Origin of the sequence: Colwellia sp. 20A7, from assembly GCF_009832865.1 — a bacterium.
GTDB lineage: Bacteria > Pseudomonadota > Gammaproteobacteria > Enterobacterales > Alteromonadaceae > Colwellia.
On sequence record NZ_CP047130.1, the window covers coordinates 403,701 to 461,371 of the forward strand.

Sequence of the window (57,671 nt, forward strand, 5' to 3'; positions counted from 1 at the left end):
CGTGTTGTTATGTTTGGTAAATTAGCTGAAATTGCTGGTGAATACTTAAAAAAAGGTTCAAAAGTTTATCTTGAGGGCTCGTTACAAACGCGTAAGTGGACTAACCCACAAGGGCAAGATCAATATACTACTGAAATTGTATTACAAGGATTTAATGGTGTAATGCAAATGCTAGACGGTAAACCGTCAGGCCAAAATACTGGTTTTCAGCAACAAGCGCCTCAACAACAAGGTCAAGCGCAAAACACTGGCTTTCAGCAACAAGCACCTCAACAACAAGGTGGTTATGCACCTCAAGCGCAGCAACCGGCACCACAACAAGCTTATAACAAACCAGCACAACAAGGTGGTTATACGCAACAACCTCAACAAGCTCCTCAACAACAAGGTGGTTATGCACCACAAGGTCAGCCACAAGGCGGTTTTGCCCCGCAAGGACAACAGCCTCAACAAGCACCTAAAGTGAATCCACAAGAGCCATCAATTGATTTTGATGATGATATACCTTTTTAGTTTCTCAAAAAATAAATTGTAAAGCTTAAACTAAATAAAACCCTGTTAATTCAGGGTTTTTTGTAAGTCTTTAATATATTGATAGGCAAAAAAATGAAGCGAATTGTACTTTATACCATGGAAAAGTGTCCACATTGTCAAACTGCAAAGCGTTATTTAGATGAGCAGAGGATCCCTTATCGCTTATGTAATGTGCAAACGCCAAAAGGTCAAAAAGAGTTTTCTGTAACGGGTATGAGAGCAGTACCTGTATTAAAAATAGGTGATCAGTTACTGAATGGTTTTTCTATCGCTGATTTTAATAAGCTATTTAAAAGTTAAGCAGTACAACTAGTTATTAACTTTCACTTCATGTTAGGCTATATCTGCTTTTTTTATTTCTTGCAGTATATAAAATTTATTTTTAAGGCTAAATTACCTTGCAGCTAGTTTTTCGATATGCTTTTTTTGTATTTGTTACCTGTTGCTTTTTTGTTGCTAATGCTGCGAAATTAACAGACAGTTCGACATTGCAAAATATAGAGCATGGCTTACATAAACAGCCATGGACAACATATCAATCATTACTTGAACAAGCTGAACAATTAGACGAAATGTCACCAAATTACAAACTGTGGTGGTTATTACGTAAAGCAGAAGCAGAAAATTTATTGTATTTATTTGATAAGTTTGAAGCAACAGTTGAGCAATCTTTAGCAGCAGTAAACGAAAATACCCCACCCAGAATAACTATTAATCTTGATTTCTTTCGCGGTCTCATCCTCCAGCGCCAAGGTCACTACGAGCGCTCACTAAATCTTTTTAAAAAAGCTCAAGCATCGGCAATAGCAAATGATTATATTGCTTTAGCTGTGCAAGCTAAGCAAGAATTAGCATACACTCTTAGCTTAACTGGTGTTTATGAACTGCCATTAACTGAGCTACAGCAGGCATATATGGAAGCATTTATGTTAAACAATGAATTCTTAATCGCTAGAATTAATGAAGTCTATGGTGCAATTTACGGTTATATGCATGATTATGCTAAATCAATAGAATATTATCAAAAAGCGCTGATAAGTTATCAACAATTAGAGTACCCATATTATGAAGGTGAGGCTATATATGGTTTAGCCGTCACTTATCGTTATTGGGAAAAACATGAGTTGGCGATTGAATATTATAAACGTTATCGAAAAAAAATTGAATTTAGCCCTAACAATATTAATGGCAAGTTTTTTGCGGCTTATGGTATTGCGATGAGTGAAGCAAGCAAAGGGAGTTGTGAGCAAGCATTAGAGTCTATTGATTACGCAGTGAGTATAGAAGGGTTAAATGATTACAAAGCCGAACTATACAAACGGAAGTCAGAATGTTTAATCGCTGGTGGTAAGTTAGAGGATGCGAAAACAGCATTAAATAAAGCAGATGAAATATTTCATTCATTACCTGAATTACTGGGTACTCGTTGGCAAATAGAAATACTAAAGATTAGTGCTGAATTAGCGCAAGCTAAAGGTAACCACAAAGAGGCATATCAACTATTGAAACAGTTTAATCAAAATGAAATTGAATTGTTAAAAGATAATATGTCTGATCGTTTATTACGTGTTAGAGCTAGCCTAGAGGCAGGTCGACAAAATATAGAAATATCATTATTACAACAACGTACTAAAGTGCAACAGTTAGAATTTGAACAACAAAAACAAGCCAATACAATGCAAGTTTATGTGATTGTTTTTGTCGTTACACTGATATTAATTATGTTGTTTTTCACTTATTTTCAATGGCATCATAATAAAAAATTAAAGGAATTATCGATTAGAGATTCACTTTCCAACTCGTTTAATCGACGTTATGTATTTAATTTTCTAGATAAATTAGTTGATGCTAATTACCAAGAAAAAAATACTATCTCAATTATGGTGATAGATATTGATGATTTTAAGCAAGTGAATGATCTATATGGTCATCCTTTTGGGGATGAAATCATTCGGAAAATATCAGATATAGGATCTGCTATTTTAAGAACAGAAGATGTGATTGGTCGTGTAGGTGGCGAAGAATTTCTTTGTGTCTTGCCAAGGATTGACGCAGTACAAAGCTTGCACATTGCACAGCGTTTTGTAAATACGGTTAACCAACATGAGTTTGTGACTGAAAGTAACAATGGGGGCACTCAAAAAATACAAGTGACCGTGAGTATAGGTTTAGCAACATCATCTAAAAAGGCTCAAACCAGTACAGATCTATATTTGCAAGCAGACAAAGCGCTTTATCATGCTAAGGATAGTGGTAAAAACCGGGTCATACAATATCAAGAATCTATGCAATATTTAAATCATGGCAATCAGCAGAACGAAATCCCAGCATTTGATGACAAATAATTATCTAAGTCAATCGGTGTCATCCCCTTCATTTTTAGCATCTCTATCCTTATTTAACTGTGCTATTAGGTTACTGCAAGATTATATAAAACAGTTGGGTTATCAGCCTCAAATTCATTTTGAACTGGAAGGCTGCTATCGTATAAATAATACAAAAAGTTATTCTCAAAAATTAAATTTTGATCTTATTAACCAATATTTACGTAGTGTAAATGTTGATGGTGAAATTGTGAGTGAATATTGGCGTAATCAATGGGAATACGTCTCTTTATTTAATGGCCAAAGTCCGCTAAAAGAAGCGACGAATTTGCATCAGATGCTTACTCAGCTACCACAACTTTTTCAACGATTTTATGGTGATATTGGTGTTATTGATACGTTAATTGAGCCGGTGATTTGGTCTGGCGATCAAGGTAAGCTAGCAATAGGCTCTAGTCAGATTTTTACTGATGATACTAGGGCTGTTCATATTCCTAATGCTATTCAACTCAATGCTAGTGTGCTTAACAAGCAAGGGGTTAACCTTATTGCCGAAAAAAGCTTTGGTGAGTACTTACAATTTTGTTTTTTACGTACTAGCTTTGAATGTTCTTTATTATATTTACCCGAAGAAGCAGCTTTTGAGCGTTTATTATTAAAAAGTCACTATGGTTTAGCCCAAGAATTATGTTCACCAGTAGATATTTCAGGGGGGCATCAAGGGAGTATCGCCTTATACCAAAAAGTAGGTAAGCATAATCAGAATATGGGGGAAGAGCCTCTATTATTTGATAGATACAATCAGGTGATGTCTGTGCAACAAAACTGGCAAAAAACGGCTAGAATTGAACATCGACTAGGTGCTTCAAGCGTCTACTATAATCCTTATGTTAATGTGATATATGGTTTACTAAATATTATTGATGCTATTGAAGCTTATGAAAATAATGACGATTTATTTGTGCCAATATTCACTGCTGACACATTACCTAAGTCATTATTTACTCATAAGGATGATGTCGACTCTCTTGGCGCTATCGATATATTTGCAGCAAGCACATGGTTTAGCAAAAGTTTAAATGCAGCCCAAGAAAAGTATAATAAAACCAAATCATCATTTGTAGTTGAATGTCCTATGCTGTTGGGCGATAAAATCAAACAAATAATATTAAATAACTATCAAGTATACTTAACAAAATAAGAAATGATTTATGGAAATAATACCTATTAAGGCTCCTTTATTAAACGGCACAAATGTTAAGGCTAAAAAACAAGAACTTAAAAAATATTTTAGGCAAACATGGGCTGAATATGAGTCACTTTTTTCCCTTATAAATGACGAGAGTGCTTATTTTTTAAGACCCGAGCCCTTACGTCATCCGCTAATTTTTTATTATGGGCACACCGCTAGTTTTTATATTAATAAGCTTATTATTGGTAAGTTCATTTCAACACGTATAAATGCTCGAATAGAAGCTATTTGTGCCGTTGGTGTTGATGAAATGAGTTGGGATGATTTAAGCGATGCACATTATGATTGGCCAACAGTTTCTGACGTTAAAAGTTATCGGGATCAAGTCGCAACGCTGATTGAAAATCTTATTGATGATATGGATTTATTGCTACCCATAACAAAAGATTCGTTAGCGTGGATTATTTTAATGGGCTGTGAGCATGAACGTATTCATATTGAAACTTCATCCGTTATTATGCGTATGCTGCCTTTGCAATACCTCAGTGAAAGTGAAGACTGGCCTACTTGCCAAAATAGCACAAATGCCCCTGAAAATAAGCTACTGCCTATAAAAGGGAAGTTAGTTGAATTTGGAAAACCCAAAAGTGATGATTCGTTCGGATGGGACAATGAATATGGTTATAACACGCTTAGCTTAGATGACTTCAGTGTTTCTAAATATTTAGTATCAAATCAAGAGTATTTAGCATTCGTTAACGCTGGAGGATACCAAAAAACAGAATTTTGGACAGAAGAAGGGCAGCAATGGTTAAACTTTTCTAAAGCGACCAAACCATATTTTTGGGTGGAAAAAAGAAGCAATACTCATGCTAAATCTTACTGGCAACGTAACTTATTGAATGAAATTCCGTTACCCTTAAATTGGCCGGTAGAAGTGAATTATTTAGAAGCCAAGGCTTTTTGTCAGTGGAAGAACAGCCAAGCTTCAGATACTAAAAACCAATATACACGCTTACTGACTGAGGCTGAATGGTTATGTTTACGTGATAAAGTCGATGGTGATTTAGCTTCTTGGGAGCAAGCACCGGGAAATTTAAACCGTGAGCATTATGCATCTTCTTGTCCTATAGATGAGTTCGAGCATGATGGCGTCTTTGATGTTGTTGGTAATGTTTGGCAATGGACGGAATCAACTATTGATGGCTTTGAAGGTTTTGAGGTTCACCCATTATATGATGATTTTTCTACACCGACCTTTGATGGTAAACATAATTTAATTAAAGGTGGTTCTTGGATTTCTACAGGAAATGAGGCTCAAAAACATTCTCGTTATGCGTTTAGACGACATTTTTTTCAACATGCTGGGTTTCGTTATGTGCAAAGCAATAATGAAAAACTACCTAATCTTGATGCTAACCATTATGAAACCGATGTTGATATTTGTCAGCAGCTCCATGCTCAGTATTCGGCTAAAGCTGAATCATCTATTAACGACGTTTTTAATGTGCCTATTAAGAATTATAGCGAGCAAATATCTGATAATATTCTAGGGTTTATTGAAAAGCATAATATAACAGCCAATAAATGTTTGGATTTAGGCTGTAGTGTTGGCAGAAGTAGTTTTATTCTAGCGCAGCATTTTAATCAGGTAGATGGTGTGGATTTTTCAGCGCGCTATATACGTCATGGTGTTAGTTTACAACAGGGAGGTGCCGTTCGTTATTGCCTAGAAAATGAAGGCGATATAGTTGATTATTACGAATTTAGCTTAAAAACATTAGGTTTACCTTACAATGGTAATATACATTTTAGTCAAGGAGATGCGGGTAACCTCAAAAACGTTTTTAATAACTATGATGTTATTTTAGCTCAGCATGTACTTGAGAGTAGCTATAATCCTCGCGAATTTTTACAAACAGTCCATCAACGTTTACAAAGTAAAGGCTTGCTTGTTATTGTCTCCGATTATGACTTTGATGAGCAATACACAGCAAAAAACAACTGGTTAGGTGGCTTAAAGGTTAATGGTGAAAATGTTACTGGTTTTGACGGTTTGTCAGAACTGTTAGCAACTCATTTTAATTTGATCGAGCAACAGGAACTAACGCGTGTTATTCAAACTAATCAACGTAATTTTATTTTAAAACGTCCTCAATTAAGTATTTGGCAGTTAAGGTAACTCATTAATACTTCTCTTCTTATTTTTTGCACCAAATATAATCTCCGCAGATAACCGTTGTGCTATTTTGGTGCAACGATTTACTTTTTAAAGTGTAACAAAAACACAAACTGTTGATATTGTTGTTTTAAATTTTATGGCACATGAATTGAATTATATAGTTCAATATTAACTAAAATTAAAAAAACAAGAGGTCTACAGTGAAAATAGTTAACGCAATAATTAAACCGTTCAAACTCGATGATGTTCGTGAAGCCATCTCTGAAATTGGTGTTGAAGGGATAACTGTTAGTGAAGTTAAAGGTTTTGGTCGTCAGAAAGGACATACAGAATTGTATCGTGGTGCAGAATATCAAGTAGATTTTTTGCCAAAAGTTAAACTTGAAATTGCTGTTAATGACGACATAGTTGAACGTTTAGTTGAAGCCATTAGTAAAGCTGCGTACACAGGTAAAATTGGCGATGGCAAAATATTTGTCTATAACCTTGAACAAGCCATTCGTATTCGTACAGGTGAGCAAGATTCAGAGGCTATTTAATCTGTATTCATCTTGCTGTAGGGCTAGGTACTGAATAGGCATTAACAGATTTTAAAGACTTCAGTTTTGTGCTCTTCATTCAAATTTAATCTTGCAGCTTATACCTGACCAATTACTGTTACAAAAATTATTATAGGATCAATTATGGAACAAAATATTTTTCAACTTCAATATGCTATGGATACATTCTATTTCTTAGTTTGTGGTGCCTTAGTAATGTGGATGGCTGCTGGCTTTTCAATGTTAGAAGCAGGTTTAGTGAGAGCTAAAAACACAACTGAAATTTTAACTAAAAACGTGGCACTCTATGCTATTGCTTGTATTATGTATCTTGTTGTGGGTTACGATATTATGTACGGCGGCGGTGTATTCTTAAATGGTATTGGCCTTGACGGTGCTGCTGATGCAGACGCTTTAGTTGGTACTGTATTAGCTGAGTCAGCCGAAGCAGGATTTGATGGCGGTGCAGTTTATTCAAACGCAGCTGACTTTTTCTTCCAAGTAGTATTTGTTGCAACGGCTATGTCGATTGTTTCAGGTGCTGTTGCTGAGCGTATGAAATTATGGGCATTTTTAGCATTTACTGTTGTATTAACAGGTTTTATCTACCCAATGGAAGGTAGCTGGACTTGGAATGGTGATGCCGTATTTGGTTTATACACTTTAGGTGACCTTGGTTTTTCTGATTTCGCAGGCTCTGGTATTGTACATATGGCTGGTGCTTCAGCTGCATTAGCTGGTGTATTGTTATTAGGTGCTCGTAAAGGTAAATACACTAAAGACGGTAAAATTAACGCAATTCCAGGCGCTAACTTACCTATGGCTACCTTAGGTACATTCATTTTATGGATGGGGTGGTTTGGTTTTAACGGTGGTTCTGTATTAAAACTTGCTGATATTAACAGCGCTAACTCTGTAGCTTTGGTGTTTTTAAATACTAATGCCGCGGCAGCAGCAGGTGCAGTTGCAGCACTAATCTTCGCTAAAATCTTATTTAAGAAAGCTGATTTAACAATGACACTTAATGGTGCGTTAGCCGGTCTTGTAGCAATTACAGCTGAACCTTCAACACCAACACCATTACAAGCAACAATATTTGGCGCAATTGGCGGTATTATTGTCGTTCTTTCAGTTATTGCTTTAGATAAAGTTAAGATTGATGATCCAGTAGGTGCTATCTCGGTTCATGGTGTTGTAGGTTTCTTTGGCCTAATGATTGTTCCAATTACTAATTCAGGTTCTAGCTTTAGTGGTCAGTTAATTGGTGCAGCAACTATCTTTGTTTGGGTATTTGCGACTAGCTTTGTTGTTTGGTTTGCATTGAAGAAAATTATTGGACTTCGTGTAACTGAAGAAGAAGAATATGAAGGTGTTGACCAAGCTGAATGTGGTATGGAAGCTTACCCAGAATTCACTCGAGGTTAATACTAAAAGTTATATACTGAGGTTAGCATGCTAAGATTGGTATATTTGAAAGTAATAACTGAATATTATTACTAATAAAAAAGCAGCGATATCGCTGCTTTTTTTTGTCTTTTTATAAGTTTAATTTTCTATGAATATCTTCTTATTAATAGAGGAACTAAACCCAGTATTAAAAACCAAGCAAAAGTGCCGCCACCGCTGCTATCATTATCAGGGGTAGTAATGAGTGTGTTCTTCACGGGAGATAAATCAGCATCAGTTACTTCAGCTGAGTCTACAATAACAATTTGCTCAACAATTACAAAATTCTCTAAGCCTGGTGTTGCTAGGTCACTACATTGTTGATCATCAGCAATAACCATTGGTATGCCTTCTAAATTTGCTGAATTACATAAGGTAAGTTGAGCTATTTTATCAATTGTAGTCATACCATCACCAATGACTTGGCCAAAAACAGTAAAGCCGCTATTTTGCAAGTCTAGGTTGCTAGCGTTATCCGCTAAATTAAAAAACCATTGATCTGTTGCACTGTCAGGATCCCCGCCAAGCTTAGCCATGGCAATAGTGCCTCTAACATTAGAATAAATCGGTTCGTTAATCACTGCTGGATTTGTTTCTATACGTGTTAGCGGAAAATTACCTTCGAATGTAAATCCACCGCCTTGTACAACAAAGTTAGATGAAACACGGTGCACTACCGAATTAGTATAATGTTGCTCATCAATATACTGAAGAAAGTTATCAACAGTTGCAGGCGTACTGCTATCGAATAAATTAACTTGAAAGTTGCCTTGTGAGGTTTGAAACTCAACAATTGTCGCATCAACGATTGTTGTAAAACTAACGAATAACAGTGTGGTATAAATAAATTTTTTAAACATGGTTACAGCCTATATAAGAAACATTGCTGCATCATAATCGTAGTTGTATAATTATTCAATCATGCTTGTACTCATTACTAAATAGTTACATTCAAGAATTATTAGTGCTATAACTGAGCAAGGTACTCTCTTATTTTATCATTTATTTCCTCAAGGCTTACTATGTGGCGCATGTTGTTGCTATTTATATTAATATTTACCATTGAATTAAATGTTCAGGCTCAAAATATAGACAGCGAATTAGAAGAGATTGTAAAGCAAACAAATAAAGCTATTGCAGTAGTGAGACTCAGTCAATTACTTGAAAGTGAGGAACTGAATAAAACCCAGCGTATTACAATACTTTTACAGCAAAGCCATGCCTATTTCACCTTAAGCAATTTACAGAAATCGTTAGAAATTATTCAACAAGCGAAAGCACTACTTGATAAAAATACCTTGTCACAGCTACAAGCCGAGGTTGATAAATTAATGGGAATAATTTTCTACTTTCAAGGCGAATACACAAAGTCTTTAGTTGCCTATGAAGCGGCGTTAAATTATTTTCAACAGCAGATTTTTTCTGCAGAACAAGCGATTAAACAAGCACATTTATTGAATAATATTGCATTAGTGCAAACATCTAAAGGTGATTCTCTTGCCGCATTAAAAGCTTATAAAGAAGCCGATGAGTTGTATCAATATTATGGTGACGAAGTTGATAGAATAGATGTTCGATATAATCTCGCTGTACTTTATTTAAGTCTTCGCCGTTACGATATAGCAATTAGTATGTTTGAAGAGGTTATCGCTAAAAGAGAGGCTTTAAAAGACGAGCATGGCATAGCTAAAGCTTCGGCTGGGATCGGTGTTTCCTATAAGCAATCAGGTCAATATGAGAAAGCTGAGAGCTATGTGATGAAAGCATTAGATTATTTTAGGGATAATGATTACCACATCGATGCTGCCTCACAGTTTCATAATCTAGCCGAAATAAATTATGAGTTATCTAATCTAGAAAAAGCATCTGAGTATGCTAATCTTGGCGTCGAATTGAGTAAAAAAATAGGTCATCAAATGACTTATGGAGGTAGTTTACATACCTTAGCTAAAATTTCTTTCTATCAAGGTGATATTGAACGTTCTCAGGTTTATTTAAACCTATCCAATTCAGTAGCAAAAAAAATGGGGTTCCAACGCCTAGTTAATGGAAATTTATGGTTAAGTGCGCTGCTTTATGCTGCACGTGGAGAAACAGCAAAATCATTGATGGCTCAATTGGCTTACCAAAAAGAGCGCTTAAAGTTATCAAATGAAACACTTAATGAGCAAATAGCACAATTCGAATCAGTCCAGCTTAGTCAGCAGGTAAAAAGTTTACAACAAAGCAAAAAACTCCAGGAGTTAGAATCCACTAAGGCAGACCAGCAACGTGTATTTATTGTGCTGATTATTGCTTTTCTATTAACGGTATTATTTTTGATATATAGACGTTATTTAGAAAGAAGACTAACCAAAAAATTAGAAAATAGAGTTAAACAGCGTACTGAAGCGTTAGAGTTTCTAACAAAGGAACTGCAAGATGCCAGTATGGTTAAAAGTCAGTTTTTAGCTAATATGAGTCATGAAATTAGAACACCACTTACTGCTGTTTTAGGTCAAGCAGAGGCGATTATTCATGGTGATTTTGATAATGCTAATTTGATACACGAAGTTGAAGTTATTCATAATAATAGTTTGCATTTATTACAATTAATTAATGATATTTTAGACTTAAGTAAAATAGAAGCGAATAAATTTGAATTAGAGAATAGACGACAAAATTTACATACCATTGTAGATAAATTAAATGATATGTTTACTGAACAGGCGCAACGTAAAAATTTATCATTTACAGTAAGTCACCATTTACCTAGCCCTTTTATTATCGATATTGACGGCTTACGGTTAAAACAGATTTTGATAAATTTATGCTCAAATGCCATTAAATTTACCAAAGAAGGCTGGGTTTCATTAGATATTGCCATAATAGATAAAACATTACTCTTTACTGTTACTGATACAGGAATAGGAATGAATAAAAAGCAAATGGCGAAAATGTTCAATATATTCACTCAGGGTGATAATAGTATTAGCCGACGATTTTCTGGATCAGGCTTAGGGTTATTTCTGTCGGACCAGTTAGCAAAAGTTATGTCAGGAAAAATAACGGTGACTAGCCAATTAAATCACGGCAGTACTTTCGTCTTTAAATTACCTTTTGGAGAGGTATATTCAGCCTCAGATAGTGTTGAAAATAATGATCAAACAGCTATTGTTGGTGTGAATAAAAAGAAGTATACGGGTAAAATATTGCTGGCTGATGACTATGACGATAATCGACGTTTAATTGCCCGTTTACTCAGTAATTTAGGTCTGGAAGTACTCGAAGCATCTAATGGTATAGAAGCGGTAGAGTTATGCCTTGAGTACAAGCCAATAATAACCTTATTAGATATTCAAATGCCTAGAATGGATGGCATACAGGCATTAGAAGCATTACGTGCAAAGGGCTGTGATCGTCCTATTTATGCATTAACTGCTAATGCTATGGCACATGAAATCGCGCAGTACTTAGCATTAGGTTTTGCAGGACATCTTAAAAAGCCTATTGAGCGTGATATTTTTATCGCTACGATTGCTCAGCATTATCCCGAGAAAGCTAGTATTGAAAAAGACAATTTTGAAGACGGTAATATTGAAGAAGATAACATTGAATCCGGTAGTTTTGAAGCCAAAGCATTGCTTGAGAAAAAGCTGGATGACATAGATATATCGGATATTACAGCGTCATTTATTAATCATTTACCGCAAGATAAGCAAGAATTGTTAGATTACAACCAGCAACATGAATATAAAGCGTTGGCTCAGTCGGCTCATAAAATTTCAGGCGCGGCTCAAATGTTTGGCTTTGTAGAAATATCACAAAGTGCTATGGAACTAGAACGAGCTATTAAACAACAAAAAATAGAGATTGTTGACGATTTAACTCATTGTTTAATTGATGAAATAAACCTTGCTCTACAAGCGTCTCATACCGATATAAATTAATATCAGCTCATTTGAGTCAGTGGGATAAAAGTGTACCTTATTTATAATTTTTACAAGTACCTTGACGCTCGCATGTTGAAGGGGTTTGGGTATATACTCTTATAATAAAACAGACCATTACTATTGGGATTTCAAATGGCTAGAGAACAATTTGGTGTTTGTGCAGAGCCAAACTTACATGGCAGTTATTTACTTTTTAATGTGTTAGATGATAAAAATGCATTTATTCGGACTGCTTTGTCTCGTCTACCTGAATTATTTGATGATTATGCAGATCAATTTTCAGAAGCTAATTTAACGGGTGTTATTGCTATAGGAGCTAACTATTGGGATGAATTCTACCCGCAAGCACGCCCTTCATTGCTAAAAGCATTTCCTTCAATGGACAATGACGACAGAATTGCGCCTAGTAATAATGTCGATATTTATATAGAAATCCGTAGTGATCGTTCTGATGTTAATCATATCGTTTGCTCTAAGGTATGTCAGTTACTTGCTGATAGTGTTGAATTGGTTGAGCAAGTTCAAGCTTTTCGTTTCTTAGATGGTCGAGACTTAACTGGCTTTGTTGATGGCACTGAAAATCCTCAAGGAATGCACCGAAGAGCTATTGCTTTAGTGCAAGAATCTGATGATGCCGCTTTTTCCAGCGGTAGTTATCTACACATTCAGCGCTACAAGCATAATTTAACACTCTGGGGCTCTTTGAAAAATGAAGAACAAGAAGACGTTTATGGACGTACCAAGCTTGATAACATCGAATATGAAAGTGAAAAAAAACCGTTAACCGCGCACACTAAACGTACTAGTTTAAAAGATGAAAATGGTAAAAGTATTGAAATCTTAAGACAAAGTATGCCTTACGGAGATGTAAAGGAACAAGGGCTATTTTTTGTCTCTTATTGCCACTCACCTGAACCATTTGAGAAAATGTTAAAAAGTATGATTTATGGTGATGGACATGGTCACGTAGACCATTTACTTAAGTATACCCAAGCTGAAACTGGGGCTGCTTTTTTTGCACCGAGTTTAACTTTTTTAACCACGCTTGGAAATGTTCCAGAATAGGTCTTTCGTATAGCTTTTTTTGAATTGTACTTACTTAGTATAGCTAATCTTTATCTTGGTCTTCTCCTGTTTTGATTATGTATAACAACCTTAATCATGGCACATAGATACCGTATAGTGAGGAGACGATCATATCAGGTTGACTAGTCATGTCCGTCAGAATGAAAAGCTTCAGCAACATAGCGACCTTGATCTACGGCTAATTCAGACTCAGGTGCTATTTTTCCAAGTTTGTATAGTGCAGGTCCTGTCGGCTCGGCTAGCAGGTAGCTGATGCCTTGGTGTGTTAAGGTCTTATCCCCGGCATTAGCCGGTATGGCAATTCCTATAAAAGCATGGTTATCAATATAAACCATTATCATTTTTACTCTTGGCATTAACGCACGCAATATAGTGGCAGTTAATGTCACTTTACTATCACAATCACCTTGATTCTCCCATAATAATTTTGCGGGTGAATTAAAGCCAGCACCTGAAGAAGTAATACGTGATTCTAGCGTAGAATAGGGGATTGATTGCACAAAGCCAAGTACATAATCCGTTACTCTACGCATCGTTTTTAATGGAACTTTATCAAGTATGATGGGTTTTAGGTGCTTGAAATCATTAACAGATTCATTCGCAATACTAACGTGATCTATTTTTACTCCTAATTCTCCATCATGCGTATTAAATAATTGATAGTAGTTGTCTTTAAAGTACTGTTTAGTAGCTTGTTGCTTGATCTCTGTTACTCTTTGATAAGCAAGTGCTACCTGCTTATCTTCTCGCCCTTTTATTTGAACTACCGTTTCACCATTTTCTTGTAAAAAGAAAGCCTGTGCTCCATTTAATGGTTCGACTTTTAGCTGTTTTTTTAGCTTATGCATAATAGTTCTGTGGGAAAAATCACTTTGATAAGGTTTAAGATCACGAAAGTGTTCAAATAATGCAGGTTTAGTTAAAGCAAAACTTATTGATTGCTGTTTGTTACTATGGTCAAGCCATTGATAGTTGAAGTTATACTGACCTTCCTCTGCATATTTCGAGAAACTAACTTGTTTCGCATTAACAAAGGTCGCAAAGCATAAAGAGAGATAAAGCGTAATTTTGAGGGTATTCACAACAATTCCTAATGAATTTTCTATACTTCACAGAGTAGTAATTATTTAACACTAACTTAAGATTTAGTAAAACACCAAGTTTAGCGAGTAATTTATCGTTAAACTTTACTTTAATCATTATTAATGTAGAATTAAAACACTTGTTTGAATTGGTCGTTTGATTTTGTGCTCTTTATATTGAAATAGCACTAATGAAATTAATTATTAAATTTAAGAGATTTTAAGGGGTTGTTGTGGCTGAATATAAAGTTCCATTAAAAGATATGAGTTTTTTGCTTTATGAAGTATTTCAAGCGGATAAAATGTGGCAGAAATTACCGAAACTAGCAGAGCAAGTTGACAAAGATACCGCAGAAGCAATTCTACAAGAATGCGCTAAAATCGCTGAACAAGAAATAGCGCCTATCGCTCGAGAAGGTGATGAAACAGGTGTTAGCTTTAAAGAAGGCGTTGTCACTACGGCCCCTGGATATAAAGAAGCTTTCAATACTTACGCTGAAGGTGGTTGGACAGCATTGGGTGGCGACGTAAATTATGGCGGCATGGGCATGCCAAAAATGCTAACCGCTCTACATGAAGAAATGCTTTGTAGTGCTGATATTTCGTTTGCACTTTATCCTGTATTGACTGCGGGTGCCGCGCTCTCGCTAGCAAAACACGGCAGTGAAGAATTAAAAGAGCGTTACCTCACTCGAATGTATGCGGGTGAATGGTCAGCCTCTATGTGTCTAACTGAATCTCACGCTGGATCAGATTTAGGCATTATACGCACAAAAGCGATACCTCAAGAAGATGGTAGCTACAAGGTTACCGGTAATAAAATTTTCATTACGGGTGGAGAGCATGATCTTACTGAAAACATTGTCCACTTAGTTTTAGCAAAATTACCTGATGCGCCTGCAGGCCCTCGTGGTATTTCATTATTTTTAGTACCTAAATTTCATGTGAATGATGATGAAACCGTAGGAGAGCATAACAATGTTAGTTGTGGCTCTATTGAACACAAAATGGGTATTCATGCTTCAGCAACTTGTGTCATGAATTTTGATGACTCTAAAGGCTATTTAGTTGGTGAATTAAATAAAGGCTTAGCTTGTATGTTCACCATGATGAATTTTGAACGTATTGGTGTAGGTATTCAAGGCTTAGGCGCAGCAGTACGTTCGTACCAGAATGCGCTAGAGTATGCCAAAGATAGGTTACAAGGTCGTGCGCTTGACAGTAAAGTTAATGGCGTTAAAAACCCTAACCAAGAAGCTGATTCTATTATGGTTCATGGTGATGTTCGCCGTATGCTATTGAATATGAAAGCACTTAATGAAGGCTCTAGAGCGCTTTCAAGTTATATCTCTATGCAATTAGATTACGCTACTTACGGTGAAGGTGAAGAGCAAGTTAAGGGCGAAACATTAGCAGCATTAATGACCCCTATTGCCAAGGCATTCTTTACTGATTTAGGTTTTGAAAACACAGTGGCAGGACAACAAGTGTTTGGTGGCCATGGTTTTATTCGTGAATGGGGGCAAGAACAGTTAGTACGCGATGCGCGAATTACACAAATATATGAAGGAACCAACGGTATTCAAGCAATGGATTTGCTAGTACGTAAAATTGCGACATCGAAAGGCGCTATGTTAAGTGTATTCACTGATGAAGTGGCTGCCTATATTGAAGCGAATAAAAATAATGAAGCTATGGCTGAATTTATTAAGCCATTAGCATTGGCTGTTGATGACCTAACTGAGCTTACTGATGACTTATTAGCTAAATCACAAGCCAACATTAATGAACTTGGTGCGTCAGCTAATGATTATTTGCATGTCTTTGGTTACACTGCAATGGCTTACATATGGGCTAGAATGGCAGATGTTTCTTTAACTCAACAAGCAAATAATGGTGAGAGTGGTAGTGATTTTTATCAAAGTAAATTACATACTGCTCGTTATTATTTTTCACGTTTACTGCCTCGTCGCATTTCATTAATTGCTTCAGCTAAATCGGGATGTGACTGCTTATTTGATATTGATGATGAGTTATTTTAAGTATATAAAATAACTATTTTTGTTGCCCTTAAAACCCGTTACTTAGTGGGGTTAAGGGCACTTTACATTATATTATTAAAATAAATATGAGATAGTTAGATTGCCAGACATTGCTATATAATTTCCTGATTCATATATATAATCTTCATATTCATCAGCTTTGCGCAATGTTAAAACAAAATCTAATGCTGCTGGACCCCAGTTGTAACCCAAGCCTCCACCTAATTGAAAACCCGAAATAGATTCACTCTGGTCACTCCGCTCATCAGAGAAGAAGCCTGCTCCTCCATAGCCTCTAAAGCCTTTTTTAGAGAAACCAACACCACCGTAGGCCATTAAGTCGAATCCTTCACTTTCCACGGCATAATAGTCATCACTTTCTAGTGAAAAATAAGTTGCTCTAATTTGGAAGTGGTTATTCACCGCATAAGCTGCGGCGATATTAAAGCCACTAAATTCATCATCATTAGAATTATTATCATTAGCTAAAATAAAAGCATAAGAGCCAATGCCTATACTCCAATTTTTTTCAGGAACCGCATTAGGCTCACTTGCATGTAATTGAGTACCTAGTAATAAAGTAGATAAAAACAAAGTTCCTTGGAATATTTTTTTCATATTTTCATATTTGTTAAATAATACTTCTCATGAAGTACATTGATGATTGTAGGTTTTAGGTAAAGAAATGAAATACTGAGTACACTGTATGTACTTGATAAATCGGCAGTATAGTAACCTAAAACGATATCACCCGTTAGTTTTTGTTTTGTCTAAATTAAAAGCTATGTATTTGACTTTAAGTTGATTTCAGTTAATAAACAGATCTATTTATACTATTTCCATTAGGTTTGTGGTCTTGTTGTGCGAAGGGAAAATAGGTCAAGGTTAGGTGCTTGATTGAGTTATAGCTGGCTATTGTGATTGAAATCAACGCAACATTGGCTTATTTTAACCAACACAAGTGAGCAATAATTTAATGGAATTGGTATTAAACCCCGTTTAATACGGTATTTTTAAATGGTGGCAATAATCAATTCACAGTATTTACAAAGTTCTCTTTACCGCTTGGTATATAAAAGGGTATTCTTTATCACTATTGCTTTAATTAACTGTCTCTATTAACGTTTTTCATACGAATATTAAAGTAATTAATATCTTACGGTTAGATAAATAATATTCAGACAAAAAGTGGTGCTTGTTTATAAATAGTTACCGTATTGTAAACTGTAGTAACCAGAGAAGTTATATGCTCAATAATTTAGAACAAAATTTACAATATAGACGAAGCGTTATGCGGGTGATGTTGATGCTCGTAATGGTAGGTGGTTCAACATTTTCTGCTATTAATTTTTATCGTGGACTGTGGCCATTAGCGATATTAGAGCTTATCTTTGCATTTTTTGCTTTTTTTCTATGGCGTAAAGTTTTACAAATTTCACACTTTCAACGCTGGGTTAGCGCATTTTTGTTACCGTTTTTTACTACTATGGTCTATGCCATGTATGTACCAAACACATCGGTATCAATTTTTGTTTGGATACTTACAATCCCCTTAGTTTCTTACCTTATGATGGGGCGAAAGCAAGGATTTTGGATTTCATTATTCTTTATAGCAAGTGGTGTATCTGTTTATCTCTATCGTTTTATAGAAGGGGATTCAGTCATAAATATTGCTGATACATTGAATATCATTATTAGCGCCTCTTTAATGATGTCATTAGCTCATGTATATGAAGTAAATAGAGAGAAGAATGAAGATAGATTACTTGAGTTGGCAAGCACAGACACATTAACGGGTTTAGCAAACAGGATGAAGCTAAGAGAAAATTTCACGTTATATTCAGAGTATGCCAAGCGTCATAAATCCTCCTTAGCCGTTGTCATTTTTGATTTAGATTATTTCAAAAAAATTAACGATCAATATGGTCATCACGTAGGGGATGCAACCCTTTGCTATATTGCTAATTTTATTAAAGATAGAGTAAGAAAAACTGATTTATTAGCCCGATTTGGTGGTGAAGAGTTTGTTTTGCTTATTGTTGGCTCTAAAGAAAAAGATTGCTATAAACAAGTAGACTCTCTACGACAGCAGTTAAAGGATACGCCTTTTATTTATGATGAAGTAACGTTGGCTATGACCGTCAGTGCAGGTATTGCTACTTATGGTAATGATGGATTAAGCTTAGATGACCTTTTGTTAAAAGCGGATCAACGTCTATATTTAGCCAAAGATAATGGTCGAAATTTTGTAGTTGATAGTATCAAGGAGAGTGAAATTAAAAACCTCACTACAAACGACATTTGAAAATTGCTAGTAACTGTTAATTAGAATTATTGGCTTGAACCATTAGCTTGAACTATCGGCTTTAATTAATGGCTTGAACCATTAGCGTGAACTATCAGCTTTAAATATAGACTTCAAACGTCGATTTATAGTTTTACTTAATAATTTACTTCCACATATTTTTTCGCGAATGCCCATATTTCTCTTGGTCGAATTTAGCAAAGCTTTGGTGGCGTTGTTAATTTACTTGCATGAGTAAAGTATTGTTACATAATTTATAGACCGCTATTTACTCATGAAAATCTTTTGATGATCATTTTTTCATGTCTTTTTTAGATGAAAGATCCACAAAAACCCACAAATTCATCCACTTCCTAAATATCTTTACCTAGCCCTTAATTTTACTGGTGTCTTGACCAGTGTTCGTATCTTGGTTTTCGCTATTATTCACTTGACATAACTTTACTTTAGTCACTAAACTGTATCATTGTGGTAAAAAGTGGGTAATTGTGGATCATGACGGTTATCTTATAAATAATCGAGTAAATTATCAGCGAATAACTTTAGTCAAAAAGGCAAGTATCCAACTATGTTCAGAGGCGCTAGCGCAATTACGCTTGATAGCAAAAATAGAATCACAATACCAACAAGGTATCGTGAGGAATTGTTTGCCGATTGCCAAGGGAAAATGATTTGCACGGTTGATATTCAACATGCGTGCTTATTGCTTTATCCCCTGCCTGAATGGGAAGAAATTGAATTAAAGTTATGTAATTTATCAAGCATGAATCAACAAGAACGCTTATTACAGCAAGTGTTATTAGGTAATGCAACCGATTGTGACATGGATAAAAATGGCCGTTTATTACTTAACGGACCATTAAAAAAGCATGCAGGTTTAGAAAAGTCAGTAATGCTTGTAGGTCAATTGAAAAAGTTTGAAATTTGGAGCGAGTCAGCATGGCAAGCACAATTACAGCAAGGTATAGATAAAATTCAATCAGGTGAATTTGAACTCACTGATCGTTTGTTAGATCTATCTTTATAAAATAATTAAGTTAATAAGGTTATAAAAAACAACATGGAATTAGATAAAGCACATATTTCTGTTTTATTAACAGAAGCGATTGATGGTTTAGACATTGATCCTAATGGTTGCTATATCGACTGTACCTTTGGTCGTGGCGGCCATTCGTCTTTGATTTTATCTAAATTATCTACCCAAGGTAGATTGATTGCGATTGATCGTGATCCCAGTGCTATTGCTGCAGCAGAAAAGTTTAGCGACGATGCACGTTTTCATATAGAGCATCAAGGTTTTGCTAATTTAGCTGAAATAGCTGAACAGCTTGAATTAACAGGTAAGGTTGATGGAATCTTATTGGATTTAGGTGTTTCTTCTCCGCAACTTGATGAGGCCGAACGAGGTTTCAGTTTTATGAAAGATGGTCCATTAGATATGCGTATGGATACTTCTCGTGGGCAAACAGCAGCAGAATGGTTAGCAGTCGCGGATGTAGAAGATATCACATGGGTACTCAGAACGTTTGGTGAAGAAAAACACGCATGGCGTATTGCGAATGCGATTGTTGATGCACGTGAAGAAACACCTTTTACACGTACCAGTGAATTAGCAAAATTGATTAAAACCACAGCTCCGCAAAGAGAAATTAAAAAGCATCCGGCTACACGTAGCTTTCAAGCTATTCGAATGTATATTAATAGTGAGCTTGAGCAAATAGAAAAAGCATTAGCAGCTTCTTTATCCGTTTTGGCTGAAGATGGTCGTTTAGTCGTGATAAGTTTTCACTCGTTAGAAGATCGACTAGTAAAACAATTTATGAAAAAACATTCTCAAGGTAAGAAAGTGCCTCGAGGTATGCCAATTAAAGAAGAAGAATTAAATAAAGGTAAAAAACTTGAGTTGATTGGTCGTAAGTTAAAACCGAGTAAAACTGAAGTTGAAGAAAATGTTCGTTCACGTAGTTCAGTATTACGTATTGCTAAACGTTTAGCCCATATAGTTGATTAATTTTGGCAAATGAAAAGTTGGGGCTAAAAAAAACGACATCAGGCCAAATACTAGCATTAGATATTTGGCAAGATATTGTAGAACACTTTATCAGTTATATTTTATTGTTATTAGTTGTAGTGTCGGCATTTTCAGTTGTTTATTACACACATATGAATAGGCATACAACGAGTGAATTAGAGCAGTTATATACGCAAAGAGATGAATTAGATATTGAATGGCGTAATTTATTACTAGAGCAAAATAGTTTAGCAGAGCATAGCGCTATTGAGAGTAGAGCAAATAAAATGTTGAATATGAAGCGAGCTGATGCCGATTCAGAAATAATAGTCACCTTAAAGTAATCCTTTTGTCGGTTGGGCTTTAGTCCGAAAGAAAATAACCATTAAGCACGTTAGTGAAATGAATAAAAAAGCAAATAATCGCAGTAGTCAACCTACAACAACCGCATGGCGTTATTACGTTGTGATAGGCATTGTTGTCTTGATTTATAGCGGGTTATTAGCGCGTAGTGCTTATATTCAAGTCATTGAACCCGACATGTTAAAAAAGCAGGGTGATATGCGCTCTATGCGTGTTGCTGCTAATACGGTACAACGAGGCAGCATTGTTGATAGAAATGGTGATAAGTTAGCGATTAGTGTACCGGTAGAAACGGTTTGGGCTGATCCTAAAATCATTATGGATAAGAATGCTTTGTCAATGAAGGAGCATTGGCAAGCCCTTGCCGATGTTTTAGGACAAGATGTTAAGCAACTTACTTCACGTGTTGTTGGTAGTCCCAGTAAACGTTTTGTTTATTTAGAGCGAAAAATCTCTCCTGCAATGGCTAAATATATTCGTGAATTGAAAATACCAGGTATTTATTTACGTAAAGAATCTAAACGTTTTTATCCTACAGGTGAAATTAGCGCGCATATAGTCGGCTTTACTAATATTGATGATAAAGGTATTGAAGGTATCGAGCGTGTATATGATGAAATTTTAACGGGTAAAGGTGGCAATAAACGCTTTAGAAAAGATGCTTCAGGACGAAAAATTGAAATACTGTCAGTAGAAAAATCACAAGCAGCCCAAAATGTGAAATTAACTATTGATCAACGCATTCAAGCGATAGCTTATAAAGAATTAAAGGGTGCAGTACAGGCATTTAAGGCGACTTCAGGCTCCGTAGTTGTTATTGATATTCATACGGGGGAAATACTAGCGCTGACCAATAGCCCTTCATATAACCCAAATAATCGTAGTAATACGGCAATTCATCGCTTTAGAAATCGTGCAATAACCGATGTATATGAGCCTGGCTCTACCATGAAGCCATTAACAGTGTTAACCGCATTAGAGTTTGGCTCTGCAGATAGTGAAACTATTATAGATACTAGCCCTGGGTGGATGCGTTTAGGTGGCAGGCGTGTCAATGATCCTATTAATAGAGGAAAGCTTTCGGTTGAAGATATTTTAGTTACTTCATCAAATATGGGCACGACTAAGTTAGCTCTTTCTGTGCCTAAAAATTTCTTATTAGATAAGTTTTTTGATGCCGGGTTTGCCGATAGTACAGGTACAGATTTAGTGGGTGAAAGCTCAGGTATGATGCACGATAGACAACGTTGGTCGAAGTTTGAATTGGCAACACTATCTTGGGGTTATGGCTTGGCAATCACACCATTACAATTAGCTCGATTTTATGCAACATTAGCCAATGGCGGTATCAAGCGAGAGTTATCACTTGTTAAAAGAGATAATCCGTCAAAAGGTGAACGTGTTTTTTCTGAAAAAAACTCATTAGCCGTGACTAAGATGCTTGAAAAGGTCGTTAATAAGCATGTACAGAAAGCAAAAGTTGAGGGGTATCGTGTCGGTGGCAAAACAGGTACTTCATTTAAAGCGGTTGCTGGTGGGTATGGTAATGATTATGTTGGATTATTTGCGGGCGTTGCTCCGATTAGTAATCCACAAATAGTTGTTGTTGTGGTGATTAATGATCCAGGTGGTGATTTATATCACGGTGGTGAAGTAGCTGCACCTGTATTTTCACGTGTAATGCAAGGTGCATTACGCATTTTAAATGTTGCCCCAGATGCAGATGACAAATTAGCGTTAAGGCATGGTGCTATAGCAGCAGAAGCTAAGCCAAATATTTTGTATAGGGAGGCTAATGATGTCTAATTTATCAACCAATAAGCCTTCAACTGCTTTTATCAAACAAGTATTACAAGACTTTTATATTGTTTTACCTTCACAGTTAAATTTTGACGATGAACAGGGTCATTTAACAAATGATAGCCGCATGATAAGTCGTGGTGATATTTTTTGCGCCATTATTGGTTATGCTCAAGACGGTCGTCAATATATTGATCAAGCTATTGAACGTGGTGCCAAGCTAGTTTTATCGGAATGTGAAACTGAAGAAGAACACGGTAATAGTTATTTTAATGAAAAAACCAATGAGCAAGTAGCGATTATTAGCTTTTATCAGCTAAATAAAAAGCTCTTTGCCTTAGCTAGTGCTTACTATCAGTCACCTGAAAAAAATATGACTATGATTGGTATTACCGGTACGAATGGTAAAACTAGTATTAGTCAACTGTTAGGGCAAGCGCTAACCAATAGTCACAAATCTTGTGCTGTTATAGGTACAAATGGCGCCGGCATGGTTGATAATTTAGAAATACTAGATAACACCACACCTAGTGCTACAGATTTAATGCAATTATTTTTCCGTTTTAGTCACAATGAAATCGGCCAAAAAAAGCTAAATGATGAGCGCATTACCCATATTGCTATGGAAGTTTCCTCTCATGCGCTTGAACAAGGCAGAGTAACCGGAAGTACCTTTGATATAGCTATTTTTACCAATTTAAGCCGTGACCATTTAGATTATCATGGCACTATGGCTGATTACGCCGCTGCTAAAAGACAGCTATTTACCCCAAACGGAAAACAAATTGCAGTATTAAATGGAGATGATAAGCAAGCGCAGCATTGGCTAGCTAATTGGCCTTCGAGTGAAAACTTATCATTTTATAGTACTTGGCTATATGGACGCAGTGAAAATATACGTCAACACGCAAAGTTTGTGACTTGTCAAAATATTAAACACCATCATCAAGGTGTCGATTTTACTTTGTGTACACACCTTGGCGATATTGACATACATAGCCCGTTACTAGGTGACTTCAATATTGACAATTTACTCGCCGTGATTGCTGTGATGTTAATTGAAGGCGTGTCGTTAACTGCTATAGCAGCACAAGTTAAAGTATTGCAACCTATCTCTGGAAGGATGGAGGCTTTTTCATCTACTTATACTCCATCACCTACTGCTGTGGTTGATTATGCACATACGCCGGATGCATTAGAGAAAGCTTTATTAGCATGTCGACAGCATTGTGAGGGCAATTTATTCGTTGTTTTCGGCTGTGGTGGTGATCGAGATAAAGGTAAGCGACCACTAATGGCGAAAGCCGCGCAAACATATGCTGACCAGTTAGTTGTTACTAATGATAACCCGCGTACTGAACAACCAATGGACATTATTGAAGATGTACTTGCGGGACTTAATGAACAGTGCAAAGTACAGGTAATTGTTGATAGAAAAAAAGCGGTGTTAACAACATTAGCAAAAGCACAGGCAAATGATGTAGTGCTATTAGCGGGTAAAGGTCATGAAGATTACATTATTTTAGGGTACGAAAAAATTGATTATAACGAACGCGACATTGTGAAAACCTTTTTTGAAAACTATCACCTAACAGACTCTTCTTTCGTCGGTGAATTACAATGATCAGCATAGCATTATCTACATTTTCAACTGCAATGAATGGCGATTTAGTTTGCGATGATTCGATGAAAACGTTTGAAATTAATAATGTTGTGACCGATTCTCGAGAATTTAAATTACAGCAGACTGCCGAAAAGCAGAGCGCATTTTTAGCACTCAAAGGACCAAATTTCGATGGTCACCTTTTTGCACAGCAAGTCATTGACGATGGCTGCCAAGTTGTAGTGGTAGATCACAAGATTGAGAATATTGATAGCAATAAAGTAGCTCAAATTATTGTTGATGATACACGTATCGCCCTTGGAAAAATTGGTGCTTATGTTAAGCAACAAGTGGCACCAAAAACTATTGGCATAACAGGCAGTAGTGGTAAAACGACAGTAAAAGAAATGATTGCGGCCATTTTATCTCGTTTAGGTAATGTTTTAGCAACGAATGGCAATTTCAACAATGATATTGGTGTACCACTGACTTTACTGCGTTTAGAAGATAAACATGCGTTTGCTGTTATTGAAATGGGTGCTAATCACATAGGTGAAATCGCCTATACCACAGAATTAGTCAAGCCTGATGTCGCTATGATTAACAACATTGCTGCTGCCCACTTAGAAGGTTTTGGTGATTTGTGTGGTGTTGCTCGTGCTAAAGGTGAGATTTTTTCAGGTTTACCTAGTAACGGTGTTGCGTTATATAACCACGATACTCAATACGCTGATAAATGGCTATGGCGTTTAACTGACAAACAAGTGCGCACTTTCTCATGTGCCCAAGCTAGTGATGCCAAAACAAGCTCTAATGCAGATTGTTATAGCGAAAATGTATCATTAGACGAAAATGGTTGTGCAAGTTTTGCTTTACAAAGTTCCCTTGGACAATGTGTTATTAAGTTACCTATTCCTGGTAAACATAATGTGTGTAATGCCGTAGCCGCTGCTGCAGTCGCTATTGAATGCGGTGCAACATTAAAAGATATTCAACTTGGTTTGGCTGACATGGCCCCAGTGAAAGGGCGTTTAAATGTCCATCATTTAGCAGAAACAAAAGTTAGTAACGAAATCAGACTGATTGATGACACATATAATGCCAATGTTGATTCGATTAAGGCAGCGGTGGCTTTACTTGCAAGTTATTCAGGAAAAAGAATTTTGGTGTTAGGTGATATGGGTGAGTTAGGCAGTGATGCCAGCCTATATCATCAAGAAATTGGCACATACGCTAAAGATCTAGGTATTGATGCTTTACTAACACTCGGTACCTTAAGTCAAAATACGAAAGAAGCTTTTGCTTTAAATAATAATGCCATAAGTGAACATTTTGAGAATAAAGATACGCTTAAAGCCTATTTAGCGAATCTATTAGTAAATGAAAATAATACAGGACAAAAAAACAAAGTATTAGTCAAAGGCTCACGCAGTGCCCATATGGAAAATGTTGTTGAAGATATTCTTAACTGGCATGCAAAGCAACAACAACAAGATCAGGTTTTAAATGAAAGTACACTTAGCTCACACAAAAAGGATAATGCTTAATGTTACATTGGTTAGCGGAATATTTAACTCAGTATTATAGTGTGTTTCATGTTTTTTCATATTTAACATTTCGTGCCATTATTAGCACGTTAACTGCGTTATTTATTTCCTTATATTTTGGTCCAAAATTGATCCGCTATTTGCAAAAAATGCAAATAGGTCAAACTGTTCGTGATGATGGCCCTGAAAGTCACCTATCAAAATCCGGCACGCCAACAATGGGGGGAATACTGATTCTCGCTGCTATTGTGGTGAGTATTTTATTGTGGGCAAACCTGAGCAACATTTATGTTTGGGTTGTTTTGTTTGTGGTCGTAAGCTTTGGCATCATTGGTTTTGTTGATGATTATCGTAAAGTTGTTCGTAAAGATTCTAATGGGTTAATTGCCAAGTGGAAGTATTTTTGGCAGACCGTTGCAGGGTTAATAACAGCAATATTTTTATATCAAATATCCCACCCGGACCAAACCTTTTTACTGATCCCCTTCATTAAAGATGTCATGCCTCAATTAGGCATCTTTTATATTGTAATGACCTATTTCGTTATTGTCGGAACCAGTAATGCCGTTAATTTGACTGATGGATTAGATGGGTTAGCGATAGTACCCACCATTATGGTTGCGGGGGCTTTTGCTTTTTTCGCTTACGTTACGGGTAACGTAAATTTTGCTGGTTATTTGAATATTCCTTATATAGCGATGACCTCTGAGCTCGTTATCGTTTGTACCGCTATTGTCGGTGCAGGACTAGGATTTTTATGGTTTAACACCTATCCAGCACAAGTATTTATGGGAGACGTTGGTTCTTTAGCACTCGGTGCTGCGTTAGGGGTAATCGCCGTATTAGTTAGACAAGAATTAGTATTATTCATTATGGGTGGTGTGTTTGTTATGGAAACTGTCTCTGTAATCTTACAGGTCGGTTCATATAAAATGCGCGGACAGCGAATATTTCGTATGGCGCCTATTCACCATCATTACGAACTGAAAGGATGGCCAGAGCCTAGAGTTATTGTACGCTTCTGGATTATTTCATTTATTTTAGTGTTGGTTGGTTTAGCTACCCTAAAATTAAGATAACTAACGTGTGATAAAAAACTAAATATATTTAAACATAAACATAAACATAAACATAAACAGAGATAGAAAATGACATCGTTATCAGATTTAAAACATAAACAAATATTAGTACTGGGTGCTGGCATCACAGGGTTATCCTGTGCTCGCTACCTTAGTGCGCTAGATTTGTGTTTTGCTGTTAATGACTCACGTGTAAATCCTTTTACGTCAAACTATAACGAGCAAGAATTCTCGAAAGACTTTCCTACTGCCAGTTTACATTTAGGAAAGTGGCATCAGGAATTAATTGCCAAGGCAGATATTATTTTAATCAGTCCAGGCATTAATAGTGAACTGGATGAAATTAAATTACACATCAATACTCATTGCCAAGTAATGGGTGATGTTGAGTTATTTTGTCAACTCAATCAAGAACGCATTAAACCTATTGATATTTTGGCATTAACCGGCTCTAACGGTAAATCAACCGTAGTTTCTCTACTGGCCTATTTAGCTAAGTGTTTGGGGGTTAAGGCGCAACTTGGTGGAAATATTGGTCAGCCAGTATTAGATATATTTACTGATGAAATAGTGAATACTCATACTTCAACAAACAACGATTTACCTGAATTTTTAATTTTAGAGCTATCAAGTTTCCAACTGGAAACGCTTACCAGTATGCAAGCCATTGCCACGAGTGTTTTAAACGTTAGTGATGATCACCTCGATCGACATCAAACAATGGAAAATTACATAAAAATTAAGCAAAGCATCTATCATCAGGGCAAGGTAGCGATTATTAATCGTGATGATGCAGCAACGAATACACCTAATCCATCACAAGCAACAATTTCAATTGGTAGTGATGATCCGGCTGAAAATGAGTTTGGGGTTACTGTTGAAAACAACAAAGCCTACTTAGCTTTTGGCACGCAAAATTTGATTGCATTAGAAGAACTTCCTTTAGCTGGAATGCATAATGCACTCAATTATTTAACCGCGTTAGCCTTTGGTTACTGTGCAGGTTGGTCATTGACTAAGCTCGTTGATAATTTAGCTGGTTTTACTGGTTTAGCACATCGATGCCAACGCATTAAGACTCAAGACAGGATCACGTGGATAAATGACTCTAAAGCGACAAATATTGGCGCTACACTTGCGGCTATTAATGGTTTAGCACAAACGTTGACTTCAGAAGGTAATACGAAGCCGCGCTTGATTCTTATTGCTGGTGGCGATGGTAAAGGTGCTGATTTCACACCTTTATCTGCACCTTTTTCACAATATGTTAGCCAAGTTATTACCTTAGGCAAAGATGGCGATAGTATTGCTAACATAGTTGTTAATCAAGCCAACGTCAGTAAAGTTAAAAGTTTGCATGAAGCGGTACAAGTCGCTAAAGCACACGCCCAAGCTGGCGATGTTGTCTTACTTTCGCCTGCTTGTGCAAGTTTAGATATGTTTAAGAGTTTTGTTGATCGTGGTGAGCAGTTCATGGCAGCTGTTACGCTACTGACAGAGGAGAGCTTATGAAAGACTCCTCAATAAACATAGAGAATACTGAGCAAACAGCTAGATTTCCTATGCTGTCGGATGTTACTGCTAGCATTAGTAAGAGTGTTATTAACGTTTTTAATAGTGAGTCTACGCCACAGCAAGGTATGGTTTTTGACCGCAGTTTTGTTGTTATAGCACTCTTGATGTACATGATCGGCTTAATCATGGTAGCAAGTTCATCAATGCTAGTAGCAGAGCGATTATTTAATAATCCTTTTCATTTTGTAATTCGTCATAGTATTTATATTGTACTGAGCTTAGGTATTGCAGGTGTTGCCTTACAAATACCGATGGCGTGGTGGCAAAAAAATAGTAGTTATTTATTGATGCTTGGCATTGTGCTGTTAGTTGCCGTGTTGCTGGTTGGTCGCTCTGTTAATGGTTCAACACGCTGGATTGCACTAGGCCCTATAACACTACAAGCGGCAGAGCCGGCTAAACTTTTTTTCTTTTGCTATTTAGCCGCCTATTTAGTCCGTCGTCGCGATCAAGTAATGGAAGACTGGAAAGGCTTTGCTAAGCCATTGGTTGTTTTTGGAGTATTGGCAGGCTTAATATTAAGACAACCTGACTTAGGCACCATTATTGTTATGTTTGTCACTACTTTTGGCTTGTTATTTTTAGCTGGCGCAAAGCTTTGGCAGTTCGTTAGCTTAGCTTCAGTTGGATTATTGTTATTATCATTATTAGCGATATTTGAACCTTATCGCTGGCGTCGTATTACAAGTTTCTTAGATCCTTGGCAAGATCCTTTTGGTAGCGGTTATCAATTAACGCAATCATTAATGGCTTATGGACGAGGTGAAATTTTTGGACAAGGCTTAGGCAATAGTATTCAAAAATTAGAATATTTACCTGAAGCTCATACCGACTTTGTTATGGCTGTTTTAGCAGAAGAGTTTGGCTTTTTCGGCGTTACCGTTATTTTACTCCTTAGTATGACACTAGTATGTAAAGCGCTTATTTTAGGTAAGAAAGCTTTAGTTAAAGAGAAATTTTTTGAAGCATTTTTTGCCTATGCAATTGGTATTTGGATCTGCTTTCAGGCCGCGGTAAATGTTGGTGCGAGTGCCGGTATAGTTCCTACTAAAGGATTAACGATGCCGTTGATTAGCTATGGTGGTAGCTCGATGATTATCATGACCCTTGCTGTTGTTATTTTAATTCGTATCGATCATGAGCTGAGAATGCAGAGTATTCAAGCGACGTCATCAAAAAGAAAAACTAAAAACCTAGGAGGCAATGATGAAAGCTAACGTGTCTTCTAGTGTTAAGCAAACACCTACCTTGTTAGTGATGGCAGGCGGAACAGGTGGGCATATATTTCCTGGACTTGCAGTTGCCGAAAAATTAAAAAGTGAAGGCTGGAATATTCATTGGTTAGGAACTCCTGATCGTATGGAAGCGCAAATAGTACCTGCGAGTGGATTTGAAATTTCATTTATTACTATTAGTGGTTTACGCAATAAAAATGCTGTTGCTTGGTTGAAGCTACCATTTAAATTAATTAACTCTTTATTACAGGCCTTACGTGTAATTAGAAAAGTAAAGCCTGATGTCGTTTTAGGTATGGGGGGGTATGCTAGCGCTCCAGGTGGTTTAGCTGCGTGGTTAATGAATAAGCCGTTAGTGGTACATGAGCAAAATGCAGCAGCTGGATTAACAAATCGCTTATTAGCACGAATTGCTACCAAAATTTGCTGTGCTTTTCCTAACGCTTTTAAAAAAGGTATTGCTGCACAAGTCGTTGGTAATCCATTAAGAGCAAGTATTGGCAAGAACACCAGTAAAATTGAAAATGAGAAAATAACTAAAACTAGTCATAATATCTTAGTTGTCGGTGGCAGTTTAGGTGCCCAAGTATTAAATGAAATTGTACCAATAAGTTTTGAAAAATTAGTTAATAATCGTGACGAAAATAGCGATAAAAACAATGTGAAAGATGATATTCACAATGAGGCATTATTGCCTTTTAATATCTGGCATCAAACAGGTAAAGGAAAACAAGACAAGGTTATTAAGAGCTACAGTCAGCAGTATTTAACTGATGGCAAGGTAAAGGTAACTGAGTTTATTGATGATATTGCTAGCGCTTACCAATGGGCAGATATTGTGATCTGCCGAGCGGGAGCCTTAACCGTATCTGAACTAGCGATGGCTGCAAAGCCTGCGATTCTTGTGCCATTACCTCATGCTGTTGATGATCATCAAACCAAAAACGCTCAATACTTAGTGTCTCGTGATGCAGGAATTTTGATTAAGCAAAATGAATTAACACATGAGTCGTTAACTAAACAATTGAATGAGCTATTTAGTGATCCGCAAATTTTAAAGCAAATGGCAGAATCAGCCTTTGCAGCTGCGGATGCCGATGCAACGAATAAAGTTGCGAGTATTTGTCAACAACTCGCAGCTGCTTAGAACAGAATATGAGTAATTATATGAGCCCAAAAGTAATGAGTAAGAATAAGATGAATGTACCCGAAATGCGCCGAGTTAAACGTATCCACTTTGTTGGCATTGGCGGTGCAGGTATGGGCGGTATTGCTGAAGTACTATTAAATGAAGGGTATCAAATATCAGGCTCTGATATTGGCGAAAATCAAGTAGTAAAACGTTTACTTGGACTTGGGGCAACTATTACTATTGGCCATGCAAGTAAAAATGTTGAAGAGGCAAGTGTGATTGTTGTTTCAACTGCAATAGATCAGAACAACCCTGAGTTACTTGCTGCTAAAGCGCTACGTATTCCGGTTGTTCGCCGCGCAGAAATGCTCGCTGAGCTTATGCGTTTTCGACATGGTATTGCTATTGCTGGTACGCATGGGAAAACTACTACAACAAGCTTAATTGCCAGTATTTTTGCTCAAGGGCAGTTAGATCCTACGTTTGTTATTGGTGGCTTGCTTAATAGTGCAGGTACTAATGCTCGTTTAGGTAGTAGCCGATACTTAGTTGCTGAAGCCGATGAAAGTGATGCGTCATTTTTACACTTACAACCTATGGTTTCAGTGATTACTAATATTGATGCTGATCATATGGAAACCTATCAAGGTGATTTTGAAAAATTAAAAGATACCTACATTGAATTTTTACATAACTTACCATTTTATGGCCTAGCAGTAGTTTGTATTGATAACCCTGTTGTGCGTGAGTTATTGCCACGCATTAGTCGTCAAGTTATCACTTATGGTTTTTCTGAAGATGCAGATATTCGTGCCGCAAATTATCAACAAGACGGTAGCGTTAGTTACTTTACGGTTGAGATAGATGGTCAACCTCCGCTTGATATGAGTGTTAATTTACCTGGTCAGCATAATGTATTAAATGCACTTGCAGGTGTTGCTGTTGCGAAAGATGAAGGTATTGATGATGAATCTATTTGTAAGGCGCTAACAGAGTTTGCCGGCATAGGACGTCGTTTTGAACAACTGGCAAACTTAACAACACCAGCAGGAAATATGGTGCTTGTTGATGATTATGGCCATCATCCAAGCGAAGTTAAAGCAACCATATTAGCAATGAGAACAGGTTGGCCACATAAACGTTTAGTCATGATTTTTCAGCCACATCGTTACTCAAGAACACGTGATTTATACGAGGACTTCGTTGAAGTTTTATCAGAAGTCGACTGTTTATTTTTACTTGATGTTTATGCTGCCGGCGAAACTCCTGTCGCCACAGCAGACAGTAAAAGTTTAGCACGCTCTATTCGTCAACGTGGCCAAATTGAACCGGTTTATGTAAGTGATGTTGACATGCTTCCTGAGTTATTACTAGCGCAGTTAAAAGATGACGACATGGTAATCACTCAGGGTGCAGGTAGTATTGGCACAGTTGCAAGAGACTTATCAAATAACCCTTTGTTAGTGAAAGAAGAGACAAAGTAAATGAATACTGTAGCCGTGAAAGAATCGATCAAAAAAGATGTCATTGCTGTACTCTATGGCGGTAATTCGGCAGAACGAGAAGTTTCTCTTAAATCAGGAGAAGCTGTTGCTCAAGGGTTAAAAAAAGCGGGTTTTAATGTGGTATTAATTGATACCAAATATACCTTGTTAACAGAGTTAGTCACGCAGAATATTAAGCGAGTATTTATCGCTTTACACGGTCGAGGCGGAGAAGATGGCTGCTTACAAGGAGCATTAGAGTACTTAGGTATCGCTTATACAGGATCGAATGTTTTAGGGTCTGCTTTATCAATGGATAAAGTTCGCAGTAAACAAATATTTAAAGCGTACAACATACCAACAGCACCTTTTGCCGTTGTTACTAAGTCAGACTTTACATCACTTGATGTTGAGCAACAGCTTGAAGACTTAGGTGGGAAAGTTATGGTAAAACCCGCTCATGAAGGCTCAAGTATTGGGATGGCTATGGCTGATTCGCCAGAAAAATTACATAGCGCATTAATCGAAGCCTTTAGTTTTGACGGTGACGTATTGTTAGAAGCGTGGATTGATGGGCCTGAGTATACCGTGGCGATTTTAGGTGATGAAGCGTTACCTGCAATTCATATGGAAACACCAAGAGAGTTCTATGATTACGAAGCTAAATATCAATCTAACAGCACGCAATATCATTGTCCATGTGGGTTACCTGAAGACGAAGAAGAAAAAATAAAAGCTTTATCATTACAAGCATTTAAATCAACAGGGGCTAGTGGTTGGGGGCGTGTTGATTTAATGAAAGACAGTACAGGAAACTGGCAAATATTAGAAGTAAATACAGTACCAGGTATGACAGAGACTTCGTTAGTACCTAAAGCAGCGAAAGTGCATGGTATAGGCTTTAGTGATTTAGTCGAACGTATTGTAAATATAAGCTTGTAAACACAATAGGTAAATAGGTAATTAAATGAACCATAAGCAATTAACATCACAGAACCAAGAAGCTATCGCCTTTGGCGTGGGCTTGGCGTTTTTCGTGTGTGTGCTTATTGGCTTGATCAGTTTAGGTTGGTGGTTATCAGAAGTATTTATTGAACGAGAACGCTCTCCAGTAAACTCAATCGTTATTACTGGAGAAATGCCATACACCCAACGAGCAGAAGTGTTAGGAGCTATGAGTAATATTGATTTAGGAAATTTTTTCCAAGTTGATGTTAATGAAATTCAATTTCAAGTTTCTAAACTACCTTGGGTTTATTCAGTGGCAGTAAGAAAACAATGGCCAAATGAAGTGAAAATATATGTTGTTGATCAAACACCTATTGCGTTATGGAATGGTGATTTTATATTGAATAAATTTGGTAAAGCGTTTCAAGCCGAACAAGAAGTCATTAATAAAGTGTTACCTCATTTTTTTGGCCCTGAAGGAAGTGAGCTAATAGCATTAAAGAACTTTAACAATTTAAACGACTTATTAGAGTATAGAGACTTAGCGATTGATGAATTAATACTTGGTGAGCGCTTTTCATGGCAACTTACATTAAACAACGGTATTAGGTTAAACCTAGGTCGTGAAGAAAGAGTAAAGCGTGTGCAAAGATTTATGGATGTATATCCATTAATCAATGCTCACTTACTTGAGCAAAATAAAAGTAAAAAACAGTTAAAACAAGCGGTTGATTATATCGATTTACGTTATGATACCGGGCTAGCTGTTGGTTGGAAGGAAAATAAAGATTTGTCATCTAGCCTTAGTGCCGAAAAACAACCAAAAACAAGCCAAATCGGTATGCTTAAAAAGAATATGTTCCAAAGGTCTATGGTTCCAATTTATAAGTTTAAAAATGATTTATTTAGCCGTAATAAGCTACACACAGAAGAGTTGACCCTGAATGTCTAAAATTACAGAAAGAAATTTAGTTGTTGGACTAGATATCGGCACATCTAAAATATCCGTCGCGGTTGGCGAAATTACTCCGGACAATCAATTAAGTATTGTTGGTGTCGGTAATCAACCTGCGCGTGGTATGGATAAAGGCGGTGTTAACGACTTGAATTTAGTCATTCAGTCGATTCAAAGAGCCATTAATGAAGCTGAATTGATGGCAGACTGCCAAATTAGCTCTATTTATTTAGGCATATCCGGTAAACATATTAGTTGTCAAAATGAAAATGGCATGGTGCCAATTAATGACAAAGAGGTCGTTCAAGAAGATGTCGATAATGTCATTCATACCGCTCGCAGTGTACCAATTTCAGCAGAACGTCGCATGCTACATGTTCTGCCTCAAGAATACAGTATAGATTGTCAGGATGGGATTAAAAGCCCTATTGGTATGTCTGGTGTGAGAATGGAAGCCAAAGTACATATTGTTACTTGTGCGAACGATATGGCTAAAAATTTAGTTAAATGTGTAGAACGCTGCAATTTAACTGCTGAACAACTGATATTTTCAGCATTAGCTTCTAGTTACTCAATACTAACCGATGACGAAAAAGAGTTAGGTATCTGCGTTGTTGATATTGGCGCAGGCACAATGGATATATCAATATTCACCGGTGGTGCATTACGCCATACGGCGGTAATTCCTGTTGCAGGAAATCAAGTCACTAGTGATATTGCTAAAATATTTAGAACACCATTAAGTCATGCAGAAGACATTAAAGTGCAATATGCCTGCGCGTTAAGACACTTAGTTAGTATGGAAGAGAGTATTGATGTACCTAGCGTAGGTGGGCGTCCAGCACGTACTATGTCTCGTCATACATTGTCGGAAGTTGTAGAGCCAAGGTATCAAGAATTATTTGAACTTATTCAAGATGAAGTACGAGAAGCGGGCCTAGAAGACCAAATCGCAGCTGGTTATGTCTTAACTGGTGGTACATCAAAAATGGAAGGTGTAGAAGAGTTTGCCGAGGAAGTTTTTCAAATGCCAGTACGTATTGCTTCACCAATAGCAGTTCAGGGGTTGAAAGAGTATGTAGATGACCCAACTTATGCCACAGTCGTAGGTTTACTGCATTATGGTATGAAAGCTCATGAATCGGGTTTAAAGGAAAATAATAAATCAGAAGGTGTGACTGGTGCATGGTCACGTTTTTGTTCATGGTTTAAAGGCGAGTTTTAAGTAAATTTAACGCACGTCTAAACGGAAGTTGTTTTGTAAGTCAGAATTTTTCTGACAAATTTAGAAGAAAACGGAGAGAGAAAAATGTTTGAATTAATGGAAGATCATAATGAAGAAGCGGTGATTAAAGTCATCGGAGTTGGCGGTGGTGGTGGTAATGCTGTAGAACATATGGTTTGCCAAACTATCGAAGGCGTTGAATTTATTACTGCGAATACTGATTCGCAAGCACTACGTAATTCATCTGCCGACGTCACCTTACAATTAGGTAATGATGTCACCAAAGGTTTAGGCGCAGGCGCTAATCCTAATATTGGTCGACAAGCAGCCGAAGAAGATCGTGAAACAATCATGGAAACCTTAAAAGGTGCTGACATGATCTTTATCGCCGCAGGTATGGGCGGTGGTACGGGTACTGGTGCTGCACCAGTTGTTGCTGAAATTGCTAAAGAAATGGGTATATTAACGGTTGCAGTTGTAACTAAACCTTTCCCATTTGAAGGTAAGAAACGTATGAACTATGCTGATCAAGGTATAGAAGCATTATCTAAAAGTGTTGATTCACTTATCACCATTCCTAATGAAAAATTATTAAAAGTATTAGGCCCTGGAACAAGTTTATTAGACGCTTTCAAAGCTGCAAATAATGTTTTATTAGGTGCGGTACAAGGTATTGCTGAGCTTATCACTCGCCCAGGTTTAATTAACGTTGATTTTGCAGATGTACGTACAGTAATGTCAGAAATGGGAACCGCTATGATGGGTTCTGGTATTGCGTCAGGTGAAGATAGAGCAGAAGAAGCAGCTGAAGCCGCTATTTCAAGCCCGTTACTTGAAGATGTTGATTTAGCAGGTGCTCGCGGTATTCTAGTTAACATTACTGCTGGTATGGATATCAGTATTGATGAATTTGAAACTGTTGGTAATGCAGTGAAAGCTTTTGCTAGCGAAAATGCTACGGTTGTTGTTGGTGCTGTAATTGACCCTGATATGACAGAAGAATTACGTGTTACCGTTGTTGCTACAGGTATCGGTGCAGAGGTTAAGCCAGATATCACTTTAGTGAATCCGACTCCTATGGTTGAGCAAAGAGTTGTTGGCTCTGATTATGCGCCATCAGCAGCGCCACAAGCAGAAGTCGCAGCTGAAACAATTGCCATGACTGATAGTAATGCACAAAAAGTAGCACATGCAGATTTAGATAATTATCTGGATATACCAGCATTTTTGCGTAAACAGGCTGACTAGTATTACAACACTATACTATTAATTTACTGATAATCACGCAAATAACTACATGAATATAGAGAGTTATTTGTTGGTAATTAATGTAAAAAAGTGAAGTGAATTACAATGTCAAAATGCATGTGTAAATAACGAATAATCAATGATTTTTGAATTTATTGCTTTTTTTTGTTATATTATGTGCCCGCCGAATTAGGTGAGTACTCTGTGTTGTTGCTCTTTAGCAAGTTATCTTAATAAGAGATTTTTAATAAGACTCTATTATAAGATGCTGCGTTAGTGCATAGGCAAATTAATGCGCAAGCAATACATAAGCGAAAATAGCAAAATCGAGGCTAATATGATTAAGCAACGTACATTAAAAGCAAGCGTTTCAACCGTAGGTGTTGGATTACATAAAGGTGAAAAGGTACAGGTTACTCTCCGTCCTGCTCCCGCTAACACCGGTATTGTATTCCGACGTGTTGATCTCGACCCTGTGGTTGATATAAAAGCAACGCCTGACGCCGTTGGTGAAACAACTTTATGTACTTGCTTAGTTAACGAGCAACAAGTTAAAGTATCTACTGTTGAGCATTTATTGTCAGCAGTTGCTGGATTAGGTATTGATAACTTAATTATTGATGTTGATGCACCTGAAATTCCAATTATGGATGGCAGTGCATTACCTTTCGTTTATTTAATTCAATCAGTTGGTATTGAAACGCAAAATGCGGCCAAGCGATTTCTTCGAATCAAAAAAGCGATACGTGTTGAAGAAGGTGATAAGTGGGCTGAATTACTCCCTTATGAAGGTTTTAAAGTAAATTTTGCCATTGAATTTAATCATCCTGTTATTGCAAATACTTGTCAGACGATGAGTATGGATTTTTCAAGCTGTTCTTTTATCAAAGAAATTAGTCGTGCTCGTACGTTTGGCTTTATGAAAGATATTGAGTTTCTCCGCTCTCATAATCTTGCATTAGGTGGTAGTTTAGAAAATGCTATTGTACTTGATGAATATCGTATGCTAAATAAAAATGAATTACGTTATGATGATGAGTTTGTAAAACATAAAATACTTGATGCAATTGGTGACCTTTACATGGGAAGTGCCAGTATCTTAGGTGAGCTAAATGCATTTAAATCAGGTCATGGTTTAAATAATATGTTACTTAAAGAAGTTTTTAAGCAAGAAGATGCTTGGGAATGGGTAACTTATGAAGATGATAAGTTAAGCTCTCCAATAGAATATCAAGAGGTTAATGCAACTGCTTTTTAAGAGGTTAATGCAACTGCTTTTTAAGAGGTTAATGCAACTGCTTTTTAGTATTAACCTAAAGAGAACATCATAAGTATTATAAAGAAACCGAGCATTGCCTCGGTTTTTTATTGCTTGTTATTCTATCGTCAAAGCATTCTTAATTAGACTATATTTCTATTATGATGAAATCCCATATATTGAATAAATAAATCATGTATCCACGATTTAGGTTATTTATTATTCATAACATTAGCTGCTAGCCTTTCTAAGGTTTCTTTGAGTCCTTTAGGTGCATTTTTAGCAATTCTTAATAAGTTTTCAGCTGTGGTGGTCGACATCGATTGCACCGATCCTTTTTTTTCAGAAAAAGAGCGATTTTTTATTGAGTTAGTTTGAATTGAATTGCTTTCAAGCGTATTCTGTTGATAAGTACTTTGATTCGGTATTTGTCGATGGCCTTGAGGATTCACTTTAATTTCTATGTGTGAAAACTTTCCTTGAGTTTGTATCATCAATTGATTACAAATAGTATTACGTTCAAATTGTAATCTTTGCCCCCAAACAGGTGATTTAACTTCAATAATTAATGTTGTATGTACAAAATTAGCAATGTTGAACGCATCTTCTGGCAGGTCAGGGCATATTTGGCGTACAATATCCGACAATAAGCTCAAAGAGTTGGTTTTTGATTGAATTTGTGCCAAAGTGCCTGTCGTCGAATTAAATAGCGTTGACATATCTTTAGGGGCTTTTGGTCTTCGTGCCATAGTTTTACCGTAAATAATTAATCTACTTTAATGATTAATTAAGCTTTAAAGTTAAATGTAAGTGATAAAGTATTAAGAAACATCTATGAGTCTAACACTACTATACCGTGGAAAGAATGTAAGATTTTCAATGCGCTTAAATAAGTTGCATAGGCTTTCTGCTATGTTGGCTTTTGCATTATTTTCAGGGGCAATTTTTTATTTAATATTATCTACAAGTGAGCAACCAAGTCATAACGGATACCTAACAAGCCATGATGTAATTGATAACATGTTTGGAAATTCTTCTTACAACGAAAAAAAAATAGCGCTTAAAAAACAGCAAGTAGCCGCACTAACAATAAAGTTAGCTGAAAGTGCAAACATACCTGAGCATGAATTTAATTTTGACAAGCTCCTTGCAAACGGAGCACCGTCATCAACTACCAGTGATATCAGCCAAAAATATTTTTCTCAATTGTTAGTTGAAATAACACAGTTAGAAAATTCATTAGGTCATGAAGAAAATAAGATGGAAATGCTTGAATCTTTAACTTTAGGTCACCATATAGAAAATACACGCTATTTATCTGGTCGACCTATTACAAAGGGTTGGTTATCTTCATATTATGGCGTACGTAAAGGTCCTTTTAATGGAAGAGCTACCATACACAAAGGAATTAACTTTGCTGGCAAAGAAGATGGCGATATAATCTCTACTGAATCGACTGTTGTTAGTTGGGCAGATGAAAGGCATGGTTATGGTTTGACAACACACTATGCTCACAACAAAAATATACTTGTCAATGTTGGTGGCGTAGTCACTAAAGGACAAGTAAATGCAAAAACGGGAAGTACAGGTCGCTCAACTGGACCCCATGTTCATTATGAAGTTTTGCATAACAATAAACAGATTGATACGCTAAATTTGTTTATCATAAAGCCAAGTAATAAAAAACAAGTGTAGCTAGCGCTGATATTTCGGTAAAACTACAATAATAATATTCACTCAGTGCTCCAAATGTTTTGGACGCTCAATCTCACAAAATGGTTTAATAAGATGTTTGTAAATTTGTTGACAAAAATATTTGGCAGTCGTAATGATCGACTAATCAAAAAAATGGACAAAGAAGTAAAGAAGATAAATGCGTTAGAGCCCATTCTAGAAGCATTAAGTGATGATGAATTAAAAGACAAAACAAGTGAATTTAAAGAGCGATTGTCTAAGGGCGAAACGTTAGATCAAGTTTTACCTGAAGCATTTGCTGTTGTACGTGAAGCCAGTAAACGTGTTTTTGACATGCGACATTTTGATGTGCAAATGATTGGTGGCATGGTATTAAATGATGGCAAAATTGCTGAAATGCGTACTGGTGAAGGTAAAACCTTAACAGCAACCTTACCATCTTACTTAAATGCGTTAACGGGTAATGGCGTTCATGTTATTACAGTGAATGATTATTTGGCAACGCGTGATGCTGACTGGTGTCGTCCGTTATTTGAATTTTTAGGGCTTACAGTAGGCTGTAATATTGCCGGTATGGCACCACAACAGAAGCAAGCTGCATATCAAGCTGATATAACTTATGGTACCAATAACGAATTTGGTTTTGATTACTTACGTGACAATATGGTGTTTTCACCAGAAGAGCGTACACAGAAAAAACTAAACTTTGCAATTATTGATGAGGTTGACTCAATCTTAATTGATGAAGCACGTACTCCACTTGTTATTTCAGGACAAGCAGAAGATAGCTCTGAACTATACAAAGCAATCAATATGGTAGTACCTGTACTTGAAGTACAAAATGAAGAAGACAAAGACGCAGATACTGGCCAGTCTGAAGACTTCGTTGAAGGTGATTTCACTATCGACGAAAAAGCAAAGCAGATATACCTGACCGAACGTGGCCAAATTCATATCGAAGAAATTATGGTGGAAAAAGGTTTGTTGCAAGAAGGCGACACCCTGTTTTCAGCGGCAAACATAACGCTTTTACATCATGTAATGGCAGCGCTACGTGCTCATAAATTATTCCAAAAAGATGTAGATTACATTTTAAAAGATGGTGAAATTGTCATTGTTGATGAACACACCGGTCGTACAATGGAAGGTCGTCGTTGGTCTGAAGGTTTACATCAAGCTGTTGAAGCAAAAGAAGGCGTAAAAATTCAAAACGAAAACCAAACACTTGCTTCTATCACTTTCCAAAATTTCTTTAGAATATATGAGAAATTGTCAGGCATGACGGGTACCGCAGACACTGAAGCTTTTGAATTTCAACATATTTACGGCCTAGAAACAGTTATTGTTCCAACGCATCGCCCTATGATCCGAAAAGATATGGCTGATTTAATATACTTAACTGCAGAAGAAAAGTTTGAAGCTATTCTCGAAGATATTAAAGATTGCGTTAAACGTGGCCAGCCAGTATTGGTTGGTACTATTTCTATTGAAACATCAGAATTTCTTTCAGACTTCCTTAAGAAAGAAAAAATTAAACACAAAGTACTAAATGCTAAGTTCCATGAACAAGAAGCTGAAATTGTTGCCGATGCAGGTAAAGAGTTTGCCGTAACTATTGCTACTAACATGGCTGGTCGTGGTACCGATATTGTACTTGGTGGTAATTTAAGTGCTGCAATTGCCGAGTTATCTAAAGGTAATAAAGAGCCGACAGAAGAACAAATTGCAAAAGTAAAAGAGCAATGGAAAATTGACCACGAACACGTACTTGCATTAGGTGGCTTAAAAATCATCGCTACTGAGCGTCATGAATCACGTCGTATAGATAACCAATTACGTGGTCGTTCAGGTCGTCAAGGTGATGCTGGTGCAACACGATTCTATCTTTCTATGGAAGATTCATTAATGCGAATTTTCGCCTCTGAACGTATTTCAAATATGATGCGTAAATTAGGCATGGAGCATGGTGAAGCAATTGAACATCCTTGGGTGACTCGTAGTATCGAAAATGCTCAACGTAAAGTTGAAGGCCGTAACTTCGATATGCGTAAACAGTTATTAGAATATGATGATGTTGCTAATGACCAACGTGGCGTAATTTACGAACAACGTAACGAATTACTTGATGAAGCTGATATTGGTGACGTTGTTGATAATATCAGAGGTGATGTAATCAATAGTGTTATTGACCAGCATATCCCGCGTCAATCATTAGTCGAAATGTGGAATGTTACGGGCTTAGAAGAACAGCTTAAAGGTGAATTTAATACTAATTTACCTATCTCACAGTGGATTGAAGAAGATAAAAAGTTACACGAAGAAAGCTTACGTGAGAAAATTGTTACTGAATTCGATAAGACCTACAAAGACAAAGAAGAAGTGGTTGGTGCTGAAGTACTTCGTCAATTTGAAAAAGCAGTTATGTTACAAAGCTTAGATTCACATTGGAAAGAGCATTTAGCGGCTATGGATCATCTACGTCAAGGTATTGGTTTACGTGCTCATGCACAGAAAAATCCTAAGCAAGAATATAAGCGCGAGTCATTCCAATTATTTACTGAAATGTTAGATAACTTAAAATATGACGTTGTTGGTATTCTATCAAAAGTACAAATACAGGCAGAGTCTGATGTTGAAGCGGTAGAAGAACAACATAGAAAAGCAGAAGTACCGGCTGAATTTCAGCACCAAAGTGCTGAAGGAATAGAAGAGAAGGCTGTTCCTCGTGTTGGACGTAATGAATTGTGTCCTTGTGGCTCAGGTAAGAAATACAAACAGTGTCATGGTAAATTGACTTAATGTGTATTTAGAAGATGCTTAAAACTATCCATGTTGCCGTTGGGGTGATTATATCAACCAACGAGCAACAACAGACTCAATACTTTCTTACTAAACGCCTTGCTGATGTTCATCAAGGCGGAAAGTGGGAGTTTCCTGGTGGTAAGGTAGAAAAAGATGAAAGTGTTGCACAATCGCTTTCTAGAGAGCTTAAAGAAGAAATAAATATTGATGTGTTAACTTGCCAACCATTAATAACCATTAATCACATTTACCATGAAAAAAATGGTGTTGATAAAGAAGTGTGTTTAGAGGTTTTTATTGTAGACAACTATGCAGGTGAACCAAGTGCACAAGAAGGGCAAGGTGAAGGTTGGTTTTCACTTGTTGAGCTACAGAGTTTAGATTTTCCAGAAGCGAATCAGGATATCATTTCAGCCCTGGTTGAACGTAATATTTAGCTAATGATCTCTATTTATACAGAGAATAATGTTGAGTTAATAAACATATTTTAGTTAACAGAAAACTTTAGCTAACAGACAACCTTAACAAAAGCCTAATCATTCTTGTTATTCAGGCTCTACAAAAAATTTATTATTCAATAAGAACTCATCTTCCATTGCATCAAGCATATCTTCGGTTAACGGTGTTGCTCCTGATATCGTCTGGCTGATTTTATGGTTTTCTTCAGCCCATTCACCTAAATCAATTAATTGACATCGTTTACTACAGAAAGGACGGTATTCGCTGCTTGCTTCCCAAACAACTTCTTTGGTGCAGTTCGGGCAAGGTACTTTTAAAGTCATGATGTTAAGTGTTTCGTAGAGTAATAATCGAATTATACGTTAATTGATCTTGTAGAGAAAGTTATACCCAATGGGTATTGTATCAAATAGTTATTAACAACGTGCTAATTCGAATTTAGTCGCTTGGTTTGAATACCTACGGCCATTTTGCTCACACGGCAACATGAAGCGGATAGAGTAACGGAACCTGTTGCCACTAATCGTTGGGAAATACTGAGCATCTTGTGCTAATTTAATACGTAGTAGCAATAAGCCTTCACCATTATCTTGATAAAAACCACTCTCAGTTTCAATACACTTAAAGCTGGCTCGTTGACGTATAAACCTTAATATTAATACTAAAGCACCTTTAATATTATTGAGTAGTGATAACCATTGGGTAATACTTTTATTAATAATCGCTTCGGGTTGATGAAGCCAAAAGTTTAATTGAGGTAGATCAAAACTACAGCTGCCTCCTTTTATCGCAAAGCGTTGTCTCAAGCTCGCCAATAATACATCTTCTTTTAATTGGCACCACGCTTGACTTCCTATTCTAAGTTGACTTACTAAGGCAACAGATGTCTTTAAATTGAACTCTAACGCTGTAGTATCTATATCTGGTGCTTGAGACCATACGACTAAGTTTTGCTGTAATTTTTCTAAATCTTTAACTAATTCGCCTCGAATATCACTACGATCAAGTACATCGATAATAGAAAATAATGAATTAAAAAAGACTTGATGACAGGTAAGTATATCTGAAGCAGGGCAACTCTCAACTTGCTTGAACAGTTGCTCAAGTTTTAAATAGTGACGAATACGTTCATTAAGAGGGTGTTCATATAAAATAGTTGTCATGGGAGTATTACATTATTTAAATTAAGGAATTAAATTGAGAGATTAAATTAAGATTTTAATTTATTTGGCTATAGTACCTATAGCCATTAGAAATGGCGAATTATTTGTCGTTTGTTTTTTGTTCAGTCTATATTATTATTTAATTTTTCTTTGCTGCATACGCTAAATAAGCTTGATGTAATTGAGCTACAGCACTTTCTAGGTCCTCTATTAAACAATCATCATTATTTAATAGGTCATCAGCATGTTCTTGCCTAACTTTTCGGCTAACTTGGCTCTTAATAATCGCTTTAACCTGTTTTGCTGAGTTATTGTCACGTGCTATTGTGCGTGAAATTTGGGTTGTCTCTTTTACATCGACAACCAACACGCGATCTACCAATGCAGTTAGATTATTTTCAATTAGCAAGGGGGCTACAATAATACAATAAGGGCTTAATGACACCTGTGCTTGTGTAACAATTTGTTTTCTGATTAAAGGATGTAGCAGCGCGTTTAGCCAGTGTTTATCTACTTCATTGGCAAATATTTTTTCGCGAAGCATTGCGCGATTTAATTGCCCGTCACCTTGAATGATATCACTGCCAAAATGCGCTTCAATCATAGTAAGGGCAGGACTTCCTTTTGCCACCACATCACGCGCAATAATATCTGCATCTATTATATCGATACCCAATGCAGCAAAGATATTTGTGACTGTCGTTTTACCACTACCAATGCCACCAGTAAGACCCACAATGAAATTAGACATATTTAGTTTTCTCTTAATAAAATAGGGGAGTTATTGTTAAGCTAAGTTAACTTAATTTGAGCTAAGTGTGCTAAATCTAACAATGTTAACTTATTTGAGCAATATACCAAGCCCAGATCCCGTTGCCCCACAATAATGTTATCCAACCCGAAACAGCTAAGTAAGGCCCAAAAGGAATGGCTTGTTCACGTTGATGATTTTTAAATAACATTAAGGAAATACCGACAACGGCACCAACTACCGACGCCATTAAAATAAGAAGGGGTAGTAACTGCCAGCCAATCCAGGCACCGAACAAAGCAAATAGCTTGAAATCACCATGACCCATGCCTTCTCTACCGGTTAATACTTTAAACAGCCAAAATATACTAAACAAACTCATGTAACCGACTGCCGCACCAATAACTGCATCGGTTAGTGGTACAAAAGTTCCTTGTAAGTTTACTAACAAGCCAAGCCATAACAGTGGCATCACTATTTGGTCTGGTAACAGCATGTGATCAAAATCAATTAAGGTTAAACAAATCAATCCCCATGTTAATATAAGCAGTAGCAAGGTTTCTATAGAGACACCAAACTGTATAGCTGTCACAACGCTTAGCAAGGCAGTAGCTGCTTCCACCAAAGGATAGCGTGCAGCAATACTATTTTTACATTGGCTACATTTTCCACGTAGGAACAACCAACTAATTACCGGGATATTTTCATAAAACCGTATTTTATGGTCACACTTTAGACAGGTTGAATTAGGAATAGACAAGGTAAGTGGCGCAATTTTTTTGGCTGGAATATCTTTCAATTCATCAGCTAAAAACTCACGACAATCGGTATACCACGTGTTGTGCATCATTTGGGGGAAACGGTAGACCACAACATTTAAAAAACTGCCAATGATCAATGAAAATAGTGCAACAAAAATGTAGAAAGAAAAGGGGGATTGTTGAAAAAATAATAACGTTTGCTCAAACATAAACTACTCATAACCTAAAAAATAATAAATTAACTATGGAGATCTTGTCGCAAACTACTTACGAAATGCTATGTTCTCGATAGTTAGAATACCACATTGTCGCTTGCTTCTTATACCGTCATCCTGAACTTGATTCAGGATCTAATCGATTATGTTATTAAAGCTAAGAGATCCCGTATTAAGTAACTAACGGGATGACATGTGTTTTGGTTAGCTTGCATTCTACAGTGTCCCTCTTGCTTCCCGTGTCATCATCCTGAGCTCAATAAACTAAACAATCATACCAATTTGGAATATTGGCAAATACATAGCAATAATTAAACCGCCAATAACTACCCCTAATACAGCCATAATCATTGGCTCTAATAATGCTGTTAAATTGTCAACGGCATTGTCTACTTCGGCTTCATAGACATTAGCAACTTTTGATAACATATCATCAACCGCGCCAGACTCTTCACCAATGGCAACCATTTGAATAACCATATCAGGGAATATATTACTATTACGCATGGCTAGGTTCATTTGCATACCTGAAGTAACCTCTGTGCGCACCTCTAAAATAGCATCACGGAATACGGCATTACCGGCAGCGCCAGCCGCTGATTCTAGTGCATCTATTAGCGGTACACCGGCGGCAAAGGTGGTAGAAAGTGTTCGGGCATAACGAGCTACAGCGGCCTTTTCAAGTAAATCACCAATCACAGGTAGCTTTAGAATTTGTCTATCAACCTGATCCCGTAATTTTAAACTATTTCGATGGGCACGTTTGAATAAAAAGATAGCAGCGAAAATAGCCCCTAAACCTAAATGCCAATAAGCGACCATAAAGTCTGAAATACCAACAACAAATAAAGTAAAACCAGGTAATTCAGCGCCAAAGCCGGCAAAGATTTCTTGGAAAACAGGTACCACAAAAATTAATAGAATAGAGGTAACAACGGCGGCAATAACTAAAACGGCGATAGGGTAGGTCATCGCTTTTTTTATTTTTGCTTTTAATGCTTCAGCTTTTTCTTTGTAGGTGGCAATACGATCATAAATGGTTTCTAACGAACCAGATTGTTCGCCTGAAGCGACTAAATCACAATACAGATCATCAAATTGCCTTGGGTGATCGCGTAAGCAGTCAGATAACGGAATACCTGATGATAGTTTATGAGTTATTTCACCGAGTAATTTTTGCATTTTACCATTGTTATGACCTTTTCCAATCATTTCAATGGTTTGTACTAAAGGTACACCAGCACCCAACATAGTAGCAATTTGTCTCGATATTATCGCAATATCACCAGGTGTAATGGCTTTATCACCGCCTAAACCAAACAGAGGTTTAGCCTTTTTCTTTACCTTGCTAGGTGTTATACCTTGCTTACGTAACTGTGCTTTTAATTCGATAATATTATTTGCTTGCAGCTCACCGTTAATTTTTTTACCCTTGCGGTTAACGCCTTGCCAAGTAAAAACATCTAACACTTTAACCTTAGGGGCCTTTTTTTTTGCTACTGCTGTTGCCATAAAATTACCTATTACTTATTGCTGATTTATATAAAGTATCACCTAAGAACTGGTTACGCGGTTAACTTCTTTAAGGCTAGTCATACCATTCATTGCTTTTTCTAAGCCTGACTGCCTTAAATTATTATAACCTTCTTTTTGACACTGCTCAGCAATATCTAATGAATTACCACCTTCCATAATAATTGAGGATATTTTAGGGCTAATTTTAATAACTTCATAAATACCCACTCGGCCTTTATAACCACCCGTACAGTGGTCACAACCAACAGGTTTAAATAGTTTAATTTCACTTATCTTATCGGCAGGAAAGCCTTGTTCAGCAAGTTGTGTTTCTGAAAGCACTTCGTGCGTTTTGCATTGTGAGCATAAACGCCTTGCTAGCCGCTGAGCAATAATAGTTGTTACTGAACTGGCAACGTTATAAGCAGGCACGCCCATATTAAGTAAACGCGTTAATGTTTCAGCAGCAGAGTTAGTATGCAAGGTAGATAATACTAAATGACCTGTTTGGGCGGCTTTAATTGCTATTTCAGCTGTTTCTAAGTCTCGAATTTCACCAACCATGACAATATCAGGATCTTGACGTAAAAAAGAACGTAATGCGCTTGGAAAAGTTAGTCCCGCTCGGTTGTTAATTTGTACTTGATTAATACCTTCTAAATTAATTTCTACGGGATCTTCTGCAGTAGAAATATTACGTTCAGCAGTATTAAGAATATTCAAGCCGGTATATAAAGAAACTGTTTTACCGGAGCCCGTTGGGCCTGTAACTAAAATCATGCCTTGAGGCTGCTCTAATGCTTCCATATAGATTTTTTTCTGTGCAGGCTCATAGCCTAACATGTCAATACCGAGCATCGCACTTGAAGAGTCGAGAATACGCATTACTATTTTTTCACCCCACATTGTGGGCAAGGTACTTACTCGGAAATCGATGGATTTTTTCTTAGAAAGGGATAATTTTATTCTGCCATCTTGTGGCACTCTACGCTCAGCGATATCAAGTTTAGCCATCACTTTTAAACGCGCTGACATACGTGACGATAAGCTTACTGGCGGACGGGCGATTTCAGTTAAAATGCCATCAATACGAAAACGAATACGAAAAGATTTTTCATAAGGTTCAAAGTGTAAATCAGACGCCCCTTTTTTGATGGCATCTAATAAAATTTTATTAATAAAGACAACAATAGGTGCATCATCTTCACCGGTATTAACTTTGTCATCTTCAGTTTGCTCTTCTTGAGTATCTATACCTGATAGTTCATTAGAATCAATATCAGTAATATTAAGAGAGCCACTTTCATCTTCTAGTACTTTTTCAATACAAGCTTGTAAGCCAAGTTCATCAGTTAATATCAGTTCAGTGCTATAGCCAGTATTAAATTGTATTTCTTCTAAGGCATCAAGGTTGGTCGGGTCAGACATGGCAACAAAAAGCACTTTGCCACGTAAAAATAACGGTAGGGCATTATGCTTAGCAATGAGCTTTTCATTACGAACACCTTCAGGCACTAGGGTTGTATCGAAATTACTCAGCTGTATATAAGGGTAGCCAAATTTATACGATAAAATAGCGGCAATTTTTTTCCCGTCAACCTTTTTATCTTCCACTAAATAGCGAATAAAAGGTTTATTTTTACCCGTAAAGTCACTAATAATATTATCGACATTAGTAAGCGGGATTAGATCCTCTGTAGATAAAGCGGATAACACACTGGATTGTTGGTGATTGCCTTTCATAATCTTTACAGATAACCTTTTGAATAAATTCAATGAAAATGTCAAATTTCAGTGTAGCGCAAATTTGTATAAAAGAGAAAAATAAAAATGGGGTCAGAGTAACTTTAAATTTGAATATTGTTAGCTATAGTTATTGTATCAATTAAAAATGGAATTTTAATTTATGTCTAGATTGCATCGTATTTGCCCTGTCAACATTCCACAACATATTATTCAACGTGGAAATAATCATCAAATTTGCTTTGCCAGTGAAACCGACTTTGTTACTTATACTGCTTATTTGAAAAAATATGCAAATAAATTTGAAGTAGATATTCATGCTTGGGTTTTTATGACAAATCATGTTCACCTGTTATGTACTCCTAAAAAAGAGGGAGGTATTAGTAATATGATGCAATCATTAGGTAGAGGTTATGTTCGTTACTTTAATAACGTTTACTATCGCTCTGGTACTTTATGGGAAGGCAGATTTAAATCTTGTATTATTGAAGATGAAGGTTACTTGTTGCAGGTATATCGCTATATTGAATTAAACCCTGTCAGAGCAAAAATGGTTGAATCGCCAGCGGATTATAAGTGGTCTAGTTATTGTGTAAATGCATTAGGTAAAAAATCAACACTTTGCTCGCCACATTTCTTGTATCTTCAATTACATAAAAATAAAGAAGAGCGGTTAGTTGCGTATAAAAAGTTATGTTCATATGGATTAGCAAAGAAGCAATTACTTGAAATTAGAGACAATACCAACAAAAACCTAGCATTTGGCAGTCAACGATTTAAATTAGAAATAGAAAAGCTCACGGGTAGACGAATGGAAGCAGGAAAAAGGGGAAGGCCAAAGGCTACATAGTAAGGGAATGCTTAATAAAAAAGCTCCCGAAGGAGCTTTAAAAATCAGATCAGTTAGGTCAAATAAAAGAGAGTGATTTTAATGTTACTCTGACCCCATTTAATCTCAAAATGTCAAATTTTAGTGTACTTAGTTTTAGTTAAAAGAACAAAATTTTATTATTAAACTTTAAGCAATACTAATTATTTTCATCACATGCAGCTGCAGCAATACAAGTACCTGTTGTGCTCCAGTCAACAATTCCATTAGCTACAGCACCTGTCATTACATAAGTAAACCCACCTGAAGCTGTAGTCCCAGTACCAGTAACAACAGGTGCATCAGCACTACCTGTAATTGCAACAGTGGCAGTGTTATCGGTAGCTGTAGCTGCAGTAATATCGGCTAGAATTCCTTCTGAACCAGGTCCCGAGCAATCAGGTCTACCTGTTTGAACGCAAACTGTAATTTGTGTAACTCTCGCCCCTACCGCAGTAGTTACTTCTGAAAAACGAGCTTTTTGCGTATATGTTTGATACATAGGCAATGCTACTGCTGCTAAAATACCAATAATCGCAACAACGATCATTAATTCAATTAAGGTAAAACCTTTTTGTGCTTTGTTAGTCATATTCTTCATTGTGTTTAAGTTTTTCATTGTAATAATTTCCATTAATTTGTATGGGGATTGTATTTAATATGCGACATATTTTTATAAATGTAAAATAATGTTACAACTTTTTTAGTTTAAATTGAGTATTTAATCTTTTCTTTACTTAGGCGATGAAGTTAATTAACATTAAGGGGGAAAGTTAACAGTATATTAACTTTTTATGAGAGGTTAACTATCCCACTACATTAGTTAGAAGTTAGTATCATTATTTTCAAATTATAGCCACATAAGCAGTAATAGCAGTTAATAGTGCTAAGAACATTCATTGAGATAGTTAAAATACTAAAAAATAAGTGCACTCTTTCATAACTATAATTAATTACTAAAAAATCAGCTTTTATATCCCTTACTTTTCATTTAAATTTTTACAGATGAGTTTTTATAGCTTAATTAGAGTAACTTTAGCGCTTTATTCGTTATTTTTTTAAAATGCGCGTGATCTTCTTATTAATCTTCTGTATAATCCGCGCTCCCTACGTTACAAACTGTCTTTTAAATAGTCTGTTTCTTTAGATTTTGCTTTAATTATATTTAGCTTTATTCTTGGATGTGGGTGGTTTTAAAGGCGTTAGGCTCGATACTCGAAGGGGTAATTGCGTGGTCTATTATTAACCGGCAAATAAAACATAAGTTTATTTTGTCATTTAAGTAACATTTTTTAATTTGGGTTTTTTAATGAAAACTTTTGTAGCTAAACCAGCAAGCGTACAACGCGAATGGTTCTTAGTGGACGCCGAAGATAAAACTTTAGGTCGTATCGCTACTGAAATTGCAAGCCGTCTACGCGGTAAGCATAAACCAGAATATACACCTCATGTTGATACTGGCGATTATATCGTTGTTATTAATGCTGAAAAAGTACGTGTAACTGGTAACAAAGCGAAAGGTAAAATTTACTATTCGCATACTGAATTCCCTGGTGGTCTTAAGCAAATTAGCTTTGAAAAGCTAATTGAAAAAGCACCAGAACGTGTTCTTGAATTTGCAGTGAAAGGCATGTTACCTAAAGGTCCTTTAGGTCGTGAAATGTTCCGCAAATTAAAAGTGTATGCAGGCTCTGAGCATTCGCATACTGCACAACAACCACAACTTTTGGAGCTTTAAGCAATGGCTGATAATCAATATTACGGTACTGGTCGTCGCAAGAGCTCAACTGCTCGTGTGTTCATGAAAGCTGGTAACGGTGCAATCACAATTAACAAACGTGACATTTCTGAGTATTTCGGACGTGAAACAGCTCGTATGGTTGTTCGTCAACCGTTAGAGTTAGTTGAAATGTTAGAAAAGTTTGACTTTAACATCTCTGTAGTAGGTGGTGGTATTTCTGGTCAAGCTGGCGCGATTCGTCACGGCATTACTCGTGCATTAATGGAGTTTGATGAAACTTTACGTGGCGGTTTACGCGCGGCTGGTTTTGTTACTCGTGATGCTCGTAAAGTTGAACGTAAGAAAGTGGGCTTACACAAAGCACGTAAGAAACCACAATTCTCAAAACGTTAATATTCGTTATATTTATATACCGAATTCAAAAAACCGACCTTGTGTCGGTTTTTTTATATCCATTTTTCGGTAAATTATTTATTTTTGCCCTCGTGAGTTTTGCAGTGTCATCCTCAACTTTATAGCGTTATCCGCAATCCTATCCATCACTCTGAACTTGATTCAGGATCCCAAGCGTTATAGCGCTGCGTTTAGGTGATCAACGAAATCACGAATTAGGCGAATAAATTCGCCCCAACGGTAATGATATTTAATTCCTTCCTAAGGCGCTTTTTGTAGGGGCGACTTCAGTCGACTGATCACAATACACGTCAATAACGCTGTAATATGTTATATTCCATTATCAGGCGAATAAATAGTAGGCGAATAAATTCGACCCAACGGTAATGATATTTAATTCCTTCCTAAGGCGTTTTTTTGTAGGGGCGACTTCAGTCGCCTGATGGCAATACACGTCAATAACGCTGTAATATTTTATATCCCATTATTAGTAGGCGTAGTAGGCGAATAAATTCGCCTCTACGGTGATGATAATCAATTCTTTCTTGGGGGGCTGTAGGGGCGACTTCAGTCGCCGGAACACAATACACGTCAATAACGTTGTAATATGTTATATCCCATTATCAGGCGAATAAATAGTAGACGAATAAATTCGCCCCTACGAATGCGTTTTTGTAGAGGCGACTTCAGTCGCCGGAACACAATACACGTCAATAACGCTGTAATATTTTATATCCCATTATTAGGCGAATAAATAGTAGGCGAATAAATTGGCCTCTACGGTGATGATAATTATTTTTCTTGAGGGGTTGTCTGCAGGGGTGGCTTCAGTCGCCTGAACACAATACACGTCAATAACGCTGTATTATGTTATATCCCATTAATTATTAGGTGAATAAATTCGCCCCTACAATGATGATAATCAATTCTTCCTAAGGCGTTTTTTGTAGGGGCGACTGTTGTCATCTTGAACTTGATTCAGGATCTTATTCATTAATACCCCAATCTTTTTAGCGTAAGTTACTTTTTATGATGATCAATATCAAAAAAATTCCATATCTACCACACTTTGCTGACTTTTTACCTTGTAAAAAACGGCCTATTTCTTTATGATCATAAAAATTTTTTGTCGATGTACCCCTTGGTATAAACTTGATCAAACAAAAATAATGCATGTTGCTCATTCATCCTGAAATAATGTATGGGCAATAAGGCTAATAATAATTGTTTGATAAATCAATATGAATTGGAGAGTGTGAATGAGCAATGTGCCTGTAAATAACGGCCGCAGACGCTTCTTAACGGCGGCTACTGCTGTTGTTGGTGGTGCCGGTGTGGTCGGTGTGGCTGTGCCTTTCATTGGTTCTTGGAATCCAAGTGCTCGCGCGAAAGCTGCGGGTGCTCCAGTAGAAGTCAATGTAGGTAAAATAGAGCCAGGTCAATTAATCCGTGCAGAATGGCGTGGTAAACCTGTTTATGTCGTTCGACGTACAGAAGAAACCGTAAGCAGTTTAGCAGAGCATGATGACCAACTACGTGATCCTAATTCTGAGGAAGCACAACAGCCAAGTTATGCCACTAATGCTTATCGTTCTATCAAACCTGAATTTTTAGTTGCTTTAGGGGTATGTACTCATTTAGGTTGTGCTCCAACTTATCATGGCGGCGATTATGAACAGTTTGTTGACGGCGTAAAAGATGGCTTCTTCTGCCCATGTCATGGTAGTAAATTTGATATGGCTGGTCGTGTATTTCAAGGGGTTCCTGCACCATTAAACTTAATGGTTCCTGAGCATTCATTTACCAGTGAAGACACTTTATTAATTGGTGTTAGTGAAGGAGAGGCATAATGTTAACTAATTTTATGGCTTGGATTGATAAACGATTGCCAGTGACTGATGCTTGGAATAAGCATGTTGCACAATACCCAGCGCCGAAAAACTTCAACTTTTGGTACTTTTTTGGCTCACTAGCCATGCTAGTACTCGTAAACCAAATCTTAACAGGTGTATGGTTAACTATGAGCTACGAACCGTCAGGTGACGGTGCTTTTGCTAGTGTTGAATACATTATGCGTGATGTTGACTACGGTTGGTTGTTACGTTACATGCACTCTACTGGTGCGTCAGCATTCTTTATTGTGGTTTATTTACACATGATGCGTGGCCTAATGTACGGTTCGTATCAAAAACCACGTGAATTGCTATGGATCTTCGGTATGTTGATCTTCTTAGTATTAATGGCTGAAGCATTTATGGGTTACTTATTACCTTGGGGTAATATGTCGTATTGGGGAGCTCAGGTTATTATTTCGCTCTTTGGTGCTATTCCTGTTATAGGTGATGATTTAACACTATGGATTCGTGGTGATTATGTTATTTCTGGTGCTACTTTAAACCGTTTCTTCGCTTTACATGTTATCGCGATGCCATTGGTATTAGTTATTTTAGTGTTTTTACACATTCTTGCTTTACATGAAGTAGGTTCAAACAACCCTGAAGGTACTGATGTTAAAAAACCTAAAGGTAGTATGAAACCTGAAGAACTAAGTAAATTTAAGTTCCATAAGCAATATACAGATAAATACGATATTGTTGATGCGATACCTTTCCACCCGTACTACTCAGTTAAAGATATTATGGGCGTTGCAGGTTTCTTAATTTTATTCTGTTGGGTAATGTTTTTTGCGCCAGAAGGCGGCGGTTACTTTATGGAAGCGCCAAACTTCGAACCTGCTAATGGTTTGAAAACACCTGAGCATATCGCTCCGGTTTGGTATTTTGGTCCTTTCTATACTATTTTACGTGTTATTCCAGACAAGCTATTAGGCGCAGTTGGTATGTTCTCTGCCATTATTGTGTTATTCCTTGTACCTTGGTTTGACCGTGGTGTAGTGAAGTCAGTTAAATATCGTTCTAAATGGCATTTAATTAACTTAATTCAGTTCTCTATATGTTTTATTATTTTAGGTATATTAGGTACTTTACCAGCAACACCTATCGCTAACTTAATTGGTACAATTACTACCTTTGGTTATTTCGGGTTCTTCGTTGCACTTTGGTTCTACTCTAAAAATGAAAAATGTAAGCCAGTACCAGAGAGGGTTTCAGACTAATGAAAAAATTACTTTTAATTTTATGTGCACTTGTTCCATTATTTGCCACTGCGGCAGGTCCAAGTTTACAACTAGATAAAGCTAATAATGATTTAACAGATAAAGAATCATTAAAAAATGGCTTTAAAACGTATATTAATTATTGTTTAGGTTGTCACCAGTTAGGGTATCAACGTTATAACCGCACCTTTACCGATTTAGGTATTGATAATGCGGATGGTGTTGAAAACTATATGTATACAGGTGAAAAACCTGGTGATCATATCACCAACACTATGCCTAAAAAAGAAGCTGCTAGTTGGTTTGGTACTGCGCCACCTGACTTAACGCTTGAAGCACGTTTACGTAGCCCGGATTGGATATATACTTATTTACGCTCTTTTTATATGGATGATAGCCGTCCATTTGGCGTAAATAACAAAGTATTTAAAGATGTTGGTATGCCGCATGTGCTACAAGGTTTACAAGGTGTTAGCTCAATTGATGAACATGGACATATGACACCTGCGATGGGTGGTAGTTTAACAACAGAAGAGTATGATGTTGTTGTTCGTGATTTAACTAACTTTTTAGAATACGTTGGTGAGCCAAGTAAATTAGAGCGTAAAAGCTTAGGCTACAAAGTGCTAATTTTCTTGTTTGTCTTCTTTATTATTGCTTATTTCCTTAAGAGAGAATACTGGAAAGACATACATTAATATGTAGACGGTTAACTTGAAGAAAGTAATTAGGCTTACTTTAAGGTGATATTATAGCGCGACGGGTTTCCACGTACGGAAACTTCATCGCGCTTTTGTTTTATAAAGAATAGGAGGCCCTATGGCCGTAGCAGCAAATAAACGTTCAGTAATGACGTTATTCTCGCATGCTGATGATATGTATAGTCATCAAACACGTATAGTATTAGCAGAAAAAGGTGTCGGTGTTGATATTAATTATGTTGATTTGGCAAACTTACCAGAAGATTTAATTGATTTAAATCCATACGGAACAGTGCCAACATTGATTGATCGTGAATTAGCCCTTTATGAAGCTAAAATTATTATTGAATATTTAGATGAGCGTTTTCCTCATCCACCATTAATGCCTGTTTACCCAGTATCACGTGGCCGTAGTCGCTTAATGATGCACCGCATTGAACATGACTGGTATAGCTTAGCAAAAATCATTTTAACTGGTAGTGCAGACAAAGCACAAAAAGCGCGTCAAGAGTTAAAAGAAAGCTTGTTGAGTGTTGCACCAATTTTAAACGAAGCACCTTACTTTATGAGTGAAGAGTACAGCTTAGTTGATTGTTATTTAGCACCACTATTATGGCGTTTACCCGCTTTTGGTATCGAGCTTGAAGGTCTTGATGGTTCAAAAGAACTAAAAACTTACATGCTACGTTTGTTTGAACGTGAATCATTTCAGGCTTCATTAACTGAAGATGAACGTGAATTACGTTTTGGTCACCCTGCTTAATATGGTTGACACGACTTCTATAAAAATGACTTCTAATAAGCCTTACTTAGTTGGGGCTTTTTATGACTGGATTTCAGATAACGATTTAACCCCTTACATTGTAGTAGACGTAAGTGTGTACGGTGTTTTAGTGCCTATGTCTTATGTTAATGATGGTCAAATTGTACTGAACATTGCATCATCTGCTGTTGGCAGTATTGCTATGGGTGAAAGTGCTATTGAGTTTAGCGCTCGTTTTGGCGGAAAACTCGAACATATGACCGTACCTTATGGCGCAATTTCTGCTATATACGCGAAAGAAAATGGCGCTGGTACTTCATTTGCAATAGAACATCCAAGTGATGATGAGATTAATGCTCAAGATGGTTTGATTACTGATGAGACTGAAACTAAGCCTAAAAATAAGCCGAGTTTGAGTAGTGTTTCGTCTGGTGATAAAACAGCAGAATTGAAAAAGTCGTCAAAAAGTAAAGCTAGTTTAAAAGTTATTAAGTAAAGAATAAAAATAGGCCCGTCATTCCATCGTTTCTTCTATGGAATCTTGATATTACATGTTTAATTATTGAGAACCTGAATCAAGCTCAGGTTGACGAGGCTTAGCTCTAGTGAAAGCTAAGCGCTAATGAATAAATTGTGTGGCTTACAGAGTAGAAAATACTTCAAAATTGGTTATTTAGTCGTAGTCATATAGTTATTAATAATCAGATTATCAATAACTAAGTGTGTAGCAATAAAACTATTGGCTAAATATATTCAAACGCTTTAAATACTTTATTAACACCGCCAATGTTACGAGTAATATTAACAGCTGCATCAGCCTCTTTCTTTGATACTATCCCCATTAAGAAAACTTCTGCAT

The 57,671-nt window shown here is 36.7% G+C and carries 50 protein-coding genes (2 of these 50 cut by a window edge); 38 read left to right on the forward strand and 12 right to left on the reverse strand.

The genetic code is table 11. The features are described 5' to 3' along the window. The 7 genes from ssb to GQS55_RS01750 all read left to right on the forward strand — a co-directional run. A protein-coding gene (gene ssb, locus GQS55_RS01720; RefSeq protein WP_159817370.1) for a single-stranded DNA-binding protein crosses the window boundary here: on the forward strand, positions 1 to 513 show its 3' portion. It extends 162 nt beyond the left edge of the window; 513 of the gene's 675 nt are visible here — the last part of the coding sequence; the start codon falls outside the window, past its left edge; it ends in the stop codon at positions 511 to 513. A 93-nt stretch (positions 514 to 606) separates the two neighbouring features. Beyond that, positions 607 to 834: a glutaredoxin family protein gene (locus GQS55_RS01725; protein WP_159817372.1), complete on the forward strand. Its 228-nt coding sequence runs from the start codon at positions 607 to 609 to the stop codon at positions 832 to 834. A 98-nt stretch (positions 835 to 932) separates the two neighbouring features. Continuing rightward, entirely contained in the window at positions 933 to 2,879 is a 1,947-nt protein-coding gene (locus GQS55_RS01730; RefSeq protein WP_159817374.1) for a tetratricopeptide repeat-containing diguanylate cyclase, read from the forward strand. Continuing rightward, complete coding sequence (locus GQS55_RS01735) at positions 2,869 to 4,059, forward strand: hypothetical protein (protein WP_159817376.1); 1,191 nt, start codon at positions 2,869 to 2,871, stop codon at positions 4,057 to 4,059. The genes GQS55_RS01730 and GQS55_RS01735 overlap by 11 nt, the downstream gene beginning before the upstream one ends. Before the next feature lie 10 nt (positions 4,060 to 4,069). Beyond that, the gene (ovoA, locus tag GQS55_RS01740) at positions 4,070 to 6,232 is read left to right on the forward strand and encodes a 5-histidylcysteine sulfoxide synthase (protein WP_159817378.1); all 2,163 of its coding nucleotides are present in this window, start codon (positions 4,070 to 4,072) and stop codon (positions 6,230 to 6,232) included. A gap of 200 nt (positions 6,233 to 6,432) precedes the next feature. After that, on the forward strand, positions 6,433 to 6,771 hold the full coding sequence (gene glnK / locus GQS55_RS01745) for a P-II family nitrogen regulator (RefSeq protein WP_159817380.1): 339 nt from the start codon (positions 6,433 to 6,435) through the stop codon (positions 6,769 to 6,771). Between the two features lie 144 nt (positions 6,772 to 6,915). Beyond that, positions 6,916 to 8,196 carry an ammonium transporter gene (locus GQS55_RS01750; RefSeq protein WP_159817382.1) on the forward strand — a complete coding sequence of 427 codons (1,281 nt, stop codon included), beginning with the start codon at positions 6,916 to 6,918 and terminating at the stop codon, positions 8,194 to 8,196. 128 nt (positions 8,197 to 8,324) lie between these two features. On the opposite strand, the gene GQS55_RS01755 is transcribed toward GQS55_RS01750, so the two are convergent. Beyond that, the gene (locus GQS55_RS01755; RefSeq protein WP_159817384.1) at positions 8,325 to 9,077 is read right to left on the reverse strand and encodes a peptidylprolyl isomerase; all 753 of its coding nucleotides are present in this window, start codon (positions 9,075 to 9,077) and stop codon (positions 8,325 to 8,327) included. Positions 9,078 to 9,239: 162 nt separating this feature from the next. Here GQS55_RS01755 and GQS55_RS01760 point away from each other — a divergent pair, with 162 nt between their 5' ends. Further along, positions 9,240 to 12,146, forward strand: coding sequence for an ATP-binding protein (locus tag GQS55_RS01760; RefSeq protein WP_159817386.1), 2,907 nt, complete (start codon positions 9,240 to 9,242; stop codon positions 12,144 to 12,146). 135 nt (positions 12,147 to 12,281) lie between these two features. After that, positions 12,282 to 13,214, forward strand: coding sequence for a Dyp-type peroxidase (locus GQS55_RS01765; RefSeq protein WP_159817388.1), 933 nt, complete (start codon positions 12,282 to 12,284; stop codon positions 13,212 to 13,214). Positions 13,215 to 13,357: 143 nt separating this feature from the next. Here GQS55_RS01765 and GQS55_RS01770 read toward each other — a convergent pair whose 3' ends face one another. Then, positions 13,358 to 14,317 (reverse strand): hypothetical protein, encoded by a 960-nt coding sequence (locus GQS55_RS01770; RefSeq protein ID WP_236559730.1) that lies wholly within the window; start codon positions 14,315 to 14,317, stop codon positions 13,358 to 13,360. Between the two features lie 233 nt (positions 14,318 to 14,550). Here GQS55_RS01770 and GQS55_RS01775 point away from each other — a divergent pair, with 233 nt between their 5' ends. Then, complete coding sequence (locus GQS55_RS01775) at positions 14,551 to 16,359, forward strand: acyl-CoA dehydrogenase C-terminal domain-containing protein (RefSeq protein WP_159817390.1); 1,809 nt, start codon at positions 14,551 to 14,553, stop codon at positions 16,357 to 16,359. A 75-nt stretch (positions 16,360 to 16,434) separates the two neighbouring features. On the opposite strand, the gene GQS55_RS01780 is transcribed toward GQS55_RS01775, so the two are convergent. Next, positions 16,435 to 16,977 (reverse strand): outer membrane beta-barrel protein, encoded by a 543-nt coding sequence (locus GQS55_RS01780; protein ID WP_159817392.1) that lies wholly within the window; start codon positions 16,975 to 16,977, stop codon positions 16,435 to 16,437. Between the two features lie 628 nt (positions 16,978 to 17,605). On the opposite strand from GQS55_RS01780, the gene GQS55_RS01785 reads away from it, so the two are divergent. From GQS55_RS01785 to lpxC, 17 genes are all read left to right on the forward strand, one after another. Beyond that, the gene (locus tag GQS55_RS01785; RefSeq protein ID WP_201294549.1) at positions 17,606 to 18,664 is read left to right on the forward strand and encodes a GGDEF domain-containing protein; all 1,059 of its coding nucleotides are present in this window, start codon (positions 17,606 to 17,608) and stop codon (positions 18,662 to 18,664) included. A 568-nt stretch (positions 18,665 to 19,232) separates the two neighbouring features. Then, positions 19,233 to 19,691, forward strand: a complete 459-nt coding sequence (gene mraZ, locus GQS55_RS01790) for a division/cell wall cluster transcriptional repressor MraZ (RefSeq protein ID WP_159817394.1) — start codon at positions 19,233 to 19,235, stop codon at positions 19,689 to 19,691. Between the two features lie 33 nt (positions 19,692 to 19,724). Further along, positions 19,725 to 20,675 (forward strand): 16S rRNA (cytosine(1402)-N(4))-methyltransferase RsmH, encoded by a 951-nt coding sequence (gene rsmH / locus GQS55_RS01795; RefSeq protein WP_159817396.1) that lies wholly within the window; start codon positions 19,725 to 19,727, stop codon positions 20,673 to 20,675. A gap of 2 nt (positions 20,676 to 20,677) precedes the next feature. Next, positions 20,678 to 21,019: a cell division protein FtsL gene (gene ftsL, locus GQS55_RS01800; protein WP_236559731.1), complete on the forward strand. Its 342-nt coding sequence runs from the start codon at positions 20,678 to 20,680 to the stop codon at positions 21,017 to 21,019. A gap of 58 nt (positions 21,020 to 21,077) precedes the next feature. Next, a complete protein-coding gene (locus GQS55_RS01805; RefSeq protein WP_201294550.1) occupies positions 21,078 to 22,844 on the forward strand; it encodes a peptidoglycan D,D-transpeptidase FtsI family protein in 1,767 nt (588 codons plus the stop codon). After that, complete coding sequence (locus GQS55_RS01810; RefSeq protein ID WP_236559732.1) at positions 22,834 to 24,462, forward strand: UDP-N-acetylmuramoyl-L-alanyl-D-glutamate--2,6-diaminopimelate ligase; 1,629 nt, start codon at positions 22,834 to 22,836, stop codon at positions 24,460 to 24,462. Before GQS55_RS01805 ends, GQS55_RS01810 begins: the two co-directional genes overlap by 11 nt. Then, on the forward strand, positions 24,459 to 25,988 hold the full coding sequence (locus GQS55_RS01815; protein WP_159817398.1) for a UDP-N-acetylmuramoyl-tripeptide--D-alanyl-D-alanine ligase: 1,530 nt from the start codon (positions 24,459 to 24,461) through the stop codon (positions 25,986 to 25,988). The genes GQS55_RS01810 and GQS55_RS01815 overlap by 4 nt, the downstream gene beginning before the upstream one ends. Continuing rightward, positions 25,988 to 27,067, forward strand: a complete 1,080-nt coding sequence (mraY, locus tag GQS55_RS01820; protein ID WP_159817400.1) for a phospho-N-acetylmuramoyl-pentapeptide-transferase — start codon at positions 25,988 to 25,990, stop codon at positions 27,065 to 27,067. The genes GQS55_RS01815 and mraY overlap by 1 nt, the downstream gene beginning before the upstream one ends. Positions 27,068 to 27,136: 69 nt before the next feature. Further along, positions 27,137 to 28,579 carry a UDP-N-acetylmuramoyl-L-alanine--D-glutamate ligase gene (gene murD / locus GQS55_RS01825; RefSeq protein WP_159817402.1) on the forward strand — a complete coding sequence of 481 codons (1,443 nt, stop codon included), beginning with the start codon at positions 27,137 to 27,139 and terminating at the stop codon, positions 28,577 to 28,579. A gap of 50 nt (positions 28,580 to 28,629) precedes the next feature. Then, complete coding sequence (gene ftsW / locus GQS55_RS01830) at positions 28,630 to 29,859, forward strand: cell division protein FtsW (RefSeq protein WP_201294619.1); 1,230 nt, start codon at positions 28,630 to 28,632, stop codon at positions 29,857 to 29,859. After that, positions 29,849 to 31,024 (forward strand): undecaprenyldiphospho-muramoylpentapeptide beta-N-acetylglucosaminyltransferase, encoded by a 1,176-nt coding sequence (gene murG / locus GQS55_RS01835; protein WP_159817406.1) that lies wholly within the window; start codon positions 29,849 to 29,851, stop codon positions 31,022 to 31,024. The genes ftsW and murG overlap by 11 nt, the downstream gene beginning before the upstream one ends. Positions 31,025 to 31,044: 20 nt before the next feature. Beyond that, positions 31,045 to 32,493: a UDP-N-acetylmuramate--L-alanine ligase gene (gene murC / locus GQS55_RS01840; RefSeq protein ID WP_159822479.1), complete on the forward strand. Its 1,449-nt coding sequence runs from the start codon at positions 31,045 to 31,047 to the stop codon at positions 32,491 to 32,493. Then, positions 32,494 to 33,435, forward strand: coding sequence for a D-alanine--D-alanine ligase (locus GQS55_RS01845; RefSeq protein ID WP_159817408.1), 942 nt, complete (start codon positions 32,494 to 32,496; stop codon positions 33,433 to 33,435). Positions 33,436 to 33,460: 25 nt separating this feature from the next. Continuing rightward, the gene (locus GQS55_RS01850) at positions 33,461 to 34,393 is read left to right on the forward strand and encodes a cell division protein FtsQ/DivIB (RefSeq protein WP_159817410.1); all 933 of its coding nucleotides are present in this window, start codon (positions 33,461 to 33,463) and stop codon (positions 34,391 to 34,393) included. Next, the gene (gene ftsA, locus GQS55_RS01855; RefSeq protein WP_159817412.1) at positions 34,386 to 35,621 is read left to right on the forward strand and encodes a cell division protein FtsA; all 1,236 of its coding nucleotides are present in this window, start codon (positions 34,386 to 34,388) and stop codon (positions 35,619 to 35,621) included. The genes GQS55_RS01850 and ftsA overlap by 8 nt, the downstream gene beginning before the upstream one ends. An 84-nt stretch (positions 35,622 to 35,705) precedes the next feature. Continuing rightward, entirely contained in the window at positions 35,706 to 36,869 is a 1,164-nt protein-coding gene (ftsZ, locus tag GQS55_RS01860) for a cell division protein FtsZ (RefSeq protein ID WP_159817414.1), read from the forward strand. Positions 36,870 to 37,206: 337 nt separating this feature from the next. After that, positions 37,207 to 38,127: a UDP-3-O-acyl-N-acetylglucosamine deacetylase gene (lpxC, locus tag GQS55_RS01865; RefSeq protein ID WP_159822481.1), complete on the forward strand. Its 921-nt coding sequence runs from the start codon at positions 37,207 to 37,209 to the stop codon at positions 38,125 to 38,127. Positions 38,128 to 38,339: 212 nt separating this feature from the next. Here the strand turns inward: lpxC and GQS55_RS01870 are convergent, their stop codons facing one another. Further along, positions 38,340 to 38,876: a DUF721 domain-containing protein gene (locus GQS55_RS01870; protein ID WP_159817416.1), complete on the reverse strand. Its 537-nt coding sequence runs from the start codon at positions 38,874 to 38,876 to the stop codon at positions 38,340 to 38,342. A gap of 85 nt (positions 38,877 to 38,961) precedes the next feature. Here GQS55_RS01870 and GQS55_RS01875 point away from each other — a divergent pair, with 85 nt between their 5' ends. The 3 genes from GQS55_RS01875 (at position 38,962) to mutT (ending at position 43,061) form a co-directional block, all read left to right on the forward strand. After that, positions 38,962 to 39,822, forward strand: coding sequence for a M23 family metallopeptidase (locus tag GQS55_RS01875; protein WP_236559733.1), 861 nt, complete (start codon positions 38,962 to 38,964; stop codon positions 39,820 to 39,822). A 93-nt stretch (positions 39,823 to 39,915) separates the two neighbouring features. Continuing rightward, positions 39,916 to 42,621 (forward strand): preprotein translocase subunit SecA, encoded by a 2,706-nt coding sequence (secA, locus tag GQS55_RS01880; protein ID WP_159817418.1) that lies wholly within the window; start codon positions 39,916 to 39,918, stop codon positions 42,619 to 42,621. Between the two features lie 14 nt (positions 42,622 to 42,635). Next, on the forward strand, positions 42,636 to 43,061 hold the full coding sequence (mutT, locus tag GQS55_RS01885; RefSeq protein ID WP_159817420.1) for an 8-oxo-dGTP diphosphatase MutT: 426 nt from the start codon (positions 42,636 to 42,638) through the stop codon (positions 43,059 to 43,061). Between the two features lie 108 nt (positions 43,062 to 43,169). Here mutT and yacG read toward each other — a convergent pair whose 3' ends face one another. From yacG to pilB, 6 genes are all read right to left on the reverse strand, one after another. After that, positions 43,170 to 43,406 (reverse strand): DNA gyrase inhibitor YacG, encoded by a 237-nt coding sequence (gene yacG / locus GQS55_RS01890; RefSeq protein ID WP_159817422.1) that lies wholly within the window; start codon positions 43,404 to 43,406, stop codon positions 43,170 to 43,172. A 93-nt stretch (positions 43,407 to 43,499) separates the two neighbouring features. Further along, complete coding sequence (zapD, locus tag GQS55_RS01895) at positions 43,500 to 44,246, reverse strand: cell division protein ZapD (RefSeq protein ID WP_159817424.1); 747 nt, start codon at positions 44,244 to 44,246, stop codon at positions 43,500 to 43,502. 139 nt (positions 44,247 to 44,385) lie between these two features. Then, positions 44,386 to 44,997, reverse strand: coding sequence for a dephospho-CoA kinase (coaE, locus tag GQS55_RS01900; RefSeq protein WP_159817426.1), 612 nt, complete (start codon positions 44,995 to 44,997; stop codon positions 44,386 to 44,388). Positions 44,998 to 45,082: 85 nt separating this feature from the next. Beyond that, positions 45,083 to 45,967 carry a prepilin peptidase gene (locus GQS55_RS01905; RefSeq protein ID WP_159817428.1) on the reverse strand — a complete coding sequence of 295 codons (885 nt, stop codon included), beginning with the start codon at positions 45,965 to 45,967 and terminating at the stop codon, positions 45,083 to 45,085. Positions 45,968 to 46,237: 270 nt separating this feature from the next. Beyond that, positions 46,238 to 47,485 carry a type II secretion system F family protein gene (locus tag GQS55_RS01910; protein ID WP_159817430.1) on the reverse strand — a complete coding sequence of 416 codons (1,248 nt, stop codon included), beginning with the start codon at positions 47,483 to 47,485 and terminating at the stop codon, positions 46,238 to 46,240. A gap of 42 nt (positions 47,486 to 47,527) precedes the next feature. Continuing rightward, positions 47,528 to 49,231: a type IV-A pilus assembly ATPase PilB gene (gene pilB / locus GQS55_RS01915; protein WP_159817432.1), complete on the reverse strand. Its 1,704-nt coding sequence runs from the start codon at positions 49,229 to 49,231 to the stop codon at positions 47,528 to 47,530. Between the two features lie 163 nt (positions 49,232 to 49,394). Here pilB and GQS55_RS01920 point away from each other — a divergent pair, with 163 nt between their 5' ends. Further along, a complete protein-coding gene (locus GQS55_RS01920; RefSeq protein ID WP_159817434.1) occupies positions 49,395 to 50,081 on the forward strand; it encodes a transposase in 687 nt (228 codons plus the stop codon). A gap of 178 nt (positions 50,082 to 50,259) precedes the next feature. Here GQS55_RS01920 and GQS55_RS01925 read toward each other — a convergent pair whose 3' ends face one another. Further along, complete coding sequence (locus tag GQS55_RS01925) at positions 50,260 to 50,691, reverse strand: prepilin-type N-terminal cleavage/methylation domain-containing protein (RefSeq protein WP_236559825.1); 432 nt, start codon at positions 50,689 to 50,691, stop codon at positions 50,260 to 50,262. 717 nt (positions 50,692 to 51,408) lie between these two features. Between GQS55_RS01925 and rplM the strand changes: the two genes are divergently transcribed. From rplM to GQS55_RS01960, 7 genes are all read left to right on the forward strand, one after another. After that, positions 51,409 to 51,837, forward strand: coding sequence for a 50S ribosomal protein L13 (gene rplM / locus GQS55_RS01930; RefSeq protein ID WP_159817436.1), 429 nt, complete (start codon positions 51,409 to 51,411; stop codon positions 51,835 to 51,837). Positions 51,838 to 51,840: 3 nt separating this feature from the next. After that, entirely contained in the window at positions 51,841 to 52,233 is a 393-nt protein-coding gene (gene rpsI, locus GQS55_RS01935; protein WP_114326795.1) for a 30S ribosomal protein S9, read from the forward strand. 1,259 nt (positions 52,234 to 53,492) lie between these two features. Next, the gene (gene petA / locus GQS55_RS01940) at positions 53,493 to 54,083 is read left to right on the forward strand and encodes a ubiquinol-cytochrome c reductase iron-sulfur subunit (protein ID WP_159817438.1); all 591 of its coding nucleotides are present in this window, start codon (positions 53,493 to 53,495) and stop codon (positions 54,081 to 54,083) included. Then, positions 54,083 to 55,348, forward strand: coding sequence for a cytochrome b (locus GQS55_RS01945; RefSeq protein ID WP_159817440.1), 1,266 nt, complete (start codon positions 54,083 to 54,085; stop codon positions 55,346 to 55,348). The genes petA and GQS55_RS01945 overlap by 1 nt, the downstream gene beginning before the upstream one ends. Beyond that, positions 55,348 to 56,046 (forward strand): cytochrome c1, encoded by a 699-nt coding sequence (locus GQS55_RS01950; RefSeq protein ID WP_159817442.1) that lies wholly within the window; start codon positions 55,348 to 55,350, stop codon positions 56,044 to 56,046. The genes GQS55_RS01945 and GQS55_RS01950 overlap by 1 nt, the downstream gene beginning before the upstream one ends. Before the next feature lie 121 nt (positions 56,047 to 56,167). After that, positions 56,168 to 56,812, forward strand: coding sequence for a stringent starvation protein SspA (gene sspA / locus GQS55_RS01955; protein WP_159817444.1), 645 nt, complete (start codon positions 56,168 to 56,170; stop codon positions 56,810 to 56,812). Positions 56,813 to 56,837: 25 nt separating this feature from the next. Continuing rightward, complete coding sequence (locus GQS55_RS01960) at positions 56,838 to 57,308, forward strand: ClpXP protease specificity-enhancing factor (protein WP_201294551.1); 471 nt, start codon at positions 56,838 to 56,840, stop codon at positions 57,306 to 57,308. A 247-nt stretch (positions 57,309 to 57,555) separates the two neighbouring features. Here GQS55_RS01960 and GQS55_RS01965 read toward each other — a convergent pair whose 3' ends face one another. Then, on the reverse strand, positions 57,556 to 57,671 hold the end of the coding sequence (locus GQS55_RS01965) for a BON domain-containing protein (RefSeq protein ID WP_159817448.1). The gene runs 481 nt beyond the window's last position; 116 of the gene's 597 nt are visible here — the last part of the coding sequence; its start codon lies beyond the right edge, outside the window — the gene reads right to left on this strand; it ends in the stop codon at positions 57,556 to 57,558.

Coding starts and splice junctions, on each gene's coding strand:
- GQS55_RS01910 (WP_159817430.1), bottom strand. CDS start 47,485: ATGGCAACAGCAGTAGCAAAAAAAAAGGCCCCTAAGGTTAAAGTGTTA.
- sspA (WP_159817444.1), top strand. CDS start 56,168: ATGGCCGTAGCAGCAAATAAACGTTCAGTAATGACGTTATTCTCGCAT.
- GQS55_RS01815 (WP_159817398.1), top strand. CDS start 24,459: ATGATCAGCATAGCATTATCTACATTTTCAACTGCAATGAATGGCGAT.
- GQS55_RS01760 (WP_159817386.1), top strand. CDS start 9,240: ATGTGGCGCATGTTGTTGCTATTTATATTAATATTTACCATTGAATTA.
- zapD (WP_159817424.1), bottom strand. CDS start 44,246: ATGACAACTATTTTATATGAACACCCTCTTAATGAACGTATTCGTCAC.
- lpxC (WP_159822481.1), top strand. CDS start 37,207: ATGATTAAGCAACGTACATTAAAAGCAAGCGTTTCAACCGTAGGTGTT.
- GQS55_RS01875 (WP_236559733.1), top strand. CDS start 38,962: ATGAGTCTAACACTACTATACCGTGGAAAGAATGTAAGATTTTCAATG.
- ovoA (WP_159817378.1), top strand. CDS start 4,070: ATGGAAATAATACCTATTAAGGCTCCTTTATTAAACGGCACAAATGTT.
- mutT (WP_159817420.1), top strand. CDS start 42,636: ATGCTTAAAACTATCCATGTTGCCGTTGGGGTGATTATATCAACCAAC.
- GQS55_RS01845 (WP_159817408.1), top strand. CDS start 32,494: ATGAATACTGTAGCCGTGAAAGAATCGATCAAAAAAGATGTCATTGCT.
- rpsI (WP_114326795.1), top strand. CDS start 51,841: ATGGCTGATAATCAATATTACGGTACTGGTCGTCGCAAGAGCTCAACT.
- GQS55_RS01725 (WP_159817372.1), top strand. CDS start 607: ATGAAGCGAATTGTACTTTATACCATGGAAAAGTGTCCACATTGTCAA.
- GQS55_RS01945 (WP_159817440.1), top strand. CDS start 54,083: ATGTTAACTAATTTTATGGCTTGGATTGATAAACGATTGCCAGTGACT.
- GQS55_RS01920 (WP_159817434.1), top strand. CDS start 49,395: ATGTCTAGATTGCATCGTATTTGCCCTGTCAACATTCCACAACATATT.
- GQS55_RS01950 (WP_159817442.1), top strand. CDS start 55,348: ATGAAAAAATTACTTTTAATTTTATGTGCACTTGTTCCATTATTTGCC.
- GQS55_RS01960 (WP_201294551.1), top strand. CDS start 56,838: ATGACTTCTAATAAGCCTTACTTAGTTGGGGCTTTTTATGACTGGATT.
- ftsW (WP_201294619.1), top strand. CDS start 28,630: ATGCTGTCGGATGTTACTGCTAGCATTAGTAAGAGTGTTATTAACGTT.
- pilB (WP_159817432.1), bottom strand. CDS start 49,231: ATGAAAGGCAATCACCAACAATCCAGTGTGTTATCCGCTTTATCTACA.
- GQS55_RS01925 (WP_236559825.1), bottom strand. CDS start 50,691: ATGACTAACAAAGCACAAAAAGGTTTTACCTTAATTGAATTAATGATC.
- murG (WP_159817406.1), top strand. CDS start 29,849: ATGAAAGCTAACGTGTCTTCTAGTGTTAAGCAAACACCTACCTTGTTA.
- GQS55_RS01735 (WP_159817376.1), top strand. CDS start 2,869: ATGACAAATAATTATCTAAGTCAATCGGTGTCATCCCCTTCATTTTTA.
- GQS55_RS01850 (WP_159817410.1), top strand. CDS start 33,461: ATGAACCATAAGCAATTAACATCACAGAACCAAGAAGCTATCGCCTTT.
- GQS55_RS01905 (WP_159817428.1), bottom strand. CDS start 45,967: ATGTTTGAGCAAACGTTATTATTTTTTCAACAATCCCCCTTTTCTTTC.
- murD (WP_159817402.1), top strand. CDS start 27,137: ATGACATCGTTATCAGATTTAAAACATAAACAAATATTAGTACTGGGT.
- yacG (WP_159817422.1), bottom strand. CDS start 43,406: ATGACTTTAAAAGTACCTTGCCCGAACTGCACCAAAGAAGTTGTTTGG.
- GQS55_RS01765 (WP_159817388.1), top strand. CDS start 12,282: ATGGCTAGAGAACAATTTGGTGTTTGTGCAGAGCCAAACTTACATGGC.
- GQS55_RS01805 (WP_201294550.1), top strand. CDS start 21,078: ATGAATAAAAAAGCAAATAATCGCAGTAGTCAACCTACAACAACCGCA.
- GQS55_RS01785 (WP_201294549.1), top strand. CDS start 17,606: ATGCTCAATAATTTAGAACAAAATTTACAATATAGACGAAGCGTTATG.
- GQS55_RS01780 (WP_159817392.1), bottom strand. CDS start 16,977: ATGAAAAAAATATTCCAAGGAACTTTGTTTTTATCTACTTTATTACTA.
- GQS55_RS01870 (WP_159817416.1), bottom strand. CDS start 38,876: ATGGCACGAAGACCAAAAGCCCCTAAAGATATGTCAACGCTATTTAAT.
- ftsA (WP_159817412.1), top strand. CDS start 34,386: ATGTCTAAAATTACAGAAAGAAATTTAGTTGTTGGACTAGATATCGGC.
- murC (WP_159822479.1), top strand. CDS start 31,045: ATGAGCCCAAAAGTAATGAGTAAGAATAAGATGAATGTACCCGAAATG.
- coaE (WP_159817426.1), bottom strand. CDS start 44,997: ATGTCTAATTTCATTGTGGGTCTTACTGGTGGCATTGGTAGTGGTAAA.
- rsmH (WP_159817396.1), top strand. CDS start 19,725: ATGGAATTAGATAAAGCACATATTTCTGTTTTATTAACAGAAGCGATT.
- GQS55_RS01755 (WP_159817384.1), bottom strand. CDS start 9,077: ATGTTTAAAAAATTTATTTATACCACACTGTTATTCGTTAGTTTTACA.
- GQS55_RS01810 (WP_236559732.1), top strand. CDS start 22,834: ATGATGTCTAATTTATCAACCAATAAGCCTTCAACTGCTTTTATCAAA.
- petA (WP_159817438.1), top strand. CDS start 53,493: ATGAGCAATGTGCCTGTAAATAACGGCCGCAGACGCTTCTTAACGGCG.
- secA (WP_159817418.1), top strand. CDS start 39,916: ATGTTTGTAAATTTGTTGACAAAAATATTTGGCAGTCGTAATGATCGA.
- ftsZ (WP_159817414.1), top strand. CDS start 35,706: ATGTTTGAATTAATGGAAGATCATAATGAAGAAGCGGTGATTAAAGTC.
- GQS55_RS01750 (WP_159817382.1), top strand. CDS start 6,916: ATGGAACAAAATATTTTTCAACTTCAATATGCTATGGATACATTCTAT.
- rplM (WP_159817436.1), top strand. CDS start 51,409: ATGAAAACTTTTGTAGCTAAACCAGCAAGCGTACAACGCGAATGGTTC.
- mraZ (WP_159817394.1), top strand. CDS start 19,233: ATGTTCAGAGGCGCTAGCGCAATTACGCTTGATAGCAAAAATAGAATC.
- mraY (WP_159817400.1), top strand. CDS start 25,988: ATGTTACATTGGTTAGCGGAATATTTAACTCAGTATTATAGTGTGTTT.